At 41.6% G+C, this 57,671-nt stretch carries 48 protein-coding genes and 5 pseudogenes (2 of these 53 only partly in view); 37 read left to right on the top strand and 16 right to left on the bottom strand.

Going from position 1 to position 57,671, the window contains the following annotated elements; genetic code table 11:
* The 5 genes from WJM94_RS03605 to gabT all read left to right on the top strand — a co-directional run.
* Positions 1 to 1,019 carry the 3' portion of an NAD(P)/FAD-dependent oxidoreductase gene (locus tag WJM94_RS03605; protein ID WP_444492863.1) on the top strand. It extends 259 nt beyond the left edge of the window, so the window shows 1,019 of its 1,278 coding nt (coding positions 260–1,278); the start codon falls outside the window, past its left edge; it ends in the stop codon at positions 1,017 to 1,019.
* Between the two features lie 17 nt (positions 1,020 to 1,036).
* Positions 1,037 to 1,903: an N-carbamoylputrescine amidase gene (gene aguB / locus WJM94_RS03600; RefSeq protein WP_444492862.1), complete on the top strand. Its 867-nt coding sequence runs from the start codon at positions 1,037 to 1,039 to the stop codon at positions 1,901 to 1,903.
* A gap of 12 nt (positions 1,904 to 1,915) precedes the next feature.
* Positions 1,916 to 2,998 carry an agmatine deiminase gene (gene aguA, locus WJM94_RS03595; RefSeq protein ID WP_444492861.1) on the top strand — a complete coding sequence of 361 codons (1,083 nt, stop codon included), beginning with the start codon at positions 1,916 to 1,918 and terminating at the stop codon, positions 2,996 to 2,998.
* 68 nt (positions 2,999 to 3,066) lie between these two features.
* Positions 3,067 to 4,494, top strand: coding sequence for an NAD-dependent succinate-semialdehyde dehydrogenase (locus WJM94_RS03590; RefSeq protein ID WP_444492860.1), 1,428 nt, complete (start codon positions 3,067 to 3,069; stop codon positions 4,492 to 4,494).
* 15 nt (positions 4,495 to 4,509) lie between these two features.
* Positions 4,510 to 5,781 carry a 4-aminobutyrate--2-oxoglutarate transaminase gene (gabT, locus tag WJM94_RS03585; RefSeq protein ID WP_444492859.1) on the top strand — a complete coding sequence of 424 codons (1,272 nt, stop codon included), beginning with the start codon at positions 4,510 to 4,512 and terminating at the stop codon, positions 5,779 to 5,781.
* A 65-nt stretch (positions 5,782 to 5,846) separates the two neighbouring features.
* Here the strand turns inward: gabT and WJM94_RS03580 are convergent, their stop codons facing one another.
* A complete protein-coding gene (locus WJM94_RS03580; protein WP_444492858.1) occupies positions 5,847 to 6,746 on the bottom strand; it encodes a DMT family transporter in 900 nt (299 codons plus the stop codon).
* 119 nt (positions 6,747 to 6,865) lie between these two features.
* On the opposite strand from WJM94_RS03580, the gene WJM94_RS03575 reads away from it, so the two are divergent.
* The 4 genes from WJM94_RS03575 to WJM94_RS03560 all read left to right on the top strand — a co-directional run bounded on the left by WJM94_RS03575 (position 6,866) and on the right by WJM94_RS03560 (position 8,916).
* Positions 6,866 to 7,348 carry a MarR family winged helix-turn-helix transcriptional regulator gene (locus WJM94_RS03575; RefSeq protein ID WP_444492857.1) on the top strand — a complete coding sequence of 161 codons (483 nt, stop codon included), beginning with the start codon at positions 6,866 to 6,868 and terminating at the stop codon, positions 7,346 to 7,348.
* Between the two features lie 19 nt (positions 7,349 to 7,367).
* Positions 7,368 to 7,724, top strand: a complete 357-nt coding sequence (locus tag WJM94_RS03570; protein ID WP_444492856.1) for an MmcQ/YjbR family DNA-binding protein — start codon at positions 7,368 to 7,370, stop codon at positions 7,722 to 7,724.
* A 161-nt stretch (positions 7,725 to 7,885) separates the two neighbouring features.
* Positions 7,886 to 8,320 carry an Mpo1 family 2-hydroxy fatty acid dioxygenase gene (locus WJM94_RS03565; protein WP_444492855.1) on the top strand — a complete coding sequence of 145 codons (435 nt, stop codon included), beginning with the start codon at positions 7,886 to 7,888 and terminating at the stop codon, positions 8,318 to 8,320.
* Positions 8,321 to 8,598: 278 nt separating this feature from the next.
* Positions 8,599 to 8,916, top strand: coding sequence for a hypothetical protein (locus WJM94_RS03560; RefSeq protein WP_444492854.1), 318 nt, complete (start codon positions 8,599 to 8,601; stop codon positions 8,914 to 8,916).
* A gap of 7 nt (positions 8,917 to 8,923) precedes the next feature.
* Here WJM94_RS03560 and WJM94_RS03555 read toward each other — a convergent pair whose 3' ends face one another.
* From WJM94_RS03555 to metA, 5 genes are all read right to left on the bottom strand, one after another.
* Positions 8,924 to 10,015, bottom strand: a complete 1,092-nt coding sequence (locus tag WJM94_RS03555; RefSeq protein ID WP_444492853.1) for a porin — start codon at positions 10,013 to 10,015, stop codon at positions 8,924 to 8,926.
* 1 nt (position 10,016) lies between these two features.
* Complete coding sequence (locus WJM94_RS03550) at positions 10,017 to 10,454, bottom strand: hypothetical protein (protein ID WP_444493001.1); 438 nt, start codon at positions 10,452 to 10,454, stop codon at positions 10,017 to 10,019.
* A 53-nt stretch (positions 10,455 to 10,507) separates the two neighbouring features.
* Positions 10,508 to 13,672, bottom strand: a complete 3,165-nt coding sequence (locus WJM94_RS03545; RefSeq protein WP_444492852.1) for a response regulator — start codon at positions 13,670 to 13,672, stop codon at positions 10,508 to 10,510.
* A 182-nt stretch (positions 13,673 to 13,854) separates the two neighbouring features.
* Complete coding sequence (gene pilW, locus WJM94_RS03540) at positions 13,855 to 14,577, bottom strand: type IV pilus biogenesis/stability protein PilW (protein ID WP_444492851.1); 723 nt, start codon at positions 14,575 to 14,577, stop codon at positions 13,855 to 13,857.
* Between the two features lie 149 nt (positions 14,578 to 14,726).
* A complete protein-coding gene (gene metA / locus WJM94_RS03535) occupies positions 14,727 to 15,668 on the bottom strand; it encodes a homoserine O-succinyltransferase MetA (RefSeq protein ID WP_444492850.1) in 942 nt (313 codons plus the stop codon).
* A gap of 295 nt (positions 15,669 to 15,963) precedes the next feature.
* Here metA and WJM94_RS03530 point away from each other — a divergent pair, with 295 nt between their 5' ends.
* Complete coding sequence (locus WJM94_RS03530) at positions 15,964 to 16,323, top strand: hypothetical protein (protein ID WP_444492849.1); 360 nt, start codon at positions 15,964 to 15,966, stop codon at positions 16,321 to 16,323.
* 508 nt (positions 16,324 to 16,831) lie between these two features.
* Complete coding sequence (locus WJM94_RS03525) at positions 16,832 to 17,782, top strand: LpxL/LpxP family Kdo(2)-lipid IV(A) lauroyl/palmitoleoyl acyltransferase (protein ID WP_444492848.1); 951 nt, start codon at positions 16,832 to 16,834, stop codon at positions 17,780 to 17,782.
* A 102-nt stretch (positions 17,783 to 17,884) separates the two neighbouring features.
* On the opposite strand, the gene WJM94_RS03520 is transcribed toward WJM94_RS03525, so the two are convergent.
* On the bottom strand, positions 17,885 to 20,629 hold the full coding sequence (locus tag WJM94_RS03520) for a glycoside hydrolase family 3 protein (RefSeq protein ID WP_444492847.1): 2,745 nt from the start codon (positions 20,627 to 20,629) through the stop codon (positions 17,885 to 17,887).
* A gap of 28 nt (positions 20,630 to 20,657) precedes the next feature.
* Complete coding sequence (locus WJM94_RS03515) at positions 20,658 to 20,903, bottom strand: hypothetical protein (RefSeq protein WP_444492846.1); 246 nt, start codon at positions 20,901 to 20,903, stop codon at positions 20,658 to 20,660.
* A gap of 803 nt (positions 20,904 to 21,706) precedes the next feature.
* On the opposite strand from WJM94_RS03515, the gene napF reads away from it, so the two are divergent.
* The 17 genes from napF (at position 21,707) to WJM94_RS03430 (ending at position 40,494) form a co-directional block, all read left to right on the top strand.
* Positions 21,707 to 22,192, top strand: coding sequence for a ferredoxin-type protein NapF (gene napF / locus WJM94_RS03510; RefSeq protein ID WP_444492845.1), 486 nt, complete (start codon positions 21,707 to 21,709; stop codon positions 22,190 to 22,192).
* A gap of 37 nt (positions 22,193 to 22,229) precedes the next feature.
* Entirely contained in the window at positions 22,230 to 24,653 is a 2,424-nt protein-coding gene (locus tag WJM94_RS03505) for a DMSO/selenate family reductase complex A subunit (protein ID WP_444492844.1), read from the top strand.
* 17 nt (positions 24,654 to 24,670) lie between these two features.
* Positions 24,671 to 25,291: a DMSO/selenate family reductase complex B subunit gene (locus WJM94_RS03500; protein WP_444492843.1), complete on the top strand. Its 621-nt coding sequence runs from the start codon at positions 24,671 to 24,673 to the stop codon at positions 25,289 to 25,291.
* A 2-nt stretch (positions 25,292 to 25,293) separates the two neighbouring features.
* The gene (locus tag WJM94_RS03495; protein WP_444492842.1) at positions 25,294 to 26,079 is read left to right on the top strand and encodes a dimethyl sulfoxide reductase anchor subunit family protein; all 786 of its coding nucleotides are present in this window, start codon (positions 25,294 to 25,296) and stop codon (positions 26,077 to 26,079) included.
* An 87-nt stretch (positions 26,080 to 26,166) separates the two neighbouring features.
* Positions 26,167 to 26,757, top strand: coding sequence for a molecular chaperone TorD family protein (locus WJM94_RS03490; protein WP_444492841.1), 591 nt, complete (start codon positions 26,167 to 26,169; stop codon positions 26,755 to 26,757).
* A gap of 277 nt (positions 26,758 to 27,034) precedes the next feature.
* Positions 27,035 to 27,235 carry a DUF1656 domain-containing protein gene (locus tag WJM94_RS03485; protein ID WP_444492840.1) on the top strand — a complete coding sequence of 67 codons (201 nt, stop codon included), beginning with the start codon at positions 27,035 to 27,037 and terminating at the stop codon, positions 27,233 to 27,235.
* A 7-nt stretch (positions 27,236 to 27,242) separates the two neighbouring features.
* Positions 27,243 to 28,109, top strand: coding sequence for an efflux RND transporter periplasmic adaptor subunit (locus WJM94_RS03480; protein WP_444492839.1), 867 nt, complete (start codon positions 27,243 to 27,245; stop codon positions 28,107 to 28,109).
* A 2-nt stretch (positions 28,110 to 28,111) separates the two neighbouring features.
* A complete protein-coding gene (locus WJM94_RS03475; RefSeq protein ID WP_444492838.1) occupies positions 28,112 to 30,163 on the top strand; it encodes an FUSC family protein in 2,052 nt (683 codons plus the stop codon).
* A 700-nt stretch (positions 30,164 to 30,863) separates the two neighbouring features.
* Positions 30,864 to 32,423, top strand: a complete 1,560-nt coding sequence (locus tag WJM94_RS03470) for a BglG family transcription antiterminator (protein ID WP_444492837.1) — start codon at positions 30,864 to 30,866, stop codon at positions 32,421 to 32,423.
* A gap of 23 nt (positions 32,424 to 32,446) precedes the next feature.
* Complete coding sequence (locus tag WJM94_RS03465; protein WP_444492836.1) at positions 32,447 to 32,914, top strand: PTS sugar transporter subunit IIA; 468 nt, start codon at positions 32,447 to 32,449, stop codon at positions 32,912 to 32,914.
* A gap of 551 nt (positions 32,915 to 33,465) precedes the next feature.
* Positions 33,466 to 33,933, top strand: coding sequence for a PTS sugar transporter subunit IIA (locus WJM94_RS03460; protein WP_444492835.1), 468 nt, complete (start codon positions 33,466 to 33,468; stop codon positions 33,931 to 33,933).
* A gap of 65 nt (positions 33,934 to 33,998) precedes the next feature.
* On the top strand, positions 33,999 to 34,322 hold the full coding sequence (locus WJM94_RS03455) for a PTS fructose transporter subunit IIB (protein WP_444492834.1): 324 nt from the start codon (positions 33,999 to 34,001) through the stop codon (positions 34,320 to 34,322).
* A gap of 57 nt (positions 34,323 to 34,379) precedes the next feature.
* Positions 34,380 to 35,483: a PTS fructose transporter subunit IIC gene (locus WJM94_RS03450; RefSeq protein WP_444492833.1), complete on the top strand. Its 1,104-nt coding sequence runs from the start codon at positions 34,380 to 34,382 to the stop codon at positions 35,481 to 35,483.
* A 162-nt stretch (positions 35,484 to 35,645) separates the two neighbouring features.
* Positions 35,646 to 36,362, top strand: coding sequence for a D-allulose 6-phosphate 3-epimerase (alsE, locus tag WJM94_RS03445; protein WP_444492832.1), 717 nt, complete (start codon positions 35,646 to 35,648; stop codon positions 36,360 to 36,362).
* A 315-nt stretch (positions 36,363 to 36,677) separates the two neighbouring features.
* Complete coding sequence (tal, locus tag WJM94_RS03440) at positions 36,678 to 37,628, top strand: transaldolase (protein WP_444492831.1); 951 nt, start codon at positions 36,678 to 36,680, stop codon at positions 37,626 to 37,628.
* A gap of 137 nt (positions 37,629 to 37,765) precedes the next feature.
* On the top strand, positions 37,766 to 39,763 hold the full coding sequence (tkt, locus tag WJM94_RS03435) for a transketolase (protein ID WP_444492830.1): 1,998 nt from the start codon (positions 37,766 to 37,768) through the stop codon (positions 39,761 to 39,763).
* 338 nt (positions 39,764 to 40,101) lie between these two features.
* On the top strand, positions 40,102 to 40,494 hold the full coding sequence (locus WJM94_RS03430; RefSeq protein WP_444492829.1) for a hypothetical protein: 393 nt from the start codon (positions 40,102 to 40,104) through the stop codon (positions 40,492 to 40,494).
* A 206-nt stretch (positions 40,495 to 40,700) separates the two neighbouring features.
* On the opposite strand, the pseudogene WJM94_RS03425 reads toward WJM94_RS03430, so the two are convergent.
* The 3 genes and pseudogenes from WJM94_RS03425 to WJM94_RS03415 all read right to left on the bottom strand — a co-directional run.
* Positions 40,701 to 42,460, bottom strand: a pseudogene (locus tag WJM94_RS03425) (ABC transporter ATP-binding protein/permease).
* A gap of 179 nt (positions 42,461 to 42,639) precedes the next feature.
* Positions 42,640 to 43,350 (bottom strand): glutamine amidotransferase, encoded by a 711-nt coding sequence (locus WJM94_RS03420; protein ID WP_444492828.1) that lies wholly within the window; start codon positions 43,348 to 43,350, stop codon positions 42,640 to 42,642.
* Between the two features lie 291 nt (positions 43,351 to 43,641).
* Positions 43,642 to 43,911 (bottom strand): annotated as a pseudogene (locus tag WJM94_RS03415) (carboxypeptidase M32); the annotation flags it as partial.
* Between the two features lie 150 nt (positions 43,912 to 44,061).
* Between WJM94_RS03415 and WJM94_RS03410 the strand changes: the two are divergent.
* Both WJM94_RS03410 and WJM94_RS03405 read left to right on the top strand, forming a co-directional pair.
* Positions 44,062 to 46,407 (top strand): TOTE conflict system archaeo-eukaryotic primase domain-containing protein, encoded by a 2,346-nt coding sequence (locus tag WJM94_RS03410; protein WP_444492827.1) that lies wholly within the window; start codon positions 44,062 to 44,064, stop codon positions 46,405 to 46,407.
* Positions 46,404 to 47,015, top strand: coding sequence for a Fic/DOC family protein (locus WJM94_RS03405; RefSeq protein WP_444492826.1), 612 nt, complete (start codon positions 46,404 to 46,406; stop codon positions 47,013 to 47,015). Before WJM94_RS03410 ends, WJM94_RS03405 begins: the two co-directional genes overlap by 4 nt.
* On the opposite strand, the gene WJM94_RS03400 is transcribed toward WJM94_RS03405, so the two are convergent.
* Together WJM94_RS03400 and WJM94_RS03395 are read right to left on the bottom strand one after the other, a co-directional pair.
* The gene (locus WJM94_RS03400) at positions 47,008 to 47,160 is read right to left on the bottom strand and encodes a hypothetical protein (RefSeq protein WP_444492825.1); all 153 of its coding nucleotides are present in this window, start codon (positions 47,158 to 47,160) and stop codon (positions 47,008 to 47,010) included. The two genes, WJM94_RS03405 and WJM94_RS03400, sit on opposite strands and share 8 nt — an antisense overlap.
* Before the next feature lie 158 nt (positions 47,161 to 47,318).
* Positions 47,319 to 47,576 (bottom strand): annotated as a pseudogene (locus WJM94_RS03395) (carboxypeptidase M32); the annotation flags it as partial.
* A 505-nt stretch (positions 47,577 to 48,081) separates the two neighbouring features.
* On the opposite strand from WJM94_RS03395, the gene WJM94_RS03390 reads away from it, so the two are divergent.
* Positions 48,082 to 48,870 (top strand): carbohydrate-binding protein, encoded by a 789-nt coding sequence (locus WJM94_RS03390; RefSeq protein WP_444492824.1) that lies wholly within the window; start codon positions 48,082 to 48,084, stop codon positions 48,868 to 48,870.
* A 744-nt stretch (positions 48,871 to 49,614) separates the two neighbouring features.
* Here the strand turns inward: WJM94_RS03390 and WJM94_RS03385 are convergent.
* A pseudogene (locus WJM94_RS03385) lies at positions 49,615 to 49,872 on the bottom strand (carboxypeptidase M32); the annotation flags it as partial.
* Between the two features lie 98 nt (positions 49,873 to 49,970).
* Between WJM94_RS03385 and WJM94_RS03380 the strand changes: the two are divergent.
* A complete protein-coding gene (locus WJM94_RS03380) occupies positions 49,971 to 51,875 on the top strand; it encodes a recombinase family protein (protein ID WP_444492823.1) in 1,905 nt (634 codons plus the stop codon).
* 74 nt (positions 51,876 to 51,949) lie between these two features.
* On the opposite strand, the pseudogene WJM94_RS03375 reads toward WJM94_RS03380, so the two are convergent.
* Positions 51,950 to 52,614: pseudogene (locus tag WJM94_RS03375) on the bottom strand (transposase); the annotation flags it as partial.
* Positions 52,615 to 53,205: 591 nt separating this feature from the next.
* On the opposite strand from WJM94_RS03375, the gene WJM94_RS03370 reads away from it, so the two are divergent.
* From WJM94_RS03370 to WJM94_RS03350, 5 genes are all read left to right on the top strand, one after another.
* Positions 53,206 to 53,751, top strand: a complete 546-nt coding sequence (locus WJM94_RS03370) for a chromosome partitioning protein ParA (RefSeq protein ID WP_444492822.1) — start codon at positions 53,206 to 53,208, stop codon at positions 53,749 to 53,751.
* Complete coding sequence (locus tag WJM94_RS03365; protein WP_444492821.1) at positions 53,741 to 55,144, top strand: relaxase/mobilization nuclease domain-containing protein; 1,404 nt, start codon at positions 53,741 to 53,743, stop codon at positions 55,142 to 55,144. Before WJM94_RS03370 ends, WJM94_RS03365 begins: the two co-directional genes overlap by 11 nt.
* Before the next feature lie 293 nt (positions 55,145 to 55,437).
* Positions 55,438 to 56,196 (top strand): hypothetical protein, encoded by a 759-nt coding sequence (locus WJM94_RS03360; RefSeq protein ID WP_444492820.1) that lies wholly within the window; start codon positions 55,438 to 55,440, stop codon positions 56,194 to 56,196.
* 174 nt (positions 56,197 to 56,370) lie between these two features.
* On the top strand, positions 56,371 to 56,565 hold the full coding sequence (locus WJM94_RS03355) for a hypothetical protein (protein ID WP_444492819.1): 195 nt from the start codon (positions 56,371 to 56,373) through the stop codon (positions 56,563 to 56,565).
* Positions 56,566 to 56,688: 123 nt separating this feature from the next.
* Positions 56,689 to 57,069, top strand: a complete 381-nt coding sequence (locus WJM94_RS03350; protein ID WP_444492818.1) for an HVO_A0114 family putative DNA-binding protein — start codon at positions 56,689 to 56,691, stop codon at positions 57,067 to 57,069.
* 193 nt (positions 57,070 to 57,262) lie between these two features.
* Here WJM94_RS03350 and WJM94_RS03345 read toward each other — a convergent pair whose 3' ends face one another.
* Positions 57,263 to 57,671, bottom strand: the final stretch of a protein-coding gene (locus tag WJM94_RS03345; protein WP_444492817.1) for a LysR substrate-binding domain-containing protein. Its footprint extends 497 nt past the window's final position; 409 of the gene's 906 nt are visible here — the last part of the coding sequence; the start codon falls outside the window, past its right edge; the stop codon is at positions 57,263 to 57,265.

Genomic DNA, 57,671 nt, shown 5'->3' with positions numbered 1-57,671 from the left:
GTTACGGCCAACACCAGGCTAAAGCACTGTGTGAAATGATTTTCGAAGGCGGTGACATCATCCGCGGTCTCATCAACAAATACGATATCGAATGTGATTTCAAACAAGGTGGATTGTTCACTGCGTTGAACAACAAGCAGCTTAAAGGGCTAGAAGAACACAAGAAAAACTGGGAGCGTTACGGCAACGACCAACTAACGTTGTTAGATGCAGGCCAAATCGAGGAAACCGTTGGTACTAAAGTGTATACCGGCGGTCTACTGGATATGCGTGGTGGTCATATTCACCCGCTTAAACTTGCGTTAGGTGAAGCAGCGGCATTTATCTCACTTGGCGGACAAATCTTTGAACAGTCTGCAGTCGTGTCGATTGATAAAGGCGTAAACCCGGTTGTTAAAACCGCACAAGGCAGCGTGAAGAGCAAATATGTTGTGCTAGCTGGTAACGCCTACCTGGGTGGTCTGGCTCCAAACATCAGTAATAAAGCGATCCCTTGTGGTACGCAAGTGGTAGCAACTCAGCCTCTGTCAGAAGATCAACTGAAACAAGTACTGACCAGTGACTACTGTGTTGAAGACTGTAACTACCTATTAGATTACTTCCGTTTAACTGCTGATAAGCGTCTGTTGTTCGGAGGTGGTGTGGTCTACGGTGCACGCGACCCAGAAAACGTCGAAGCGCTGATCCGTCCTAAGATGGAAAAAGTTTTCCCTCAACTGAAAGGTATTAAGATTGATTATGCGTGGACAGGTAACTTCCTGCTTACTTATTCACGTATGCCTCAGTTCGGTTCTTTTGCTGACAACATTTACTACCTGCAAGGCTACAGCGGCCACGGTGTTACTTGTACACACCTGGCAGGTAAGTTACTTGCAGAAGCATTAACCGGACACGCTGAGCGCTTTGATGCGTTTGCAGCACTAAAACATTACTCCTTCCCGGGTGGCCGTCACTTCCAAATTCCATTTACTGCAATGGGTGCGGCTTATTACAACCTACGTGACAAACTGGCGATTTAAGAGATAAGGAATATCCAATGAGCAAAGTAGTTAAATTTGCAGCCCTTCAGCTAACCAAGAGCTGGGATCTGGAAGATAACCTAGAGAAAGCTAAAAAAGCGATTCGCGAAGCGGCACAAAACGGTGCGAACGTGATTCTTCCTCAGGAACTATTCGCAGCGCCTTACTTCTGCAAAAAGCAAGAAGCGAAGTATTTTGAATTGGCAGAAGAGAAAGAAAATTGTCTTCTTATCAAAGAGATGAGTGCATTGGCGAAAGAGCTGGGTGTGGTTATTCCGGTCAGCTATTTTGAAAAAGCGGGCAACAACTTTTTTAACTCACTGGTCATGATTGATGCAGACGGCACAGTACTGGATAACTACCGTAAGTCGCACATTCCAGATGGTCCAGGTTACAGCGAGAAGTACTACTTTAGCCCTGGTGATACCGGCTTTAAAGTATGGCAAACCAAATTTGGTAAGTTTGGTGCTGGTATCTGTTGGGACCAATGGTTCCCAGAGCTTGCTCGTTGTTTAGCTTTACACGGTGCGGAAGCGATTTTCTATCCGACTGCTATTGGTTCTGAGCCTCAAGATCCAACATTAGATTCGCGTGATCATTGGCAGCGCACGATGCAAGGTCACTCGGCTGCAAACCTTGTTCCTGTCATCGCTTCAAACCGAGTTGGTACAGAAGTGGATGACGACATTGAAACGACGTTCTACGGCTCTTCTTTCATCACTGACCACACAGGTGCAAAAATTGCTGAGGCACCACGCGAAGGCGAGACGATCATTTACGCAGAAATCGACTTAGCAGCAACGGCAAAAGCTCGTCATGCTTGGGGTCTGTTCCGCGACCGTCGTCCTGAGCTATACACAAGTGTTGGTAAGCTGGCTGTTTAAAGAGGCGTTACTATGAAGTTATCTACAACACCAGCGCAAGATGGCTTCTATTTTCCGGCTGAGTTTCAGCCGGTAAGTGAAGTCTGGCTAGCTTGGCCTGAACGACGTGATAACTGGCGTGATGATGCGATTCCAGCTCAGGAAACGTTCGCCAGAATCGCAAATGCAATTGTTGAAGTCACCAAAGTAAGTGTTGCCGTTTCATCACAACACTTTGATAAGGCCCGTCTGTTGCTGCACCCAGAAGTGCGCTTGGTGGAAATCCCGTTTAACGATGCGTGGATGAGGGATATAGGTCCGACGGTTCTTGTCAATAAGGCAGGTGAACGACGTGGGATTAGCTGGCAGTTCAACGCCTGGGGTGGTGAATACAATGGCCTTTATGAAAACTGGCAGCAAGACGATTTAGTCGCAGGTTCAGTATGTGACATCATCGGCATCGATTACTACCGAGCCCCGTTTGTACTTGAAGGCGGAGCGATTCATACGGATGGAGAAGGGACACTTTACACCACGGAAGAGTGTCTACTTAGTCCAGGGCGTAACCCGCATCTCAGCCGTGCGCAAATTGAAGAGCAGCTAAAAGAATATCTCGGCATCGAAAAAGTCATTTGGGTACCAAATGGTTTATTCAATGACGAAACGGATGGGCACGTGGATAACCTGCTGCATGTGATAGCACCGGGCAAAGTGGTGTTGAGCTGGACGGATGATCCAAGTGATCCGCAATACGAGCTTTCTCGGCAAGCTGAAAAAGTGTTGAAGTCACAGCAAGATGCAAAGGGACGAAACATCGAAATTGTACGTTTACCGCTGCCAGGACCATTGCACTATAGTGAGTTGGAAGCCAATGGTATCGATGCGAGCGCAGGGATGAGCCGACAAGCGGGAGAGCGACTCAGTGCTTCATACGCGAACTTCCTCATCGTTAACAACCATGTGTTTTTACCGATGCTTGATGAAGAAGCCGATTCGCTTGCTATAGAAATTTTGCAAAGTGCGATGCCGGAACATCAAATCATTGCTATACCGTCAAGAGAAGTGCTGCTTGGCGGTGGGAACATCCACTGTATTACGCAGCAGATCCCAGCTTAAAAAGCGAATGCTTTGCCACCAGTGACTAACATTAGGGTGGTGCAGAAAAGCTGTTAAAAGGAATAACCATGCAACAGATTAAAAATACAAGCCTTCTTTCGTTCATGGTGGCGAGTGAAGTGCAAGGTACAGCCGTAACCAATCCTGCCACTGGCGAGGTTCTTGGATACGCGCCAGTGACCACAGAAAACGACATCCTAAATGGAATAGAGCGCGCAAGTGTCGCGCAGAAAGAGTGGGCAAAGCTGCCAGCAAAAGCACGCTCTGCAATGCTTCATCGTTGGTACCAACTTCTACTTGAAAATAAAGAAGATCTTGGTCGCCTCATGACCTTAGAGCAGGGCAAACCACTGGCAGAGGCTCAGGGTGAGGTGCTTTACGGTGCAAGCTTTATAGAATGGTTCGCTGAGGAAGCTAAACGTACTTACGGTGAAACCATTCCTGCGCCGAGCGCAGATAAGCGTTTGGTCACCATCAAGCAGCCGATTGGTGTCGCTTGTGCAATTACACCTTGGAATTTCCCGATTGCAATGATCACACGTAAAGCAGGTCCGGCGTTGGCTGCAGGCTGTAGCTTTATAGTGAAACCATCAGAGGCAACGCCATTTTCGGCCTTTGCGGTGGCTGAGTTAGCGTATCAGGCAGGTATTCCGCGTGACATACTGCAAGTGGTTCTCGGTGAAAGTTCGCGTCAGGTTGGGGCTATTTTTACCTCGCACCCACTGATTCGTAAGCTCTCTTTCACCGGTTCTACTCAGGTCGGCAGTGTTCTGATGCAGCAATGTGCGGGTGATGTAAAACGTACATCAATGGAACTGGGTGGTAATGCGCCGTTTATCGTATTTGATGACGCTGATATTGATGCTGCGGTTACGGGAGCGATGGCTTCAAAGTTCCGCAATGCCGGTCAAACTTGTGTTTGTGCTAACCGTTTCTATGTACACAGCAAAGTGTATGACGAGTTTGTTGCTAAATTTGATGCTGCTGTTCAGAAGCTTAAAGTCGGCAACGGCTTGGAAGCTGGCGTGAATATTGGCCCAGTGATCAGCGAGTCTGCAAAGCAAGGTATCCAGGCGCTTATCGATGGTGCTATTGAGCAAGGCGCGAAACCAGTTTCAGATTTGAAAGAATTGGATGGTCTGTTCATGCAGCCAGTGATCCTGAAAGATGTGACGCATGAGATGGATATTGTTTCTCAGGAAATCTTCGGCCCTGTCGCACCAGTTATTCGCTTTGATAATGATGAACAACTTATCGAAATGGCGAACGATACGATCTACGGGCTGGCATCTTACTTCTACAGCCAGAATATTCACCGTGTATGGAAAATTGCTGAAGCACTTGAATACGGCATGGTTGGTATTAACGAAGGCATGATCTCTACTGAAGTGGCTCCTTTCGGTGGTGTTAAACAGTCCGGCATCGGGCGTGAAGGAGCGAAACAAGGTATTGATGAATACATGGACGTGAAATATCTCTGCTTTGGCGGCAACTAATTTAAGGACAGAACAATGACAAACCAACAACTACAACAAAGAAGAAATGAAGTAATCGCTCAGGGCATGGGCGCTTTGTACCCACTTTACGTAGAGAAAGCAGAAAACGCGCACGTATGGGATATTGAAGGTAATAAATACATCGATTTTGCTGCTGGCATTGCGGTAACGAATACCGGTCACTCAAACAAACGCATCACTGAAGCAGTAAAAGCTCAGTTGGATAATTTCTCGCACACGTGTGCAATGGTGACGCCATACGCTTCTTTTGTGGAGCTGGCTGAAAAGCTAACTGAACTTGCCCCTGGCGAGACGAAGAAGAAAGCGATCTTCCTGACTACCGGCGCAGAAGCAGTAGAAAATGCAGTGAAAGTGGCACGTGCACATACAGGCCGTAGCGGCGTGATTGCATTTAAAGGTGGTTTCCACGGTCGTACCAATATGACGATGGGTCTAACGGGTAAAGTTGCACCTTACAAAGCTGGCTTTGGTCCGTTCCCGAACGAAATCTATCACGCACCATACCCAAATGCGTTCCACGGCATTAGTGTTGAGCAAAGCTTGCAAGCAATTGAAGACCTGTTTGCTTGCGATATTGAACCATCACGCGTTGCGGCAATCATCTTTGAACCTGTACAAGGCGAGGGTGGTTTCTACAAAGCACCAGAAGCGTTTGCACAAGGCCTACGTCAGTTGTGTGATAAGCACGGTATCATGCTGATTGCAGATGAAATCCAGACAGGTTTTGCCCGTACCGGTAAAATGTTTGCGACAGAATACCTAGGTATTGAACCTGACCTGATGACAATGGCAAAAGGTATTGCTGGTGGATTCCCGATCTCAGCAGTGGTTGGTAAAGCGCATGTGATGGACTCTGCGCTACCTGGTGGTTTAGGCGGTACTTATGCTGGTTCTCCACTAGGCTGTGTTGCAGGTCTTGAAGTACTGAAAATCATCGAAGAAGAAGATTTGTGTGCGAAAGCGATGGGCATTGGCGAAGTCGTTAATGCGCGCATGACTGCGCTGCAAAAATCAGTGCCTGCTATTGGTGAAATCCGTACCACTGGTGCAATGATGGCGATTGAATTCACTGACCCAGAATCAGGTAAGCCTCTGCAAGAAATGACGAAAGCAGTCATCAGTAAAGCGCAAGAAAACGGTCTGATCCTGCTTTCTTGTGGTGTAAAAGCGAACGTTATTCGTCTACTTCCACCACTGACTATTGAGTCTGAAGTACTGAACGAAGGTTTAGACAAGCTGGAAAAAATCATTCTCGAGCTTGCGTAATAGAGCAACAACGCACTCGTCTTAAACAAGAAGAGGAAGTCAGCGACTTCCTCTTCTTTTTGCTATCAATCTGTAACTGGCTCAGCGAGCCTCTCTTTTGATTTCAAAAAAGTAACCACGAGTTGAGGTAGCAGTGACATCAGGATCATGCCTAGCATCAAACTGTATTGCAGTAGGGTGAAGCTTTCTCCAAGCAACAAAAGCCCAGAAACAATCCCCGCAATTGGATTAATAATTCCGCCAAAAGTAAAGTCGACCACAGACATTCGTTGCAGAAGCCAAACATACATGGTGTAGCCCAATGCCGTGTTGAGCAAAATAACCCAGAGTAGCCCCATGATGTTTGTGATAGATACATTGCTTATCGCACTGACATAAGGCTCCGGGTTCAGGCTCGCGAGAACGCCCGCTGCTACCGATAGGACAACACCGCCGATGATCAACTGCCAGGTAAGGACTGTCCACCAATGCATTTTGGTTCCCAGTGATTTAGTCACACTGCTACCGGCGACAATACATATGATGGCGGCTAGCATCGCAAGCAAACCGATAGGATCCAGTGTGATAGTTCTGGGATCAAACAAGAACCAGGCTAATACAATCAGAACGATACCTCGGCATATATGCATCACGCTTGGATTGCGTTTATAGACTAACCAGCTGTAGAGCATCGCAAAAACTGGTACTGAAACCATCCCAACACCGGAGATAGCAGCTGGTAAAGTCAATGCCATGACAAAAATCAGTCCAAAGAACAATGCGATATTGATGGTTCCCAAGACAAACAGCGATTTCCACTCGTGCTTTTTAGGTAAGGTTGGCTTTATTGCCAGTAGCAGAAGACCTGCTGGGAGTGCTCTTAGTGCACCCAACAATACGGGAGGCCAGTCTGGCACAGTAAACTGTGTCACGGCATAAGTGGTTCCCCAGAAAAACGAAGGGATCATCGCGAGTAAAATGTTCACATTAAATATCTTTACGTTAAGATAATTGCATGCAAAGATACGCCTAAGGTTACTTTTTGTAAAGTATCTTTATGTTAAAATAATTTGCAAATTAACGTTGCTTTGGAGCGCATTTAGTAATGGACGCAATTGATAGAGTGGTCGAGCAGTGGCTGAAGGAAAAGCCTGATCTTGATACACAGCCGATGGCTATCATGGGACGGCTGATGAGAATCGCCAAACATATGGAGACGCGCGTAGCAGAGCTTCACAAGCAGTATGATCTTAAAATGGGTGAATTTGATGTGTTGGCAACCTTGCGCCGAGCAGGAGCGCCTTATTGCTTGACTCCTTCTGCATTGATTGAATCCATGATGCTGACGTCAGGAGCAATGACCAACCGTTTGGATAAGCTGGAAAAGAAAGGTCTAATTTCCAGAGAGCACAGTAAAGAGGATCGACGCAGTGTCACCGTTGAACTCACCTCTGACGGATTGAAGCTTATCAATAATCTAATTTTGGAGCATGTTGAAGTACAACGTGACTTTATCCGAGGCTTGTCTGACGAAGAAAAGATTCAGGTTAATAAGGCGTTAAAGGCCTTGTTACCCCAATTCGAGTAACAACTGACAGGGAACGTCAATGATAAGAGAAGAATTAGAGCAGTATCTAAATACCTTTATGTGTGCGGAGAGTGATTTTCCGTTTGGACCTGAAGCCTTGGTATTTAAGATTAAGGGTAAAATGTTCGCGATACTTGCGCAGCGTGGTGGTCGTGAGTACGTCAGTGTAAAGGTGAAACCAGAAGATGGGGAGGTGCTGACTTCTCAATTCAAGGACATTACACCCGGTTATCATCTCAACAAAAGGCACTGGGTCACGGTGTATTTCAACGGAGATGTCGAGGACGGTCTAATTCAAGATTTGTGTGAACGTTCATACAAACTTATCGTTGCAAATATGACCAAAGCCCAACGTGCTTCACTTGGCTTTCAGTAGCATGACTGTATGTAATACGAGGCTTGATGGAGGCCATCATGCTGTATTAAGTTGTTGCCACACCAATTAAAACGAATTTATAGATAGTGTTCGCTCAAAAACTCGCGCCTTTATTAACTTAGGACTATATAAAAAGTAATAGAGTTAAAAGGGGTAATGATATGCGTGCGCTATCGGATTGGCTAAAAGCCTATGGTGAAAGTCATCAAAACCCAATTAATCGAAAAATCCACACCGTTGCCGTACCCGGTATTTATCTCTCTGTAGTTGGGTTGATCTGGTCAATTCCTCAACTGACCATTTCAGGTCTTAATTTAAACTGGATATGGCTAGCTGTGATTCCGGTTTGGATATTTTATTTCCGACTTTCTTTAAGTGTTTTCATGATGATGTTGGGTTATACCTTGGCATGTATTGGCTTAGTGTGGTCGATGGAAGTATTGCAGCTTCCTGTTCTCTATATTTCCGTAATGCTCTTTGGTGTTTTGTGGCTTCTGCAGTTTATTGGTCACAAAATAGAAGGAACTAAGCCTTCATTTTACGAAGACTTACAATTTCTTCTTATTGGTCCAATCTGGGTATTCAGAAAACAGTAAAATGCCATGTAAGAGCCAAATCTTCCCTTTGGTTAGCGTGCGAAACACTTATGTTTTTCAATGCATAACATTGAGTTTTCGATATAACGTGACTTTTACTCCAGCTAATTAAAATGGTGAGTTCTAACTCATGATCTTTCTCAAAGGATCGTCAAAGTTTATGCAGTGTCTTGGGTTTGAACAGCGGCTCTAATCGATTCCCACTATGCTTAAAGTGGTACTGCTGCACAGCAACCAAATTGTCATTTTTCAGTGACAATGTCACGTAGGGAGGGGAAATGTACAACCGCGAATACAAATACGTTTATTGGAGAGAGGAGCGTAAGAAAGGCAAGTGGCATTATATCTTCAAATCATTTTTTATGATTTGTTGCGCATTGTTAGTAGGGAAAATTATAGGTTTGTTTGTGTTTGGACATTTGCATGCCATTACGGATATTGTTGAGCAGTTGCCAGCGGATCTCTTTATCATGATGCTTGTCGGATTTCCTATCAGTGTTATCGGTTGGTATCACGAAGAGTCTAAATTTTTTAGAGCGTTAAGGCGAAGAGATAAGCAACAAAAGATGAAGGAAAACAGCACGCACTCAAAATAGTTGGTTCTTAAAAGACAAAGTTCAGCATGATGGTATACATATTGGCACTGGTGTCATTGGGTTGAGAGGTAAACGCGCCTAAACTATCGCCAAAAGCATTGAAATATTGCCACTCCGCATTAAGTGAAATGTTGTAGTCGATGTCATATCTGACGCCTAACAGATAGCTGTCTCCGTCTTTACTTTCCGAACTATCGAATTGTTGACCATAGATAGCATAAGGTGTGAACTGGTTTATGTTGTAACTTGCCGCAGCATACCAAGATGTTGATATATCGCTTGTCTGACTTTCTGTAGTGATGGCAAAACTTTCCAATTCGTACCTAAAACTCAAAGAATAGAGGTCAACTGATGCGTCTTTATCCGCAAGAGCTAAGCGGTCAATGGCGATGGTGCCGAGGCCGGGTACACTCTGTTCGAGATTCGAAATGGTGGTTGTCTGATCATAATTGCCATTTAAATAAACAAAATTCCAACGATATCGTTCCCCACTTAAGGTTAGATTAAGTCCAACAACATCTTTAATATCGACTTTTAATTCAGTGTTTTTGTTAAGGGTTATTTTACTAACGTCTTTAAAACCTACAAATGGCATTGCAGTCATCATTACTCGGTCATTCAAATCATGATTCCAACGAATAGACAGACCGTTATAAGCCGTAATACCTAGTGCGCTGTCATATACTTCCGTCGGTGCACGTGCTGGTGTGAAAGCATGCCCTACGTAATAGTATTCGGATGTTAAAAAAAGCGGCAGCCTCAAACGACCTGCGTATATATCAAAGTTTTGATACGTATAAGCCAAGTATGCCCATTCTAATTGAGGATCGCTCCAGTGATCTTGAGGTCTTTTCACCACTTGTACCGATGACCTCAACTCACGGTAGAAATAATCAAGCTGTATGCCAAAGGTCGTATCGCAATCAAAGCAGTTTTCGTCTTCAATGAATCGGTTTAAGAGTAACGGTGTGTCATTATCAGACTTTGCCCAAGACACCGAACCAAATCCGCTCAGTGAGAGGTTGTCCGTTAACTCGATGGTAGCGAAGCTCGGAAAAGCAGTGCTGCTAAGTAGCATTGTTATCAGATATTTTTTCATATCATTTCTCCGAACTTACAACATATAAAATGTGAGCACTTGAAGGTAAAACATGAACAGGTGCATAGCCAATCCTGTTAGGTTGTTCTTTCATCCATGTTAATAAGGCATCTATGCTAGGTTCCTCAATCACTTTTGGCGGACGAGCTTTTCCTGAGAAAGATAAACCAGCCCAATGCGCATTCATCTGGGCGAGGTTTTTATTGAGCAGGTATCGGTAAAACTCCGTCCGTTCAGTGGATGTCTCTGGCCAATCTGAAAGCTCAACTCGCGCACCTTGTAACAGCCGAGTTTTACCTCGGTAGAGCTTTCTTGCTTTATTAATATTCAACGTTTCAAACTTACTATTTAGTGAAAAAATAGCGTAGCGTTCTGCTGCATTTAACGCGTGGTTAAACGGTAGAAGATAACCTATAACCAATATGCTTGCAGTAAGCATCCGTATAGAGAGAGGGCTATTGTGAAGAGATCTACTGACCATGGGCAGCTTGCCTAAATCATATTTTCGATCTGATGCAGTAGTTTTTCTTTTTTCACAGGTTTGGGTATATACGCATCCATCCCTGAGTCAAAGCAGCGCTGAATATCATCATCTACTACGCTAGCGGTTAAAGCGATAATTGGTGTTTTTTCTAGACCTTTACTCATTTCATAGGCACGAATTTTTCTCGTTGCTTCAAAGCCATCCATGACTGGCATCATGCAATCCATCAATATGATGTCGAAGTCCGTATCACGTTGAAACATCTCTACAGCGATCTGGCCGTTTTCCGCTATTTCATATTGATATCCCGCTTTATCTAAAAGTAGTGATGCGACTTTCTGATTTACCCGATTGTCCTCGACAAGCAAAATTCGTTCAGCTCGTATCGCGATAGGATCAACTGATGGCCTTATAATAGGTTGTGGTTCTGAGCCTGATTTTTGGGATGCATTTATTTTCAATGAGTGCACTTCATTGAGAGGATCTGTTTGAAAGCGTAACCCAAGTGCTTTATCTAATTTTGCTTTCAGTAAATCGGCTTTGAATGGTTTTGGAATGCAATCGTTCATTCCCACCTCGAAACACTTCTGAATATCGTCATCGACCACACTGGCGGTCAAGGCTATGATTGGGATACGAAAAGCACGTTGCTCACTCTCTTCAATTTGTCGAATTATCTTCGTGGCTTCAAATCCATCCATCACTGGCATCATGCAGTCCATCAAGATTAATCGATATCGGTTCTTTTTAAACATCTCGATAGCTTCGGCTCCATTTTCTGCACAATCAAAGCTATATCCTGCTTTTGTTACATGTAAGCCAGCGATCTTTTGATTTACGGTGTTGTCATCCACAATCAATATATTATGCAAGGTAGGTGATTGGTGGGAGGTTGTGTGAATTTCACCTTGCGTCGAGAAGCTGGCTTCACACAGATTTAGAGCTTTTAGAAAGCGCTGTCCCAACAGAGGTTGTGTAACAATGGCACTAACGTTTTTCCCAAAATCAAATTGCTTACTATGCATGTGCTTGATCAGGCAAACACGTATATTTTTGTTTTCAAAACTACGCATATAATCGGATGTCGCAATTGCCGCATTAGGTTCGGTTTCGACATATATAATGATGATGTTTTCTTTATCATTAATCCATGTAGGCAATTCTCTGAGATTATTTACCGATTCGCGGACATCAACGTGGTAAACGTTCAACTCATTGCGTAGTTTGTTTTCCATTTCATAGTTATCGCAAACGAGCCAAATCTGATTTTGGTTCAGCGTATGATGTGGATTAAAGTTTTGCTGAGAAACAGGGACGGTTAAATGAAAGTAAAAACGACTTCCGTGTCCTTTTTTCGATTTTAGTTTTATATGCCCTCCCATCAGTTCTACAAGCTGAGTGCTAATTGCTAGCCCAAGCCCAGTTCCACCAAACTGTCGTGTTGTCGAATTGTCTTCTTGAGCAAAGGGAGCGAAGATACTTTTCTGTTGTTGTTCATTAATACCGATGCCAGAATCTTCGACAGAAAACTCAATGACTGCGGTAGCCTCAGTGAGTGCATGTGTAAAAACGCTGAGCTCGACATAGCCTTTCTCAGTAAACTTCACGGCGTTTGACATAAAATTCATGATGATTTGGTGTAGTCGATGATCATCAACCACGATGTGATAAGGTGTATTGGGGCTGATGTTCACCTTGATATCAATGCCTTTTTCTTTTGCTTTTGGACACACGATGGATGCAATGTCGTAAATCGACTCCCGAACACAGCTCGAATTAGGGCTAATCATTAGCATGCCGGACTCAATTTTAGAAAAGTCCAATACGTCATTGATAAGGCTTAACAACAGCTGTGATGATGTTTCTATCGTGTCGACATAGTCACGCTGGACGGCGGTGAGAGGGGTGTCCGACAGAACTTCTGAAATGCCGATAACACCATTTAACGGCGTACGAATCTCGTGGGACATGTTAGCCAGAAAGCTGCTCTTCGCTTTACTCGCTTCAATCGCTTCATCTTTGGCTCTTTCGGCATCTTCTTTTGCTTGAGTCAGCTTCTGTTTTGTTTGCTCTCGTTCATAACTCAGCTTGTCGACTTCCTGAGCAAATTTGCTAAGTTCATCTTTACCTTTAATCAGCCCTGACAAAGGGGAGTCTGCAACGTAACTTTCGTGGCTCAGGAACTCTAAAACTAAATCTAAGTTTCCCGTGACTTTACGCATTAATCGTATCGTTAGGCTGATGACCAAGACCGTAATTAACATTACTGCAGCGATAAATATCAATCGATGTTGAGTAGTGTCTGAAATGGACTCACTAATTCTTGTTTGCAGCTGTAGTACGATGTGTTTGTCTATATCGTGAATGAGCGTCATTCGTTTGTTTAGTGCAGATAGACCTAAAGAGATTTGTTGTGGTGTCAGGGCTTGCAGCTCTTGTGGCTGAAGTAAACTGGTGCGGAATTCTTGGCTGATTCTAAATACGTCGTCACTAAAGGTGTCGATAAGCAAATCGACTTGTTGGCGGTTGGCATTGAGAGCGACAAAACGTTCGATCAAGAGTTGTTGATTTTGCACAAGTGACTGAATATCGTCTCGGATAACCGTATCGTAGTACTGTTTTTTTTCAATAGACTCAATGAGGTACTGACTAAGTCTGTGCTCTTTAGTTGACCAATATATAAGCCACTCCAGATGCAGTATCGACGAGAGGTCATTATTGGTTTCATGGCTGATATTACTAAAGTAGATTTGATCCAGGCTTAAGAGGATTTGTTGGTATATATCTGAACGCCATTCGATCGCCTCTGACTGCTCTTCGCCATCAGAGGCTAAGTACAAGGAAACACTGGCTTCTTCAAAGCTTGTTAATAGATTCAATATCTCCGGATCGTTTCCGAAGATTGCAGAATTCCGGTGTTTAAGCTCTCGAACCAGCCGATGTGTTTCCTCTGATTTATCGCTGATCTCTTGCATGTTGGGAAGATTATAGAGTTGGGATACGAGGTCTATGTAGTCAGTAAACACCTGAGCTCTATGAAGATCCTTTGCTTGTGTTGAAAGGCGGTGTACGTGTTGACCTGCCAAAATAAGCAGCAACATAATTGGCAAAAGTACTAAGCCAAATAGTTTTTGCTTAACAGACAGGTTATCCCAGGAAAATATTCCTACCACAGTACACTTCCATATTCAAAACGGTTGATATGCAAAGTGTAGTTTATCTATCTCAACTGGTTTGCTTTCGGACAAAACTCTAACTTTCAAGAGAAAGGAAGTGTGACTTAACTTTCAAAATGCTTTTCTAGTTCAAAAGGTTCCGTTATTAGGATCACTCGTCAATATACAAAGCATCGTGATCAGAGTTGTTCTAACTGTTTTTGATATCTTTGTTCGAGTGATTCGTTCCCAGCGGCACGTTCGAGTTCAAACATTAGTTGTAGAGCGGGTTTATTTACTCCATACATCTGGTTAAACCGCATGAGTCTTATTCTGGCATCGGTGTATTCACCTGCGTCAATTTCTAGTTTAGCGAGTTGCAAAATCGATTTTGGTCTGTGTGGGTCGTGATCGATAGCTCTTGTGAAGTAATACTTTGCTTTGTCTGTATCTTTTGATTTCAAAGCACAAAATGCAGCATTTTCGAAACTAGCAGGAATCAAATAGTAGTACGGCTGTTCAATGGCTCGGTTGAACATCTTGTCAGCTTGTTGGAACTGGCCGCGTTTGCATAAGAAAGTCCCGTAGTTGTTTAGGACGTTACCATTTTTGGTATGTTGGCGTAATGAGCGCTTGTACATATCCTCCGCTTTTGAATCTTCACCGACGGTTTCGTAATAGTGCGCCATGGAAAGTTGAGCTCGATAATATTGAGGGGCATGAGTAAGAGCTTGTTGTAAATTATCATGGGCACGAATAGTGCTGCCACTCTCCAGATAGCCAAGACCTAACGCGATTCGTGACTCTGCCATAGCGACTGGGTCAGCTTTAACGACCGGGCCTCCATCTTTTTTTACAGTGACGCAGCCAACCACTGAATATTGAGCCACCAAAAGAAGTATACCAAGCTTAACCGTTTTCATTTCTCGTCCCTACATACCTGAATCTCACCGAATGATATGAATTACGTGACAAAAGCCTATTGATGAGAAATTACTATGCGATCAGGTTTGCAAACTAGTACGAAAAAGCCGCCGTATGGCGGCTTGGTTCACAAAGTTAAGTCATTGAATTAATCATCTTTAGTGAAGGCGTCTTCACTGAAATGATCAAGATCGTATGGTGTTTGTTGGTAAACACAGTAGTTCAGCCAGTTGGCAAACAACAAATGGCCATGGCTTCTCCAGCTCGCTACTGGTGGATTATCCGGGTTGTTATTCGGATAGTAGTTTACCGGAATCGCTGGCTCCATACCTTCGCCTAAATCTCGGATATATTCATTATGAAGAGTGTGGGAGTCATACTCAGGGTGACCTGTCACAAACACGTTTCGCTTATCTTTGGTTGTAGCCAAGTAAACACCAGCGATGTCGGAAGTCGCTAAAATATCTAAATCGGTATGCTCTTCCAGAAAATGCTGTGAAAAGTCAGCATAACGTGAGTGAGGAGCTAAAAATGTGTCATCGAACCCACGTAATATCGGGTGGTATTGGTTATGGATCTGATGATGATAAACGCCAGACAATTTTTCTTTACGAGTTTTCTTCGGCAAATCGTAAAGCAATTTTAAACCTGCTTGAGCTGCCCAACACACATACAGTGTAGAGGTTACATGGTCTTTGGCCCATTCCATTATCGTTTTAAGGTGGTCCCAATACAGCACATCTTCAAATTGCACTAGGCCGAGTGGGGCACCTGTGATGATCAAACCATCAAAATTCTTGCCTCTTACCATCTCAAATTGGCGGTAGAAGTTATCTAAGTGCTCTGTTGGTGTGTTTTTACTTGGACGATCATCAATTCGCAGTAATTCAACATTAACTTGAAGAGGACTGTTAGAAAGTAAACGCAAAAACTGGGTTTCAGTTTCAATCTTCTTAGGCATTAAATTCAGAATCAGTACTCGCAAAGGACGTATTTCCTGACTTGCCGCACGAGTCTCTGTCATTACAAAGATGTTCTCTGTCCTTAGTATGTCAGTTGCAGGTAATTGATCTGGAATTCTAATTGGCACGACTTTCTCTCCCTAATCTCAGTCATCTAGACGTCTATACATCTAAAGCTAACTCAAATCGAATTAGATGTCGATACGAAATGTGACTTTAAATAAGTTTAATCCTTACTCATTCATGTGGGCAATAAATGCGTTGATTACATTATCATCAAGAATGTCATTGGTGCTTTCTAATTGTGACTAGATAAGTATTTCTGATGAGACGTGATTGAAATGACACCTACAGCATTTGATGGTTAATATGCTAACGAGTTAATATTGGTGGATTAATGGGCAAGCCATGATAGAGGACACTATGTTCAGTATTTTTAAGCGAAAAACGGATATCCAGAGCATCGCTCACGAAGTTCCCAGCCGGCTGTTAAGTTTGTTTGGCGATAAAAACACTTACGCGCCCAAGGAGGTTGATATCGCGTTACAGCAACTTGGATACGACAAACAGAGAGACATTGATCATCACCACTACGCTTATGGCATGTTTGTCAACGAATCCAGTTATCAGCAGCTAGGCTTGACCGATGAGTTAGGTACCTATAACCATTTTCAGCGCGAAGTAGGTAAGATGTTACTCAATACACCAGAGCGTATCGATATGCATATCTACTTTGCGATTTCACAGCAATATCAAAAGAACGGTAATAATACGCTTCACTAAGCCAGTTAACGCCGTGGCGACAGTCTGTCACGGCATTTCATAAACATCCCACACGAACGAACTAATCCGCCTCGGATTCAACCGTTGACCTTGAGTCTCCCTTGTTCATTACCAATCCGCTCAGTAGGAAGGAGAAAAGGAAGGGATGTTGTAACAATACGCCAAATGGCGGCACAAGGAAATTATCTTATTTGCTGAAGGTGATAGCGGTTCTGTTCGTCACCATTTTCCTAGCAGTCGTATTTTTGGCTAGGAAAAGTCAATTTATTCAAAAGATTATGAAAGTGATTGGATTAATCACTCTAATCAATGTTATCGTGCCTCCTCATCTTTATTCGTTTTTACCTATTCTTCCTCAACCTGTAATGGTTTTACTGTGTAGTGTGTCGAAGAACCATAACATACGCACGCTGTAATTTTTGCCATAAGCTCAATCAGTGATAGATGTAGATGCAATTATCATCGATTTTTTAATCACTTATAGATGGGCACATCTGACGATACTTTCATGATCAAACAAAAAAAGCCTAAATTTAAGGTTCATTTCCTGTTGCCTCGTTACTGGGGAACGTTATTTATAATAGTGCTGATGTACTTACTCAGTCTTCTTCCTTTCAAAGTTCAATTAGTTTTAGGACGCAGTATAGGTCGTTTGGCAATGCGAATTGTGAAAAAGCGTCAAGTTACTATAAGACGAAACCTTGAGCTCTGTTTTCCATCCATGGCTGAGAATGAACGAGACGCGATTTTAAACGCTAATATCGAAAACTCAGGAATTGCGCTGTTTGAGACGGCAATGGCATGGTTTTGGTCTGATAAGAGAGTCAATCGACACGTAACGATAAAAGGAATGGAACACATCGAAGCGCTAGAAAAGGATGGTAAAGGTGTCTTAATGCTGGCCGTTCACTCTATGAACTTAGAGTTAGGCGCACGTGCGTTTGGCATTAAAAAGTCCGGGTCGGGTGTTTATCGACCTAATAACAATCCATGTTTTGATTACTTTCAATATAAGGGGCGTTCTCGTTCAAATCGCACGTTGATCGATCGCAAAAACGTCAGGGGTATGCTGGAAACCCTGAACTCAGGACATCGAGTTTGGTATGCACCAGACCATGATTATGGAACCAGAAGGTCGACATTCGCTCCTTTATTTGCAGTTAAAAATGCATGTACAACAACAGGGACCAGTTTACTTGTCGATTCGACGGATTGTGCCATCGTACCATTTACTATGGTAAGAGAAGACAATGGTCAATACACATTAACAATCCGGGAGCCTGTAGATGGTTTTCCTAAAAATGACCCTGAGAATGCGGCAATTTTTATCAATAAAATTGTTGAGGAATCGATTATGGCTAGCCCTAGTCAATATATGTGGTTGCATCGTCGTTTTAAAACGAGACCACAGGGTGAAGAGTGTTTGTACAATCCTCAGCTAATCCCGGCAATTGTTTAGTACTCAATTCTGTATTCATAACATCAAGTTTAAGCTGTATGAATTGGCCCCAATAGTGAGATAACCAACTATTGGGGGCATTTTATCAGGTAAATAAAGCGACTACTGGGCTGCGCTCTCTACCTGTACTGCTGATTGCAGAGATGATGGTAGAGGATTCGAGTCTCTGGTTGTCAGTACAATCTCTTGATTCGCTTTAACGGTACGAGAAAGCAGAGTGTTGTCAGAGCTGTCGCCTACATTAATGCGGAAAGATGCACCCTTGTCTACCACCCAGCTTGTCTCACTTGGTACAAAGTAAGCGAAGGAGCGGGCATTCAGAGGTAACGTCACTTCCTTACTCTCGCCAGATTCAAGATAGATCTTGCTGAAGCCTTTTAATTCGTAATCTGGACGATCCACACTTGGGTTAATTGGTTCAACATATAACTGAGGTACTGCGTAACCGCCTTTTTCACCAGAGTTCGTAACCGTAAAGGTGACATACATTTCTTCTTCGCTTACTGTCGTTGTGCTTAACGAAATATCAGAAAAATCAAAGTCAGTGTATGACAGCCCGTAACCAAACGGATATAACGGTTTTCTGTTTGATTTCGCGTAACCACGGTAGCCGGAGTACAGGCCTTCGCTATATTCCATCGTGGTTTTTGCATTCTCGCCAACGTAATCGTCTGGGTTCGAGTAGGATGCATAACTTGGGTTGTATTCCAGTTTACTGTCCAGACTGATAGGTAGTTTACCTGATGGGTTAACATCGCCATACAGGATCTCACCCAGGGCTTGACCACCGAATTGTCCGCTGTACCAAGCATGCAGGATTGCTGGCGCTTTGTTTGCCCATGGCAGCATGTTCATTCCGCCACCACCATGCATTACGACAATCGTATTTGCGTTTTGATTGATGACGTTTTTCAGCATGGTGTCTTGTTGATCTGGTAGATCAAAGTACGGGTCAAGACTTTCACCTTCGTATTCGTAATTGCGTCCAACCACAGCGACGACTGCATCGTAGTCTGAAAGGTCAGATGGCGCAGCGAGTGATGCCCAGCTTAGTTGAATACCATTGAGTCCACCTAACACAGATAAGAAGCTTTGCTCACGGCTGTATTCTAGTTTAACTGAATACAGTTCACCGGCCTTCAAACGTTTGGTTTCTATCGTTTTAGGGATTGCATTCACCAGGTCAGAAGCTCTAGGTTCACCGTTACTTTCTAGAATCAGTTGGTCATCTAGGTAAAGTTTAAATGGACCATCAGCACGTACTTTTAGGACATGTTTGCCAGAAATCGTAGGACGAATTTGACCGGTAATTCGTGTTGAGAATGCTCCAATTGTTGGGCTGATATCATCAAGGTCTCGTGAGCCATCAATTGCATCTGATGGGATAGAAGAGCAATCTAAGCCGTCTCCATGGCCATTTGTACACGGGTTGCTGACTTCGTTCGTCGAGTCTGCCCAGTTAAAGTTGACGCCCAGTTCTTCGAGAGTCAGGTAAGGTGTGCCACTTAGCTCTGTGTTGCTGAAATATTCAGCTGTCACACCCACGGCACATTCTTCGCTGTCTGCTTCACAGTCAGGCTGTACAAACACTGATGCGCTTGGCGTTAGTGACATACTGTCGATGAAGGTGACGTTGTTTTCACTATTGTTCAATTGCTGTAGACCGCTAAGCTCAGTCACGTAATCTGAATCAGGCACTGACCAACCAGTTCCCAGCGGTGAGCTCGGTGCGTGTAGAGCAGCATCACCGATGACAGCAATTCGGCTAGATTTGCTCAATGGTAGTAGTGCGCCCGTGCTACGGGATCCTTCGTTTTTAAGAAGAACAATACCTTCGCGAGCCGTGTCTAGCGCAGCTTGCTGACCGATTTCTGGGTATTGCATATCAGTTGCTTCAAAGGTTCCTTCATCAAAGCCGTAACGAATGTATGCACGCAATAGGCGTTTCACTTTGTCATCAATAACGTCTTGTGTAAGCATCCCGTTTTCAGCATAAGGTTTAAGCGTTTCTTCATTGAATTTCAAACCTGATGGCATATCGAGGTCGGTACCTGCCCAAGCACCTTCGAAAGCGTTAACGATCGAGTTGAAATCAGACAGAACAAAGCCTTGGTAGCCCCATTCGCCTTTTAAAATGTCGGTGATGATTTCGTGGTTTTCACAGGCGTAATCACCATTTACTTTGTTGAATCCACACATGATGGATGCGATATCGGCGTTCTTCACTAAGGATTCAAAAGGTGGCAGGTACAGCTCGCGCAGAGTTCGGTCGTCAACGATAACATTCAGGTAGTGACGGTTCGCATCCTGTTCATTCGCCACCAAGTGCTTGGCTCCTGCTTGTACACCCTGAGACTGAATAGCATTAGTAATTGCCGGTCCCATTACTGAACACAGAAATGGGTCTTCACCACAAATTGACTCGGCTGCTCGTCCGTTAAGAGGGGTACGATATACGTTGGTCACGGGAGACAGAATTTGTTCACCACCGGCGCTACGAGTCTCGTAGCCTAAAGCGGTGCCGACCTGTTTAGCTCGATTTAGGTTCCATGTCGCTGCCAGTAAGGTTTGCGAAGGATAGCTCGCGCCGAATATTTTTCCGTTTACATAAAGGCCAAGTGACGAGTCGTTTGCAACAGTGCCTTCGATGCCGAAACGATCGATATAATTAATCATATGACCATCGTTCGGGGATAGAAAATCGTATTTTTCTGACTCAGTCATATTGTCCAGAATAGAACTGACCTGAGCTTCAACTTCTAGCCATGTTTTCCCATTGTAGTCTGCAAACGCAATAGTTGGGGTAGCCAATAATCCGATAGAGATTAATGGCAGATAATTTTTCATTTTCATTTCTTTCTCACTTAATTCATTTTTATTTATTATTTATACTGAGTGAGTCATCTTTTTTAATCTCAGTGGTTAATAAATTATTTTCGGATTCTATTGTGTCTTCTTTTATATAATTACTGGCATAAGTAATATTGTCTTTTTGCTCTTCATATTTCGCTCTTGCCTCAGAACCATTATTAACGACATTGTCCTGTGCTTGGGCTCCATATGATAGAGAAAGAAGTAACGTTACTGCGATATACCTCAATTGTTTATTGTTAATATTCATAATTTCCTGCAGATATTCAATGTTAATAGTCATTGTGTCTGAACATGCTGATCATCCTCTGGTGAGATCTGAGACACGGAATAAGCTAAAATCTACACGTTAAAATGAGATTTTCATCACATAAAATGGATAAAATGGGTGAATGTCACGTAAGAAATTTCTGTTATGTCTATATGACATTTCCTTGACAAATTGATCCGAAAAGTTTGTACAGCTTTAACTGCGTTTTCTTGGTTATTAATTAGAAACCGGTTGCAGAGTCTCTGTTTCATTGAACTTTCTTGTTTATGTATGAGATCTTTGGCCAAAGAATGAAATTATTTGTATAAAATTTTATTTTAATAAGTATATAGTGGAATAGTAATTAATTTAAATTTAGTTAATTTTCTAAAATGAAATAATTGTTACTGATATGTTTTTCTATATATAAAACATTGAACTTTGTTACTATGGACTATTTTACATATAAAAAAATAAAAACAAACAGGTCAAATTAAAACGGAATGACTATTATCTTTACCACGCTTCTGTCGTAGCACAGATAAAATGTAACTTTTCTTAAAGCGGATAACGTCATGATGTGATGTCCGATAGCCTCACACCTTTAAATAAGTAGCCCTAGACACAGGGAGGTAGAGTTCGTTCACTGATCAAAACAGTGACTGGATCGACATTCAGACTTGATAACAATAAGCATCCAGTGAAATGTTTTAATATTTAGTCGCTATGAATTGATATTCATCAACTCGTTATAGCACGCGATACTCCACTATACCCACAAAGTAGTAAGGTTGGAGTAGGTGATGGATGTAGGAAAGCGTAACTTTTTACGTAATATTGTGAGACATGCGCGAGAATCTACCTCTGTTCCTCGTACTGTGCCTCGTCCACCTACCGCACTGGAAGAGAAAGACTTTATTCAGTCATGTACAGGTTGCGGCGAGTGTGTTTCTGCGTGTCCTAATGGCATTATCATTGTACGAGACCAACTGGCTGAGCTTGATCTGGAACTTAGCTATTGTTCCCACTGCCATGAGTGTAATCGGGTATGTCCAACATCAGCCCTGTCGCATTCTGTCAGTGATTGTTCGCTTCGTCCTGCAATCACCTCTAGCTGTAATCCTCACACTGCTTTTTACTGTGCTGAATGTCAGTACGGTTGCCCGGTTAGTGCAATAACCATCCATAAAAATAATAAACCAAGTATCGATCTGGACCTTTGTAATGGCTGTAATTCATGTCAGTACCATTGTCCGGTCAGCGCTATAACAACTTCAATTAAAAATTAACCGAAAATGTAACCGGTTACTTGTAATGGAAAGAGCAATGAAAAACAAAAACTTACTAAATAGTGAGTTGTCTCGACGGGGCTTTATGAAGGCTTCGGCGACGACTGCTACCGCCGCTGCTTTAACCTCTGGATTAACGCTACCGTTTTCTTCTGTTGCTGACGCAGCGACTTCTACTATTAGTGGAGAAGAGCAAGTTAAATGGAGCGCTTGTCTGGTGAACTGTGGTAGTCGTTGTCCACTTAAAGTGCACGTCAAAGATGACCATATCGTCAGAATCAATACTGAAGATGGTATTGATGACTCAGTATTTGGCCAACACCAAATCCGCCCTTGTTTACGTGGTCGTTCTAACCGCTACAAAACCTATAACCCTGATCGCTTGAAGTACCCAATGAAACGTATTGGTAAGCGTGGTGAAGGTAAGTTCAAACGTATTAGCTGGGATGAAGCAACCACTATCATTGCAGATAAGTTGAAACACACCATTGATACCTATGGTAATGAAGCCATTTATTATCAATACGGGTCAGGTTCCACTGGTGCTAATCTTCATGGACGTAGCGCATGTAAGCGGTTACTAAATATTCTTGGTGGTTATTTAGAGCAACACAATACGTATTCAACCGCTCAGATTGGTCGTGTTGAACCGTTCGTGTACGGTGAGGCTCAGGGTAGCTATATGGCTCAGATCAAGCACTCTGACCTGGTGGTTATGTTCTGCCAAAACATCGCTGAAACCCGCATGTCTGGTGGTGGTCAGGTTCAGGAATTGTACCGCGCACTAGAAGAAAGCCAGGCGAAAGTTATCATTATTGACCCTCGTCGTACCGACTCTGTAGTTGGCCTGAATGCGGAATGGTTACCAATTCGTCCGGGTACTGATGCGGCATTGGTTGCTGCAATTGGCCACACGTTGATTAAAGAAGGTTTGGCAGACGATGAGTTCATCAATAAATATGCTGTTGGTTGGGACGAATCGACACTACCTGAATCTGCAGAAGAAAACGCATCTTACAAATCTTACATCTTAGGCTTGGGTGCAGATAAAACTGAGAAAACAGCGGAGTGGGCTGCATCAATCACTGGTATTTCTGCAAAACGTATTAAGCAGCTTGCGCGCGAACTTGTAAGTGCAAAAGCAGCGTGGATTTCACAAGGTTGGGGTTTACAACGCACCATGAACGGCGAGCAGGCTTCTCGCTCAATTATGATGCTGCCAGTGATGACTAAACAGTTTGGTCGCCAGGGCACCAACAGTGGTAACTGGGGTTACAGTTCAAAATATCCGACGGTAGGTCTTGATATTCCAAACCCGGTGAAAACGTCGATTCCATGTTTCTTGTGGACCAAAGCTATCGACGATCATGAAAATATGACGGCGAAAAATAGCTATGTAAAAGGTAAAGATCGTTTAGAGACGGGCGTTAAGTTCCTGTGGAGCTACTCAAGTGGCGTGACCATGAACCAGCACTCTGACCTTAACCGTACGCATGAGATTCTGTCTGATGAATCTAAGTGTGAGTTTATTATGGTCTGGGATAATCACATGACCAGCTCAGCTCGCTATGCAGATATCTTGCTTCCTGACGTTTCCTGGCTAGAAACAACCGATTTAGTGAATAACTCCTATGCGACAGGTCCGTACCACTACCTGATCCGCATGCAACCGACGATTACACCACTATGGGAAAACCGTCATAACTATGATGTGCTAGCGGAAATCGCTCATAAATTAGGTGTTGGTGAGACGTTTACCGAGGGAAGAACTATCGACCAGTGGGTTGAGCATTGTTACAACGAAATCCGTAGTACGAAACGCCCTAATCTGCCTGAGTTCAGCAAAACTGCCAATATGGGCATTATTGACCGTGAGTTGGCGGATATTGAGTCTCACATCGCGCTTAAAGAGTTCAGAGAAGATCCTGAAGCTCATAAGCTTCCAACACCGTCTGGAAAGATTGAGATTTACTCTGAACAGCTAGCAATCCTTGATAAAGAGTGGGAACTACCGGAAGGGGACCGAATTCCTGCCGTAGCCGAATATATGCCTTCAAGAGAAGGTTTGGGTGATGTTGAGCGCATGAAACAGTTCCCGCTGCAAATGACAGGTTTCCACACTAAACGTCGTACTCACTCCACATATCACAGTGTCGCGGTACTGCGCGAAGCTATACCAGATGAGGTGTGGATGAACCCAATGGATGCAAGCGAACGTGGACTGAATCATGGCGACATGACGATTATCTTCAATGACCGTGGACAAGTACAGATGCCGGTTAAAGTAACCGATCGCATTATGCCGGGGGTAGTCGCTGTACCTCAGGGTGCGTGGCATCAGACGAACCGAAATGGGGTAGATATTGGTGGCTGTATTAACTCATTGACCACTCAACACCCTTCGCCATTAGCGAAAGGTAACCCTCAGCATTCGAACCTTGTCGAAATTAAACGTGCATAAAGAATTAGGATAAAGTTATGACTCAATATGGTTTTTATGTCGACTCGTCTAAATGCACGGGTTGTAAAACATGTCAGGTTAGCTGCAAAGACCGAAATCAGCTAGATGTTGGTCCTAAGCTACGCCGCATTTACGAATACGGCGGCGGTTCCTGGGTAAAAAATGCGGATGGTACATTCGATCAGGACGTATTTAACTACTACCTATCAATCAGTTGTAACCACTGTGATAATCCAACGTGTGTGGAAGGTTGTCCAAGTGGCGCAATGCATAAACGCGCTGAAGATGGTCTCGTCGTTGTGAATCAGGATGTGTGTATCGGTTGTCGTTACTGTGAAATGCGTTGTCCGTATGGTGCTCCACAGTACGACGAAGAGAAGAAAGTCATGGCTAAATGCGATGGCTGTTATGAGTACGTTTCTCGTGGTGAAAAGCCTATTTGTGTCGCGTCATGCCCGCAACGAGCTTTAGATTTCGATGAAATTGAAACTCTGCGTGTGAAATACGGTACACAAGCAGAAATCGCTCCATTACCCAAAGCACACCTGACTCAGCCGAATCTGGTTGTGAAAGCACATGCTAGTGCTCGCCAGTCTGGTGATGCGTCTGGCTCAATTCTTAATCCAGAGGAGGTCTAATCATGAAAGAACTTCCATTAGTCTTCTTTACAGTATTGGCTCAAGCATCGGCGGGTGCCTTTATTTTGATGCAGATCTGCGCATTAATGAAGAAAATCGACCAGAAGCAGGCAACTAAGATAGCAATGATCTCTTTGGTTATGGTGGTGGTTGCCGGGGTTTCAGCACTAACGCACCTTGGTCAGCCATTTAGAGCGATGAATGCGCTGTTCGGCTTAGGGCGTTCACCAATGAGTAATGAGATCATCACCTGTGGTCTGTTTGGTGGATTGGTATTCTTATATGCGGTTGGTAACCTGAAGAAAATGATCCCGGAAGCGACGGTTAATATCATTGGCTACTTGAGTGCTATTGCCGGCGTTGCTCTGATCATACTTATCCCAAATGTTTATCAATTGGAGACTATTCCGGCGTGGAACACTGGATTTACCTCGTTGCAAATGGTACTGACTGCAGTTATTTGTGGTGGTGCGATTCTGACGGCGGTAAATGTGGGTGGTAAAGCGTGGTTATTAACTGCATTGGCGACAGTGTTATTGTTTGCTTTAACTCCGGGCTATTTCTCGTTCCTATCGCAAGCAAACGTTGAGTTGCACCAGCAAGATATGCTGTTCTGGGGTGCTAAATACGCGCTACTTGCGCTGGGCGTTTTAATTTTGGTCGCTGCTGCATTCATGACGAAAGGCGCTCAAAATGCTCGTTTGGCGGCACTCGCATCTGTGTTGATCGTGGTTGGTGAAATTGCGGGTCGAATTGGTTTCTATGACCTTTGGGCAATTGGTATGTAATAGAGTAGAGCGACATTTACTACTATTGCAAAACAAGGTGCTGGGAGAAATCTCAGCACCACACTCATCAACAAATAGGCGAGCCAGATGAATCCTCTTATTTTTGTATTTCAATTGCTTGGGCAGAATTTATACACCTGTCCGAGTGTTGAAAATGAGCAAATTCGCGATACCTTAAAACAACTCCCTGATCTGCTTAACTGGCCAGATAAAGATAAAATCAGTCAACAAATCGCATCCTTGCCTGAGTTGGAAATTGACGAACTTGAGTATCAATATTCAGTACTGTTTGAAGGCCAGGGCGAAATGCCATGCCCACCATGGGGCTCGGTATATCTGGATAAAGACAATATTGTATTTGGCGAATCTACCACTTATTACCGTGCTTTTTTACGTCAGCATGGGTTGGAAATTAAAGGTGATTACAGAGAGCCAGAAGATCAATTTGGTTTAATGCTGTTGGCACTCAGTCAGTTGTTGGAGAGCGAAAATTCTGAAGCTGGGATGGAGCTAATCACGGAGCATCTTATGCCTTGGGGTGAGCGCTATCTGGAGTTATTGGCGAATAACAACCTCAGTGAATACTACGCTTTACTCGCTAAGGTAACTAAAGAATTGTTCGATGTATTGCAAAGTGAATTTCAATATTCTGTTACTTCAAAACCACTCTATTTCTGAACTTCTTCATAAGAACAGATGGGGCCACAATGCGTGACCTGTATCTGTTCTTTTTATCTCATTTACATTCCAGACGATTAGAAAACTATTCTCGGGCATCACTGTCGGTTGTGGCCTTAAATCTCGCTTGGTAGGGGTAGACTTCTAAAGCCAGTGGCTTCTAACCTGTTTAATTAGTTATTTTTTCACTTTCATTGGGTTATATAGAGAATATACTAAACTTTCGTAACAATTTGTATCAATCAAGCCAACACCGAAAAGTTGAGAACTATGCCCTATGTTTGAAGAGTTAGCTTTTGCCGGGCTCCTGTTTAGTCCGTTGGTGGTTTTTATGCCTCTTGCTTTTTTACTGTCATGGTGTACACGTTTTGTGCTGCATAAATCAGGCTTATACGCAAAACTGTGGAAGGCTCCCTGGTTTGAAGTCAGCTTGTATGTCTGTTATCTCGCGTTAGTCATCTATCTATTAGGGAGCTAATCATCTTATGGGAAAATTCGTTCGCATCTCCCTCACTCTTACTACTTTGGTTATTGCCGTTATTCTTGGTCATTGGATTTGGCAACACTATTTATATTCTCCCTGGACACGTGATGGACGAATAAGGGCCCATGTGATTACGATTGCTCCGGACGTTTCTGGTTGGGTCAATGACATTGAGGTCGGTGATAATCAGGATGTCAAAAAGGGCGATGTTATTTTCACCGTTGACGATGCTCGCTATAAAGCGACGATAGCAGAGTTGGAAGCGCAAGTTGAAAACAAAAAATATGCTTGGGAATTAGCAAAACATCAGTACTCGCGACGTGAGACATTAACCAATAAACAATTGATTAGTGAAGAAACGGCGGAGAGCGCTCGTATCACTACTGAACTGGCTAAATCGAATTACAAACTGGCTCAGGCCCAGCTAGCCAGTGCACAGATCAATCTGGATCGTACCGTTATAAAAGCCCCTGCAGATGGCAGTATTATCAATTTGAGTCTTCGAGAAGGTAATTATGTCAGTCAGGGTAAATCAGTGCTTTCATTAGTGAAAGCGAACTCTTTTTATGTGACGGGTTATTTTGAAGAAACTAAAATCCCACTGATTAAACTTGGCCAAAAGGCAAAAATCACCTTAATGAGCGGTGGTAAAGCACTAACCGGAACCGTAACGAGTATTGGTGAAGCGATTGCTGATAGTAACACTAGTGGTAACAGCCAACTGCTACCTCAGGTTCAGCAGACCTTTAACTGGGTTCGTTTAGCGCAGAGAATCCCGGTTGATATCAAATTGGATGATTACCCCAATGATCTTAATCTTAGCGCCGGGATGACAGTTTCTATTCATTTAGATGAGAACGTTCAGTAACCATGCAAGCACTATTTAATAGTCTATTTTTCCCTGATAAACAGGCGATAAAGTTTGCTATCAAAGGCGTGATTGCTATGGCTTTGTCTCTGTTCATCGCCATGTTCTTAAATCTAGACAGACCGTATTGGGCATTAATTGGTGCAGTATTTCTGCAAATTCGTCCTCAAGGCGGTCTGGTAGTTGAAAAGGGCATGTACCAGATTATCGGTACTCTGGTTGGCGGCATTGTTGGTATCACAATTCTTCAGTGGTTTGCACCTTACCCTGAAATAGCACTCGGCTTGTTGGCTCTTTGGTTAGGTATTAACTCGGGACTATCAGCCATGGTGCGTCGCCAAAATTTAGTGTACGCCTTTGCGATGGCAGGTATGACAGCATGTTTAGTATGCTTATTAGTGATGGTACAGCCAGATATTGCCAGCAGTCAGCGTGTTTTTGATATTGCACAGGCCCGAATCAGTGAAATTGTCATTGGTGTCATCTGTGCAACTCTGGTCAGCAAGCTGATTTGGCCAGTAAAAGTTAAAGATGGATTAGTGGTTAACGCGAAGAACGTAATTAACCAGACGTTAGGTTATTTAACCATTGAGCTGGATAAAAATGGTTCTCACGAGGAACGTCATCAAAAGATTGATAGCATACTTGAATCAGTGACCGCTCTTAGTGATGACTCAAGCGCAGTGAGTTTTGAAGGACCGGAAGGCAAAGGGCAGAGCAGGGCAGCAAATGCGATAGGTAATAGCGTATTATCCTTGTTGGCTCTGGTGCAAATTTTTGGGCGTTTGCAACGTCGGCATCCGGAACTCGTCGGTGAGGTTCTTGAGCCAGTACTGGATAAGATGCGCACGAGCTTTACTCAAATGGCAACGTCGCAAGATTATGATGAGTGCTACGTTATTGCCCAGTCACTGCGCCGTAGTCAGATGGAATATGCGAATCAGGTTAGTGAAAAAACACCGCTACAAAAACGTTTACTCAAGATCTCTCTCGAGTTGAGTACTGAGTTGATTATGTTGCTTAAAGGTTATGCCAAGTTATCCAGCAAAGAGACGACCAATTTGAATGCGCCTAGTTTTCAAAGCCATCGTGATCCGTTGGTTGGCATTACGACCGGGCTCCGTAGTATGTTGCTATTTCTGGTTGGTGCCGGACTTTGGGTGGGGACTGGCTCATCCTCCGTCATGATGATTATGATACTGCCTGTGGTGTTTTCTATTATGATGGCTCGCTTGCCTATGGCTATTCTTACCATCGTGTTGAAGCGGCTACTAGTTGGTATTGTTATCGCCTTGCCGTTGGCTATTTTTTATGCGTTACCTTTAGTGGCGGCAAGCAGTAAAGATTTTGAGATGCTAGTACTCATTTTGGCAGGCCCTTACTTCTTAGGTTTGCTGGCGTTAGCGAATCAACCTACCTTGCCATATGGCCTCGGAATTTGTATCCCGTTTACTATTTTCATTATGCCTAGTACAGACATGACTCGGGCACTAACCGTTAGCACGACGATTAGTAATGGAATGGCCATTTTTGTTGGTGTATCGGTGCTGTACTGGATTTTCAAGTTAGTCACAGGGCCAAGCTTGCCACTCATGCTGACACGCCTAATGCGAGCGACTCAGCGTGATCTCATTGATATGGACAAGCACACCGCGCCAGAGCAGTGGTTCAATGCACGTATGGGGGATCGGTTATTAAGGATTTCGACTTATGATAAAGCACTAAGTTCAGAGCGAAACGTTACAGACCTTGCATTAACGGGATTAAACCTTGGTCATGTATCCATGCGTTTGCATCGTATTATCCGAAGAGTCGCAGATACTCGATTGGATTCACATTTGAATTATTGGCAGGAGGCGCTCGCTAACGCGTACTTAAACGCTTTTTATGGTAAAGAAGACCCAACGTATCAGCTTGCCAATGCGTCACTGTTATCGAGATTAGATGAATTTGATTTTTCACTGGAACAGAAAGACATACTGGCGGGTATGTGTGAACGTATTCAACTGACTCTTGATCGGAGTGCGAAAGCCATTGCTGAAGAAAGAACCTAGACAGGTATGCGGAAAGGACATCAGATGATGCCCTTTTTCTTACTTGGGATACATCTATTATCGAGTAAATTCCTGGCTGCTGTTGCTGGTAGTTTCGTCATCTAGTTTCACTGGCCCATACTGGCACAAAAATCCATCTGTGAGATAGTTAACTCTCGGCTGACTAGTAATTGCCTCATTCCTTATTTCAGCAGACTGGCTGCTCACTTTACTCGTTCACAAATTGACATATTTTTATTTATGTCAGCACTGGCATTTCTTTGCCATTTTCTTTCAATATTTTTTTTCTCTCTTCTCTAAATTGTGAGAACAAACACCACATTGATCATTGAAACCGGTTACATTGGGATGGTTGATAGAAAGTAAGGACGTGTAGAAATGAATAATGTCAAGCTAACAGTAACTGATTTGAGCCACACATTATTAAAGGAAAAAGGAGAACTACCATCAGATTTTGGTAGTTTTGTCCACCTTCAACATGTTTTCCATGAGATAAAAAGTTACTATAAATCATGTTCTTACCGTCCATGTTTGTGTCTCAGTGTTTGTCAATTGTCCTGATGTATGGACACTATTTAGTATTGTGGCCTCATTAAATTTTGCTTACCTTGGCAATCATAAATGACGCACCGAAACAGCTTATTAAATAGAAATATTGAACGATTAAGCATTGATCTGTAACTAATGGTAAAAATTGAAAATGATTACCTCACGACAACATAAAATATTACGCTTCCTGCTACAACAGCGGGAGTATGTCACGTTGTTCAATCTGGCAGAACAATTTAGTGTGTCGAAAAAAACTATCCAGCGTGATCTAAATATTCTTGATGATTACTTAGCTGATTCGAACGTCCAGGTGGATAAAAAAACAGGGGCTGGTGTCTTGCTGGTGGCTGAAAATGCGGCTGACCTCTTGCAACTTGAACTGCAGATCAATGGTGAAAATGAAGATGCAGACAGTATTATGGGTCATGCCCGCCGGATAAAAATTGCCTCTTGGTTATTGAGCGAAACGCCAAAAGAAACGTCAATCAATAAGCTGTCAGAACGTTTTTATATCAGTAATGCCTCTGTCGTTAATGACTTAAGAATTATTGAAGACTGGATAACTCAGCTAGGGTTGCAGTTAATTCGTAGTCAAAGTGGAACCCGAATTAAAGGGAATGAAAATAATGTGCGTCAGGCGATGGCCGCATTGATTAACGGGTTAATTAACCATCAGGAGCCGGGCCTCGTGAACCATTCACGGCTAGATCCTGGTAGCTATAAAGCGCTGGTTCAGTATTTTGGCGAGGACGAAGTTTCCTTTGTGCAGGCTCTGTTGCAAGAAATGGAACAGGAACTGGCCTACCCTTTAGGCGAAGCATACTACATCAATATTTTTACCCATATTTTGATTATGATGCGCCGCCGCACCAGGGGGAATTTACTGGATAACCCAGACCATGTTTCCCAACAGCCTCTAGAGGACCCGGTATTTTTCGTGGCCGGTAAGATGGTGGAAAAAATTGAGCAGCACATTGGTTTACCCTTACCGGAAGATGAAGTGTGGTTCATTTACCAATACATTATTTCATCTGGTGTATTGGTGGTTGAAAATCAGGCTAGCACCCAGTTACATACCGAACTGTTTAGTCATGAGGCGCATGATGTTACTTCGGATTTAGTGAGGAGCTTTTCACAGTTAATTAATATTGATCTTAGCCAGGATAACCAATTGTATGATGGACTCATGGTCCATATCCGGCCCTTGATTAATCGACTTCATTATCAGATTAATATTCGTAATCCTTTACTGGATGATATTAAAAATGAACTGGTGGATGTATATAACTTAACTCGTATTGCGGTAGAAAACGTCTTTGTTCGTTGTACTCAACAAAGAGTTTCTGATGATGAAGTTGGGTATCTGGCTGTCCATTTTCAGGCAGCTATTGAACGTCAAATTACGCATAAGCGTGTTTTGCTGGTGTGTTCTACTGGAATAGGTACATCACACTTGTTGAAAAGCCGTATTCTACGTGCATTTCCCGATTGGGAAATCGTTGCTTCGGTGCCAGCCAGTAATTTACAAAGTGTTAACCAGAAAACCGCACCTGATCTTGTTATCTCTACTATTCATGTACCAGAGATTGATACGCCAGTGGTGTATGTCACCGCATTTCTTAATGATGCGGATATCCAGCGTATTACTGAAAAAGTAATCACAGAGAAGCTGCATCAGGCAAGCGATACGCATACTGTTACTCAATCTTGATTCGATGTTAACGAAGCTGGTTTATGGATATTTCGAAAGTACTCAATGTGAATCATATAAAATTAAATATGGTCGCTAAAACTAAAAAAGAAGCGCTAGAAGAATTAACAGATTTATTGGTGCAGGATGGAGCTGTTATCAACAAGGATGAATTTCTTCGAGATATCTGGCTGCGCGAGGAGCTAGGACCAACTGGATTTGAAAACCATATCGCGATCCCGCATGGACAATCCTCGGCGGTAAGACATACCACATTGGCCATTGGACGTACCCCACATAAAATCCCTTGGGAAACAATGGATGGTATCGATATTCGCTGTATCATTTTATATGCTATTCGTTCGGAAGAGCAAAATACGACTCATATTCGTTTATTAACACAAGTTTCATGTGCATTAGCCGATGAGGACATAATCGCTCAATTACTGGAAGAAAATGATCCAAAAAATATTATTGAGATGTTTAATACGCAAGCTGACGTAGATTACTAACCCTAACCATTTTCCTTATCTAGAGCGGTATTTTCCAGTATCGCTACTCCTTTGAACCTTTCGCAGCACCATACCGTATTCATGGATAATTACTCGCAGCTTTGTGACTGAATAATTATCCATGAGCACTGATATAGAAGACTTGAAGAATATATTTTTCTAAATCAATTCCAATCACAATCAATCATAACATGATGTACCTCACATAAATATTTCTACTATACTTAAATTTAGTTGAAGATGAGTGGGTTGCATATATAGAGACACATCTAAAGTATATTTCTAAGATCTTATGTCCGAACACCTGCTGTGCTTCAGTGTTTGTCAAATGTCCTGAGATATGGACACCTTTTAGTATTGTGGTCCTATGACATTCTCCTTATATTTATAATCATGGATTACGCACTAAATCAGACATTAAATAGAAATCTTATTCAATTTGGCAGAGAAATTTAGTGCATTACCGAAACACGAATAAAAGAGAAGTTGCATCAGACAAGCGATGTACATACTGTTACTCAATCTTGATTCAATATTAACGAAGGTGGTTTATGGATATTTCGACAGTACTCAATACGAAACATATAAAATTAAATATGGTCGCTAAAACTAAAGAAGAAGCAATTGAAGAATTAACAGATTTATTAGTGCAGGATGGCTCTGTTATCAACAAGGAAGAATTTCTTCGAGATGTCTGGATCCGTGAGGAGCAAGGATCAACTGGATTTGAAAACCATGTTGCGATCCCACATGGAAAATCTTTGGCGGTAAGCCATACCACATTGGCCATTGGACGTACTCAACATGAAATTCCATGGGAAACGATGGATGGAAGCGATATTCGCTGTGTGATTTTATTTGCTGTTCGTTTGGAAGACCAAGATACGACTCATATCCGTTTATTAACAAAAGTTTCATGTGCATTAGCCGATGAGGACATAATCGCTAAATTACTGGAAGAAAATGATCCAGAAAATATTATTGAGATTTTGAATGCACCAGAAGAAGTTACTGCTTAACCCTAATTATTTTTTACTGTCTATCGTAGATATGAAAATAATTAAATAAATTGTCGAGGATTATTATGAATATTGTTGGAATTTCAGCCTGCACTGTAGGCATTGCACATACTTATATTGCACAAAAGAAAATTGAAATCGCAGCGAAAAAAGCTGGGCATAACGTAAAAATTGAAACTCAGGGTACGATTGGTATAGAGAACGCATTAACCGATGATGAGATTGCACAAGCAGATATCGTCGTGTTGGCTGCTGATGTTCAAGTTTCTGGAGAAGAAAGGTTTGCCGGAAAGAAAGTAGTTAAAGTAAAAACAGCAGTAGCAGTTAAATCACCAAATAAGCTTATTGAAAAACTACAAGAATTAGTTTTAGAAGGCTGTAAGAATTAATAAAAATAATAAATTTTTCACCAATTATTATCCAATATGAAATAGAGGGTGTTACTTATGAGTATGAAAGAAATCTGGAAAGCAGCAAACCCTAAAGGGCATCTGCTAACCGCTATCTCGTTTTTGATTCCAATTGTTTGCGGTGCTGGTTTCATTATTTCTATCGGTTTGTCTCTTGGAGGTTCGGTAGACGATACTTTGGTCGCTGGGCAATTCGATGTGTGGGGAGTGCTCGCTACAATGGGAGCGAAGGCTCTTGGACTATTACCCGTTGTTATTGCTTGCGGGATTGCTGGTTCTATTGCCGGTAAACCGGGTGTCGCACCTGGCTTTGTAGTCGGTCTCGCTGCTAATGCGATTTCCGCCGGTTTCATTGGTGGTATTCTCGGCGGTTATATTGCCGGTTATCTTGCTCTTGCCATCATCAAATATGTCAAGGTACCAAATTGGGCTAAGGGCTTAATGCCGACATTGATTGTTCCCTTCTTTGCATCGATCATTAGTGGTCTGATTATGGTCTATGTCATCGGTACTCCTGTGGGTATGTTTACCGAGGCACTAACCTCTTTCTTAAGAGATATGGGCACTTCATCTAACTTAGTTTTAGGTGCTGTTATTGGCGCTCTGTGTATTATTGACTTCGGTGGCCCGATCAATAAAACATGTTTTGCATTTGTATTAACGCTTCAGGCACAGGGTATCAATGAACCAATTACTGCACTCCAGTTAGTAAATACAGCTACACCTGTGGGTTTTGGCCTCGCTTATTTTATTGCCAAACTTATGCGTAAAAATATTTATAACTACGCGGAAATCGAAACTCTAAAATCTGCTGTTCCGATGGGGGTAGTGAATATTGTTGAAGGTGCAATACCGGTAGTTATGAACGATATCGTTCGTGGTATCACTGCGGCAGCGATTGGTGGTGCTTGTGGTGGTGCGATTACCATGGTGTATGGTGCTGATGCGACTGTACCTTTTGGCGGCATTTTTATGCTTCCAACCATGTCGAACCCAATGGCCGGTGTAATGGCATTGTTAGTAAATATTCTAGTCACGGGTACAGTCTATGCGGTGATTAAGAAAGATGTTCCTATTGATGTCATCGCAGAGGATGAAGAAGAGGAAGATATCGATTTGGATGATATCAAAATAAGCTAAAATATGGCCAAAAAAATTCAATACATCTAGCAAGTAAAAATATAAAACGGTCCTAATAATTAGGTTGATGAAAAATATTTCACTCTATTATTGGATAATGGACCGTTTTATTTAAAATTTAACCTATATCTTTTACTTAATTAAAGAACGGATTTAAAAAATATGAGTGAACATATACATATTTCCCCATCATTGATGACAATGGATCTTGACCAGTTTAAAGAGCAGATTACTTTTTTAAATGATAATGTAGATTCATTTCATATTGATATAATGGATGGCCATTTTGTACCTAATCTCAGCTTATCCCCATGGTTTATTGAACAAACTCGTAAGCTAACTAATAAAGAGATGTCAGCACATTTGATGGTAACTGACCCTACATTCTGGGTGCAGCAGCTTATTGATATAAAATGTGAAGTCATTTGTATGCCAGCGGAACAAATAAATGGCACAGCCTTCCGTCTGATTGATCAAATACATGCAGCAGGCCTAAAAGCTGGAGTGGTACTGAATCCGGAGACTCCTGTTAGCGAAATCCTGCCATATATCGATATTCTCGATAAAGTAACAATTATGACTGTTGATCCTGGGTTTGCTGGCCAGCGATTCCTCGTAAAGATGCTAGACAAAATTACCGAATTAAGGGAGCTTCGTGATACGAATGGCTACCAGTATGTTATTGAAATGGATGGCTCAACCAATAAAGAACACTGGAAAGTGATTCATGATGTAAAACCGGATATTTATGTCATTGGGCGCAGTGGACTTTTCAATTTGACGGATAATATTGAAAGTTCATGGCAACAAATGGTTACTGAGTTTGAAGAAGCGACTGGAGAAAAATTTATCCAGCTTCAAACTGACGAGGCGGCGTAACTCCAAACAGCCCTAAACGAGCTAGTACAGTGAGAGACGTAAGATTAGTATTCGTTGATTATTTATTCAAATGTTGTACTGGCTCTTCTCTACTAAGCATTGCCCCATCAGGAATTGGATTGTTGTCACTGTTAAAATTTAACCTGTTAGGGGTAACAGAGTAGAGAATGTCTCGTTATTCGCAGGAAAGAAATAATATTAAGAAAGCTATTCCCTCCATGCTCTCTTCAGTGCCAATTGAGCTAACTATTACCAATAAAGTGAAACGTTTGATTGTGTGCTAAATAAATGCCCAAAAGAATAGGACGATAGGAAATGAACAACAAATTGGAACAACTTCGTAAAGTAACGACTGTAGTAGCAGATACCGGTGATATTGAAGCAATCGCTAAATACCAGCCTGAAGACGCAACCACTAACCCTTCTCTTATTCTTAAAGCTGCCCAAATTGCAGATTATGCACCGCTAATCAATCAGGCTGTGGAATTTGCTAAGTCTCAAAGCAGCGATAAAGCACAACAAATCGAAGATGCTTGCGACATGCTTGCTGTTAACATTGGTAAAGAAATATTAAAAATTGTCCCTGGACGTATTTCTACTGAAGTTGATGCACGTCTTTCTTTCGATACTCAGGCAAGTGTGGAAAAAGCTCGTAAGCTGGTAAAACTGTACAACGATGCTGGTATCTCTAATGACCGTATCCTTATTAAACTGGCTTCAACCTGGGAAGGTATCCGCGCTGGTGAAATTCTGGAAAAAGAAGGTATCAACTGTAACCTGACTCTTCTGTTCTCATTTGCGCAGTCTCGTGCATGTGCTGAAGCGGGTGTATTCCTGATCTCTCCATTTGTTGGCCGTATTATGGACTGGTATAAGGCAAAAGAAGGCCATGGCTTTGAAGCGCAGAAGGATCCGGGCGTATTGTCTGTCACTACAATCTACAACTACTACAAAGAACACGGTTATAACACTGTGGTAATGGGTGCAAGCTTCCGTAACATCGGTGAAATTCTTGAACTGGCTGGCTGTGACCGCCTGACTATCGCTCCTCAACTTCTTCAGGAACTGGAAGAGGCTGAAGGTGAACTGGTTACTAAGCTAACACCGACAACAGAAATCAAAGAACGCCCAGCGGCAATGAGTCACGCTGAATTTATGTGGGAACACAATCAGGATGCAATGGCGGTAGAAAAACTGGCAGAAGGCATCCGAAACTTCGCTATCGATCAGGGCAAACTTGAGGGCATGATTGAAGCAAAACTTTAATCTTGTGTTCCGGAAAGCAGATTGTCTTCATCAAAGGTGCACATGTAACCTGTGTACCTTTTCTTTGAACCTCTGCTTTCTATCTGCACCATATTCGTTTTTTAAATTTTTATATTAATCCAAATTTGGTAACCACGATGGAACGTAAACAATTAGCAAATGCAATTCGTGCTCTGAGCATGGATGGTGTTCAAAAAGCCAACTCAGGTCACCCTGGTGCCCCAATGGGCATGGCTGATATCGCTGAAGTACTATGGCGCTCTCACTTAAATCACAACCCTCAGAATCCAAATTGGGCAGATCGCGATCGTTTTGTTCTTTCAAATGGCCACGGCTCAATGCTCATTTACTCACTGCTGCATCTGACTGGTTATGATCTTTCTATTGAGGATCTGAAGAACTTCCGTCAGCTACATTCAAAAACACCTGGTCACCCTGAATATGGTTATGCACCCGGTATTGAAACCACAACTGGTCCACTAGGCCAGGGGATTAGTAATGCTATTGGTATGGCTCTGGCAGAAAAATCGCTGGCAGCGCAATTTAACAAACCAGAGCACGATATCGTTGACCATTTCACTTACGTTTTCATGGGTGACGGATGTATGATGGAAGGTATCTCTCACGAAGCATGTTCACTCGCTGGTACACTCGGTTTAGGCAAGTTAATCGCATTCTGGGATGACAACGGCATTTCTATCGATGGTAACGTTGAAGGTTGGTTTAGCGACGACACGCCTAAACGCTTTGAAGCTTATGGCTGGCAAGTTATTCCAGCGGTTGATGGTCACGATCCTGAAGCCATTAATGCGGCTATTGAAACCGCGAAAGCTGATACTTCTCGCCCGACGTTGATTTGTACTAAAACGATTATCGGTTTTGGTTCTCCGAATAAATCTGGTTCTCATGATTGTCACGGTGCACCATTAGGTGCAGAAGAAATTCAGGCCGCACGTGAATTCCTTGGCTGGAATTATCCTCCATTTGAAATTCCATCTGATGTTTATGCTGCGTGGGATGCCAAAGCAGCGGGTGAGAAAAAAGAAGCCGAATGGGGGAATAAGTTCGCCTCATACGAATCGCTTTACCCAGAGCTTGCAGCAGAGTTTAAACGTCGTATCAACGGCGAACTCCCTGCTCAATGGGAAGATGAAAGTCAGAAAATCATTGCTGATTTACAAGCCAATCCAGCGAATATTGCTTCTCGTAAAGCATCACAAAATGCACTGGAGGCATTTGGTAAAATGCTTCCAGAGTTTATGGGCGGTTCGGCAGATCTTGCACCATCAAACCTCACCATGTGGTCAGGCTCAAAATCCCTCACTCCTGAAGACGCTTCCGGCAACTATATCCACTACGGTGTGCGTGAATTTGGTATGACGGCAATCATAAATGGTATTGCTCTACACGGTGGTTTTGTACCGTATGGCGCTACGTTCCTAATGTTTATGGAATACGCACGTAATGCCATGCGCATGGCTGCTTTGATGAAAATTCAGAATATCCAAGTCTACACTCACGATTCCATCGGTCTGGGCGAAGATGGTCCTACTCACCAACCGGTAGAACAAGTTGCATCGCTACGCTTAACGCCGAACATGAGCACATGGCGTCCATGTGATCAGGTTGAATCAGCAATTGCTTGGAAATTTGCCATCGAACGCAAAGACGGTCCGACATCTCTGATCTTCTCTCGTCAGAATCTGGCGCAGCAAGATCGTACTGCAGAGCAGTTAGCTGACGTGGAAAAAGGTGGTTACATCCTTAAAGATTGTGAATGCACACCTGAACTGATCTTCATTGCAACAGGTTCAGAAGTTGAACTGGCGATGTCTGCTGCGACGGAGCTGACTGCAGAAGGTGAGAAAGTTCGTGTTGTATCTATGCCATCGACAGATGTATTTGATAAACAAGATGTAGCGTATCGCGAATCTGTACTTCCCGCTGCAGTTACTGCTCGTGTTGCTGTTGAAGCATTAATTGCAGACTACTGGTACAAATATGTTGGCTTTGGTGGTGCCGTGGTGGGTATGACTACCTTTGGTGAGTCAGCACCAGCTGATCAACTGCTCAAGATGTTTGGTTTCAGTGTTGAAAATGTGGTTAAAGTAGCAAAAGAAGTTTTAAGAAAGTAACTCGTTTCAAGCTGTTAAAATATAGGTAAGCAAAATGCCAGCTTTTATATAAAGTTGGCTTTTTTTATTCAACCGATGTCTATTTGGAGTATTTTTATCGAAATCCAGTCTAACTCAAGTATTAATACTTTTTTCTGATCTTTTCCGCTTTTCTGAGCTAAATATTAATGCCTATTACTTCTAACTTACTGATTTACAATTTATTTTTAATTACTGTGGATGAGTGGTATTTTGACTCAACTAATTTCCCAGCTTGTCAGTATTCACGGACAAAAAATTAACTCCATCAAAGTGGACGGACTCACGTAGCGAATCTATTTCGAGAAAATTGTTGTGAAGTGTTCGTATATAGCAGAGACAAGGCTGAAGTTCCCATAACAGGAATAATCGTACCTGATAATTCTGAAATTACAGGTTACTTTGATGTTGTTATTAATTGTGCTCGCCCACATTGGTCTGAATATTCGCCTGACGAAATCGCTGCTATTGAGAATCAGCTACTAGAACAGCTAGATAAATTTGCTGCAGAGGGTGCTATAAAAATCAATACATCAGGTGTTTGGTTCTTTGGTAAGTCGCCTCCTGATGATTTGGCAAACTTCATTTTAAAGCCTTTGCAAGCAGTTAAGCGTGATGTTTATACAATACAGGCAGCCTTGAGTAAAGACTGGAATATTGTTTATTGCCCTAGTTTGGTTTACGGAGGTGAAAACTGTCAGTTATCAGTTTAAGCCGACTCGGTCAGTTGAAAGGTATATAAAAAATCACACATAAGGACAATGGTCTCTGTTGGGCAGAGCTTCATTTGAGACACTTTATCTAACCCTCAAGTATTTATAAATTGCATGCATTGCCAGCTATCGGGGTTCTCTATTTTTGGACAACACTCACGTGATACACATTAAGCCTGCTATTTATAACGAGCTTAAGTAAGCATTTATTCTAAGTGCTTAAACTGCAACGTCACCAGCCGCTGATAGAGTTCGCAGCTTTGCATCAAAGATTGGTGGTTACCAATATCGACCAGTGCGCCATCGTCTAATACAGCGATCTTATCCGCATGTTGGATAGTCGATAAACGATGAGCAATGATCAGTGTGGTGCGACCTTTCATTAACGCCTCTAGTGCTTGCTGAACATGGTGTTCACTTTCGCTATCTAGTGCACTGGTAGCTTCATCAAGCAGTAGGATTTTCGGATCTTTAAGAATTGCACGAGCAATCGCAATTCGCTGTTTTTGGCCTCCTGATAGCCTCACGCCGCGCTCTCCTAAAAAGCTACGATAACCTTCAGGCAGCTTCTCAATAAACTCATGTGCATGAGCTTTTTTCGCAGCTTCGATAACTTGCTCATCCGTCGCTTCGGGGTTGCCGTAACGAATATTGTGGAACACATCGTGGCTAAATAAAGCGGGTTGTTGTGGTACGAGTGCCATTTGGCTGCGAAGATCGTTCGGGTCGAACTGGCGAATATCTACTCCTCCAAACAAAACTTGGCCTTGCTGTGGATCGTAAAAACGTTGTAGCAGTTCGAATAGAGTCGTTTTACCAGCACCTGACGGTCCAACTAGCGCCAATACCTTGCCTTGATCAGCGGTTAGGTTTAAGTCTTTGATAGCAGGTTGGTCGGGGCGAGAAGGGTAGTTGAAATTAACCGAGTTAAATGTAACCTCTGCGGGCATTGTTCCGCTTATCGGTAAATGATTGTTTGGCGCACTAATCTCGCTTTCTACTTGCAAGATCTCAATCAGTCTTTCGGTTGCGCCCGCGGCTCTTTGTAGCTCACCAAGCACTTCTGAAATGGTTGCCGTGGAGGACGCCACCATAATGGCATAAAACACAAACGCCCCCAGATCACCCGCTGACATTTTACCGTGGATTACATCACTGCGCCTACCCAGAGCATGCCAGCAATGGCGCTAAACACGATCACAATGACACCTGATATTAAAATCGCGCGCTGCTTCACTCGCTGTCTACCAACCTCGAACGCTTTTTCCACCTCTACGGCAAAGGCGGCTTTTTCATGTTCCTCTGAGCTAAAGCTTTGTACGGTTTTAATATGTTCTATCGCTTCACCGGCATAGCTGCCCATATCTGCCATTGAGTCTTGGCTTTGGCGAGACAGTGCACGCACTCGTCGACCAAAAACCAAAATAGGCACCAAAACGAATGGCACAGAAGCAAGTACAATTAACGTGAGCTTAAAGTTGGTGGCAAACAACATAATGATGGCCCCAACGCACATTAATGCGCTGCGCATCGCCATAGAAAATGAGGAGCCAATAATGCTCTGTAGCAAAGTGGTGTCAGTGGTGAGGCGCGACATAATATCGCCACTACTGTTGGTTTCAAAATAACTAGGATGCAGCGAAATAACATGGTTAAACACAGCAAGGCGAATATCGGCGCTGACGCGTTCACCTACTGATGAAACAAGATAGAAGCGAAAGAACGTGCCAATAGCAATACACAGAGTGATACCGATAATAAACTGAATCGCACTGGCTAGCTCTTGCAACGACTGCTGAGCAAAACCTTGATCGATCAAAATGCGCACCCCATAGCCGACCGACAGCGTCAGGCTTGCCGTCGCCACTAGTGCGACCAAGGCTGCGGTTACACGCCACTTGTAAGGTGAAACAAAGGTGTTGAGTTTAAGAAGGATACTGAGGTTTTTGCTATTTTTACTGCCCATGAGTGACTCACAAACCTTTTCTGATATTTGGCATAGTAAGCCACTTTGTCTAGTGCAACCAGTAACGGGTTACTTTCGAGGAACAATGTTCTTTTTTCTGAAACAAGTGATAAAGCCTGAATACTCTAGATATTTTCCAGAGTTTCCTTGGATTAATGAAGCTCAGTGGTAGTGCCTAATTAATGCTCACTTGCGCACAATAGAGCAAACTGGACTAATATTTGTCTCGCATTATCTGTGGTTGTAATCTGCTGCTTTTTCTCAGCGAAAATTTCACTTTCCAAGTGTCCCTCAATATTACCCAGCATATCAGCCATGATTTCGGCAGAAAACTCAGGGTGAAACTGTACGCCCCAAGTGCAGTTACCGATGCGAAATGAGTGGTGCTTATCCATATCACTTTCTGCAAGATGTACGGCGTTTACTGGTAGAGTCAGTACAGTCTGGAAATGTATGGTTTGTGCCAAAAACTGTTTCGGTAAACAAGAAAAAAGCGGGTCATGTTCGCTTTCGGCGCTCCGAGTAATGTTTACTGTACCTACTTCTAAGCCATTTGGGTTATATCCGGCTTTCCCGCCAAACGCATAAGCCAAAAGCTGGTGTCCAAAACATATGCCTAGGATAGGGATATTTTGTTCATTCAGCGCAACAAGCTCTCCGGCTAATCTTTTCATCCAGTCGGTTTCTTCAGTGACCATAGAAAGAGAACCCATGATAATGACACCTGCCAGAGTATTACTATCTGGTAGTGGGGTATGAATGCCGTCATGGAAAATGATATTTAATGAAACTTCACCAATAGACTGTTTAGCCCATAACTCGAAATCACCAAACTTACTGAGTTGCTTTTCCGGAGCAGATCCTACGTTGACGATTAATAGTGTTTTCATTACATCCCTTGGTCATATTTTTTGCAATCCAGTCAATATAAAGACCTGATTGAATAAACGCAATAAAGGTGTGAATGATGGTGTGTGTTTTGTAAGTCAGTGTGTTGAACTGCGTCATTAACTAATTGGATGGATAAATTACTTAAGTAAAATCAAAGCGAGCAATTAATTAACTCCTTTATTGGTTACATTGTAACGTTATAATGGTCAGTATTCAGTTCAGTTTGATTCGAACACGCTTTGTTGCGACTTCTAGGTTAGGTGCCCAGTTGGACACCTAATTACTAGATTTTATAGATATCGAGTTTTGAGGTGGTGTTTGAAATGGGCTGGATTCAGTGTTTCACCCGTTGCTTCCTTAACTAATTCATCCGTTGTTAATAAGCTACCTTTGCTCCAAATGTTGTCTGAAAGCCAAGTAAAGATAGGCGTAAGATCGCCGCTCTGGATAGCACCGTCAACGTCTACTGTTTTCTTCATTGCCGCCATAAACTGGGCCGCATACATAGCGCCTAATGTGTAGCTCGGGAAGTAACCGAATGCACCATCTGTCCAGTGAACACTGATATCTATTTTTTCAGTTAAAAATCGAGGTTGAAATTGGTCGGATAATAAGAAAGCCGTTACATAATCCTTTGAAATATTTGTGTTATCCTATAGTTAAATTTTGCTTGATAGTGTATTTAGGCAAATAGGTTGAGGCAGGAATGCATGGATGAACTCAGTGCTATAGATAACAAAATCGCAGCGCTTAAAGCAGAGTTAGCGCAACTTGAGGCTAAGCGGTTGAAGTTAATTGTTTCAGAAGAATCTGTGTCTACCGTATGTAGCAATACAATGTCTCCAGAACAAAAAGTCGAGCTATTTCGACGTTACTTCCGAGGAAACACTAACTGTTATGCAGTGCGCTGGCAAAACAAACAAGGCCGTTCAGGATACTCGATAGCATGTAACAATGAATGGCGACAGGGGATTTGTGACAAGCCGAAAGTCAAATGTTTGGAGTGCCCCAACCAATCGTTCAAACCACTGGATGAAAAAGCTCTGTATGATCACTTGTCGGGGAAATCTATTGTTGGTATCTACCCAATGGAAAGTGATAGTAACTGCTGGTTTCTTGCTATTGATTTCGATAAGAAGGACTGGAAGGAAGCCTCGCTGGCTTACGCTGAAGCATGTAGACGTAATGGAATAGATTTTTTGCTTGAACGTTCTCGTTCAGGGAATGGTGCGCATGTATGGATTTTCTTTGAAACTAAAGTTGATGCAGCTAGTGTGCGAAAGCTAGGTTTTATGCTGCTTGATCAGGCTATGCAAATCCACGGAGCGCTGTCCTTTGAATCATATGACCGGTTGTTTCCTAATCAGGATTTTTTACCTATAGCAGGAATAGGTAACTTGATTGCTTTACCATTACAAAAAGGTTCAAGAGCGGAGGGAAACTCTGAATTTGTTGATGGGAATTTTTTGTCTTATCAGAATCAATGGCAGATCCTAGCCTCAACAAAAAAATTGACAGTTGATGCTTTGGCTAAGTTGGTATTGTCTCATGAGTCTATTGATCATGATAAGACAGGGTTCACGTTGCCACCTTGGGAGCGAAACTTACCTGCTACTTCTTCTATAATTCTAGGGTGTCCAGACAGTATTGAAATCACTCTAGCGAATAGAATTTATCTTCCTATGGCAAGATTGCCAAATGCTCTGGTTGCTAGGTTAAAGAAATTAGCTTCATTTTCAAATCCCAAGTTTTTTAAGGCTCAGGGATTGCGGCTATCAACGAATGGAATATCCAGATACATATCACTGGCAGAAATCGATAGTGGTTACCTTGTACTACCACGAGGCTGTATTGATGATGCTTGTGAGTTATTGGAACAGTCGAATATCAAATTGTTCTTTGACGATAAAAGAAGACCTGGAGTTCGACTCAAAAGTATCCAGTTCAATGGCGTATTAAGGAAAGAACAAAAGGTAGCGGTGGATGCCGTTTCTAAATTTGATATCGGTGTTTTACACGCACCGACAGCGTTTGGGAAGACCGTAACGGTAATAGGACTGCTATGCAATAGAAAGGTCAACACATTAATCCTCGTTCACAATAAACAACTTGTGGAGCAATGGCAGGAGCGACTGAAAACGTTCACTACAGGTGTAGAGATTGGTGTACTGACAGGCTTAAAGAAAAAGCCAACGAAGGCAGTTGATGTCGCAACGTATCAAAGTTTACTTAACCGTAGCGATAACACCGTTAACCCTGTTGTGCATGAATACGGACAGGTCATCATAGATGAGTGTCATCATTTGTCAGCACCGCAGTATGAAAAATTATTGGGAGAGATTCACGCAAAATATGTATTTGGAATTAGCGCAACCTTGGAACGTAGAGATGGTCACCAGCCAATCATTTTCATGCAGGCGGGTAGGATAAGACATACCATTACTCCGACCAGTTCTGCGAAATTTGTCCAATCCCTTCAAAAGAAGGAGGTTCTCTTTGAACCTCCACTTCAATTGGTAACTCAAGAACCTCGACCACATATTGCTGATGTATATCAATGGCTGATTGAGAACGAAATGAGAAATCAGTTAATCATCAATGAAATCGAAGCCGAAGTGAGGCAAGAACGTGTTCCTATTGTTCTTACAGAGCGTCGAGAGCATGCAAAAATTCTTAGTGACATGTTGACTCTAAGATCAATTCAAAATGAGGTGCTCATTGGCGCAATGAAAAAGAAAGATCGAGAAGAGGTCAATGAAAAACTGGCGACCACACAGGTGCTAGTAGCGACTGGACGGTTTATTGGTGAAGGATTTGACCTACCTCGACTCGATACCTTGGTTCTCGCATTACCTGTATCTTGGAAAGGATCACTTGTTCAGTATGTTGGAAGGATACAGCGGGAGTATGACGGTAAGACGGAAACTCGTGTTATTGATTATGTAGATATGAAAATTCCAATGCTGGCAAGAATGTATTCCAAGAGGAGTCGAGGATACAAAGCGTTGGGTTTTTCTGACTCTGTGGCATATAAGCAGGAGAACCTCGCTTTATGAATAGATATGTACTTGATTCATCGGAAACACGGTTTGAGGTCGGATCACAGGGTAAGGTACTGGCAAATAAGCTTGGTATAACAATTTCTGATGAAATGGATGATGTTGAAGCAATTTTGTTAACCAAGTTATATGAAAAAATTTTCGAGGAAGGAAATACAGAGTTTCAGCTAACTTTTTCTGACATCATAGGCTGGCACAGGCAGTGGCTTGGTAATGTCTATGAATGGGCTGGGAGGATCAGAAATGTGGATATGGGCAAAGGAGGCTTCCAATTTACTTCACCACTTCAGATCGGAAGATGTATTGAACTGTTTGAACAGAATTATTTGTCAAAATTCGAAAGTATTCCAGAAATGGGCAAGGAAGAGTTAGTGTCGTACTTGGCTAGGAGCCACATTGAACTTATCTTGATCCATCCATTTCGGGAAGGGAATGGCAGAATAAGTCGACTACTTATGGACGTGATGTGCAACAAGGCAGGGTTAGGGCTATTAGATTACAGTTTGTGGGACAAACACAAAGACTTCTATATCGCTTCTATTCAAGCTGGTGTGGCGCATGAATTTCAGCATATGGAAAGACTGGTTAGAGACACCATTAGTTAGCTAATGATAAGGCGCTATACTTTCGCTTGTTTGCCTTTAGACGCTGTTCAATATTTTGAACAGGAGAGCCTGTCTCAATTGCAGTCGAGCTTGCCACTGCACGATAGATCATCTTTTGAGTGATTTTCTTTTTTTCTGTTTTCATATTTTTCCTGCTACAAGCGATGTCATATAGTATTGATGCTACATTACGTACTGTTATTTTTCAATCGACATAATGTTGAAAGGGTCCAGTAGTACACTGTTCTAAAAGGCCGCGAATAGAAAGATACGAGCTACTTCAGGGTAGCCCGTATTTAAGAACTAGAGGTAACGATTTTTTAAGTGGGTTTGAAAATGGACAGGATTCAGTGTCTCACCTGTCGCCTGTTTCACCAACTCTCCCGTCGTTAAGAGACTACCTTTGCTCCAGATATTGTCAGATAGCCAAGTAAAGATAGGCGTGAGATCGCCGCTTTGGATAGCACCGTCAACGTCTACTGTTTTCTTCATTGCCGCCATAAACTGGGCCGCATACATAGCGCCTAATGTGTAGCTCGGGAAGTAACCGAATGCGCCGTCTGGTCAGTGAACACTGGTATCTATTTTTTCAGCGAAGCACAGAGGTTGAAATTGGTCTGACAATAAAAATGCCGTTGCATTACTTGTGACGGATTCGCCAAAGTCATCAATGTCGGTTTCTTCGCTAACCCCACATCTGCTTTACCAGCTTTATCTTTCAAAAAATCACTAAAACGCAAAAATCTCACACTTTAAAATTAATGACTTACAACCTACTGTATTTACTACCTTTCACGAGTTTTACCCAGAAAACACGTAATCGACTTGCATCTTTCTAATGATTGCACGCCAAGCCAATCGAATATTTTCCTACGCGAATTTGAACAGTCGTATTAGACATGGCAATTTTTCGTCACATAAAAATAATCCCCTTTAATACTCCTTCCAAACCCTACAGGTAAAGACTCGGGAAGCGAGACGAGCACGATCTTTAATGGTGGAGAGAGTTCTGATGATCAAGTAATCATACAGGATCAATCACTACTTAACTTTTAAGGACAAATCCATGAAGCTAACAAAGATAGTCGGTTTAGCAACCATAATCTTCTCTCAAAGTGCCTTCGCCACCAGTGAGTGGCTCTCAGACCAAGTATACACGGCTGGGGATATCGTCACATGGCAAGGTGATACTTACATTTCCTCACATTGGACTAAAGGCATTGAACCTGTAATGAACGACATAAACTGGGATGGCTGGGTATTCATCGAAAGCTCTAGTATTAAAGACTGGGAGCCGAACACAGAGTACGATGGCGGTGACGTTGTTCGGCTTAACGCCAACCACTACTTAGCAAAATGGTGGTCAAAAGATGAGATACCTGCGGATTCAATAGCATGGCGCAAGTTATCCGACTTTGACGTAAGCCCTCCGACGCCACCTGCCAGTCCAGTTCTTGGAAGTGATGAAGACAGTAACGGCATACGAGATGATTATGAACAAGCGCTGAAGACTTTTTATCCTTTAGATAAACAGAACTATACACAGGTAGCCATCGCCGCAAGCTACGTATGGAAAAAGCAAACGGAGATTGCTCTCGATGACACAATAAAAATGACCCCTACATCTGCAGCTATTGCCTATAACGAAGAGCTGGCTTTAGATCATTGTTTTTTACTTCTCAAAAAAGAAGATCCTGACTTCAATCCACCTCACCTTGCCTACTACAATACACCGGAAAGAGCACTGAAATCCCGCATTGGCCATGAACGCATAGCTAAAATGATAGGGGACAGAACCGATCTCATTGTAATTCCGTCAGATCCATGTGTTGGGTATAACAAGGAGGGTATGTGATGAAACTATCGACAAAAATACTCCTACCTTTACTTACTTGCGGATTGTATAGCTCCGGTGCTCTAGCAGATAGATACTGTGTACAAAACGTAGACAATCTTCAACTATTTTACGTTAATGGACGCTTGACTCGTACTACTCGATCAACTTAATCAAAGTGCCAGCCACAATGTACATCTAAGCTAACTCAAGTTGGAGTGTGTAGTGGCAATCACGACCTAGTGAATATAGGTTGGTTAAAAGAACCGGATATATGGTTTGAAGATGAATCAATAGTGAGCATTGAATGGTGTAATGCTCGACGCAATAGCTTATGGATGTGAAGAGTATCATAGCTATGCAGACTGTAATGTTATTCTCCATCACGAATCACCAACAAAGATAAAGGTGCCAATGCAAAACGGAAATGACTTTGGATCCAACTCCTTTCGTGCGGCATTAAAGACCAGTGAAATGAAACCCGACTGGATTATGTGTGGGCATGTTCAACTACCTATGCAGCATTTGTCTCGATTTCGAAGTACAAAAATATCAAATCCCGGTGCTAGCAATCGGAAGGATAATAAACTCTCGTACCACGTGATTTCATACGAAGTAAGAGAGTGATTAGCAATATCACATCAGATAAAATCTGAAGCTAAAAATTAGCAGTTGTTCATAAATCTTTGTAACATCAATAAGGTATAAAGCAGTAAACAAAAAGATACGAGCTACCTCACGGTAGCCCGTATATAAATAACCAAACTAGAGGTAACGATTTTTTAAATGGGTCTGAAAATGGACAGGATTCAGTGTCTCACCTGTCGCCTGTTTCACCAATTCTCCCGTCGTTAAGAGACTACCTTTGCTCCAGATATTGTCAGATAGCCAAGTAAAGATAGGGCTTAAATCACCAGAACGAATAACACTGTCAACGTCAACCGTCTTCTTCATTGCAGCCATAAACTGAGCCGCGTACATCGCGCCTAATGTGTAGCTCGGGAAGTAACCGAATGCGCCGTCTGCATACTGAACACTGATACTTTTTAAAAAAGTATTTATTGACATAGGCTTAGCGAACAGTCATAACTATACAGTCATCTCATGGATAGGTTATTTAGATGAAGTTGGAACATTTTTCTCATACTGAACCCCAGATTTATTCTTACAGCAGATTTTCGAATATTAGACAAGAAAAAGGCCGCTCATTAGCGAGGCAAAAGAAATTTATTGATGAGGTTTCAGCGAAGTTTAACTTAAAAATCAATAAAGACTTGGTGATGACAGATAGAGGTCTTTCTGCATTTCATGGTCACCATAAAACAAAAGGAGCTTTAGGAGTCTTTTTAGCTGCTGTTGAAAAACAGTTAATTAAGCCTGGCTCGGTGCTGATTGTAGAATCACTTGATCGTTTAAGTCGAGAACAACCATATATTGCACAAGCAACCTTAGCTTCGCTAGTAAATGCAGACATAGTTGTAGTTACTGCTGCGGATGAAAAAATTTACTCGAAGGAAACTATGGCAAAAGACCCTCTTGGAACGATGATTTTATCAGTACTTGAGATGGTTAGAGCGCACAAAGAATCCTTAAGAAAGACAGAGGCCTCGATTGACTTTCTACATGGTCAAATAGCAACACATGAAGAAGGAGGGGTTTCGGATTTAGCTGGTCCTCTTCCGTTTTGGATAAGTAGAAAGCAACGACCTCACCCCAAAATTAAGACTGGTTTTGAACTCAATGAGCATGAGGAAATTATTCGATTAATTGTTGATATGCATTTTAAACAAGGAATGGGACTTCGGCCTATTAGTGTAGAGCTGCTAAACCGTGGCATTAAGCCACCATCACAATTAAAACATTCTCCTGCTAATTCAAGAAAACCAAAGAATGATGTATGGGGTGTATCAACTTTATCACACATTGTTTCTAATCAAGCTCTTTGTGGTAGATATGTGGTTAACCTCAACTATCAGAAGGATGGGAAGAAGCATGTAGAAGACTATGTGTTAAGATCATACTATCCAGCAATTATGTCTGAAGAGGAATTTGACACCTTTCAAGCGATAAAAAAACGCCGATATGGTTCGAATAAAGGTGACAAAAGCAAGAGAAATGGCTTGGTATATTTATTGACTGATTATGGAAATAAGTCAGTATGTGCAAAATGTGGTAGAAGTATTGGCTCTCAGCCACAGAAGCAAAAACATGGAATTAGACGAAGATTACATTGTTCAAAGCACAAGGAAACAGCTAACTGTTGTAAAAGCATCATTCAAGACTATATTGAAGACGCATTTCTTATCTCGGTAGCGAGGCATATAGATTATAATTTAATAAATACTCAAGTTAAGCCAGCTGACATAATTCGCAACTCTGATCGCTTAGAAGAAATTGATTTAGAAATGGCTAATGTCATAGATATGCGTCGTACAGTTAAAGATGAAAAAATTAAATTAAAGTTAAAATTCGACTATGAAACTTTAGAAAATGAAAAAGAGGATTTGATTAAGCAGAAACTTGAATTTAAACAATTTAAGATTGCACCTAACGATATTAAAAAATTTATTAGAACAGTAAACGATGCTCGAGATTATAACAATAATGAAGCGAGGACTTTTGTTAAGAGTATTTTGATGCAATGTATACGCAAAATCGAAGTGCACATGGAAAAAAAGAAGTTAGAATGTTATGGATATCCAAATCTTTTTGAGAATGCAATTGTAAATGTTGTTGACGTGGAATTTTATACGGACAAGAAACTATCAATTTTTGTGAGTGCTGAAACAAACGCACTTTTATTTTCAAAGATAAGTGACGAGTTTGCAGATGAGTCATTGGGAAGTTTCACGGAGGCGCAACTGAAAGCATGGAACGATGTAGGTTTTGATAACTTCCAGAATCTAGGTGAAAGAGGTACATTAGTTAACGAAAATGAAAATAGTACAGAGAACCTTTGGTTTGCGTCGGATATTGCTGAAGCCTTTATGAATGAAATCATAAATCAATCTGAAGATGAAAGTTAATACTTATTTAAGGGTATAGATACTTTGTTGTTGAATCAAGCTTACGAGTGCACGCTAGCTAAATCGTTCGTCTTTTAAGCGAAATACTGAGTTTTGGGCATACCTATCCAAGTGAGCTTCTTGAGTGCATTGTTCATGGCATGACTGTCCACAGCTTATGCATTTTCATTACTAAGAGTGAGTGATACTCCAAGTAACACTTTCACGCGATACATTTCGGTTTCAGACAATGAACGTCTATGGTAACCATGCACTTTTGTTCGAACCATAGAGTCTCTGGCAGCCAACTGCAGATTGCATAAAGGCTGCTTAGGACTTGGAGGTATCGTTTTCTTAACTCAAATCGCTTTGTGGTTCTCTCTGAATTCGTAAGCACCAACTCCCGAGATTTCCTTGATGACTTAGTTGAGTAGATTGGGGAGTGCTTCTACACCTGTTCCGCCTGGATAGTGTCAGCTAAACTGTGATAATTTCATGAGTATCGGTATCAACAGCAAGATGTGGTTTACGCCAGGCTCGCAGCTTACCTGCGGTTCCATGCTTTTTCACTTTCCATTCGCCTCCACCGTATACCTCTAGTCCAGTGCACCAATGATTAAGTGCTGAATAGTGCCTCGTGAAGAGGTTTTCAAGCAAATCTCAACATCCTTAGCTCGGCGACTTATAAAGGTATAGGGACAAACCAACGGAACACTCTTGCGAATCTAAAAATGAAGTCGATAGAGCCTTGCAACGCCCTGAAAAAGTGTCCTGAACTGATCGTAAGATTCTGACTTAGTTCATTAGATTTCTGCAAAAAACCAGCATCTATAACAAAGATAAAATCTATTTTTATTTAATGTGAATTAGTTATTAATTTACAGTAAGTAATAATAATTTAACTTTTACACTCTAATAACTACTGACTAATTATTCCAAGAAAATAATATGTCATGACTTCTTCATGATTAAGTGAATTAGACTTTTTTCTACTTATATTGTAAGTAACTAAAACGTTCCAAGTTAATCAAGGTATATTATCATTATGATTTTTATATTCTTTTTTAAGGGTGATGTTTAAATTAAAAGTTTGGTGATTTTTTGGTTAAATAAATATTGAAAATGTTATTATTTAAATTGATAATATAAGAAAGAATTTTTGAAGCAAGCTGTGTCTGCGCGTTTATTTGTCCCAAATAAAAACTCCGACAAATACTCCGCCCATTCTGGTTGGTTGCACTAACCCCCTTCGGTGTTAGCGCTGGTTTATCATATGCTGTTAGTCTTAGATCTTAATAGTTATATCTAATTATTTGAGAGGTGAGTATAGATACAATAAAAGGTAATGATTATGAACAACGATATGTTAGACATTTTAAGAAATGTAGGTGCAAGAGATTTTAGAGCTATTGAAACTGCCATTAAGACAGTAAAAAAAGAGAAATACAAATCTCGTAAAGAACCTGCTGATTTGCAGATTAAATCAGTAAAGACAAATCTCACTGAAAAAGAATATCAAGAACTAGTTAAAAAGCAATGTATGGCTGGTTATTCAAAGCTTTCAGCATTTACTCGTGACGTCATCAATAATGCTGTAAAAGTCAAACCCATCATTCTAGAGGCATCTAAAGAGTTCTTTACAGAAACTTCAGAACTCAGTGATCAAATTAAAACAATTGGCACCGATATTGAGAATAGTAAAGCTCTCACAAGAGATGAAATAGAAAGTACTCTTGTAATATTAGCGGGACTATTAAGAGAGTTTCAGGCAACTCGTCACTTGCTAGTGAATAGCTTTACTCAAGAAGCGGCTTATGAAATAGCAAAACAGCATTTAAGTGAAGACAAGCTTGTTCAGGCACTGAAAGAATTAAGAGGGTCAAGTCATGATCTATAAGGAACCTGTACAAAAAGGCGGTAAGCACACTGAGCAGACCGCAGATGCTCTCATAAAGTATGTGGCTGGTGACGATGAACGAGTGGCTAAATATTTAGTAAATTATGGTGCAGGAGCCACTAAAAGCGCTGATGCAGTAACAGAATTTATTTATGCAAATAATATTATACATATCCCTGTAAATGCTAAAAACTCACCAGGGGAGATGTTAGATATGACACTTGCGATAAGGGAGATGCAGGAGTCTATAAGGCTTAATCCAACCGCCAAACAGCAGTTTAAGCACATGATTGTAAGTTTAGATACTAATGAGAGTTTAACTAATTTCCAATGGTGCAAAACAGCTAAAAAGTTGATGAACCATTTAGGTTACGCAAATTGCCGATATATTGCTTTTAAACATAATGATACAGATGAACAACATATACATATAGTCACATCTACCATCGATATGGTGACAAGAAAGCGCGTCAAAGACTCATATAGCAAGATACGAGCACAAGAAGTAATGAGGGAGCTAGAGATAGAGTTTGGTCTGCGACAATTAGTAAGTAGTAATGAGATTGGTTACGATTCCTATGCTGATATTAATGACGCTAAAACATTTAACAAAAAGGCTCAAATAGCTCGGCTGGTAAAAACTGGTATCAATAAGTTAAAGCCACGCTCTAATCTTGCAGAGTTTGTCACTGCTGTTGAGTCAACACATTCAAGCCTCAAAGTAGAGCTACAAACAAAGAAGGGGATTGCGGTGGGTATCGTATTTAATCTCGACGGGGTTCGAATGTCTGCCTCCCAGTTAGGTGGAAATCGAAAATATACACTCGGAAAGCTTATTGGAAACGGTATTCTAAATGACGCCTGTAAGGACCTGAGTAACTATGAAGAAGAACTTGAAAGAGCGGCTGCGCACGCTCAAGAACAATCAGACAATGCGCTTAGAGTTTATGAAAGTAAGCAAGATCAAGATATGAGGACTTATCTTGTGATGCTTTCTGTGAATGTTAGATATCGCAAAGAAGTGGAACAATTCATAGATGACATGAAATGGAATCTGAGAGCACGTAAAAGATTAAAAGGCGCTTCTGATGTCGTGTATGTCGTTGAGATGATTTCTATGCTTAAAGATGTCGAAATGGGTTTTGAAACAGTTATTGAAGCGCTATTTTTGGATACTCTTGATAAAGCATTTAGTTGTATCACTAAGCGAAAAACAATGGAAAATGTATTTGAAAATTTAAGCACAAAACAGATTTCTGAGAGTGACTATAAGACTTTTATTGCTACTGCTCATGTTGATATCTTACACAAGAATGATAAACCACAACGAAGTTCGGTGAACAAACTATTAGAAAGTATCATTAGCCAGGATCACAAAGGTATAAATAAGTAGCCTAATATTTATAGCTGTCATTAAATGTAATTATATTACTTTCTATATATAATTCACTAGTCATTATTTTTTAATGCCTCACTAATTATTAAAAATCAATGATTCGTCATAGTTAATGATTTATTTATTAATTTTATTTGTCAATAATAATGAATATTAGTTTGTTTGTATTAGATAAAGTTTACGAATCAATCTCTTACAATTATATTTTTTGTAAATTACAGTTTGTTTACTTATATAAAGTTAACTGATATCTTATATTAAAAGATAAGAATAAGTTGTAAGGTTTAGTTATGGCTAATTACGTAGATGCAATGAATGTCGCGATTGACAAGAAAAGAAATAATATACTTGATGATGGTAGGAACTACACGCCATATCGACATAGGAAAGGAATGACTCTTTATCTTCGACTAAATATTAAAAGATGTGATGAAGAAGTTAGAAATGGGTGTCCTAAGAATAAGGTGGTCATTGTTGCCAAAAAACGTATTGATGACATTCCAAAATATACATTTGAAGAGTTTCTAGAGAATGATGTAACTGAATGTGTAAAGTCAGGGGAGTATAATGTTACCAAAGGGGCTTACGACAAGTTTATAGCTAAACACAAATCTTATTATAGAATATATCATGAAGCAAAAGTGAATGAATGCCGAGGATACTTTGAGGTTGACCGAGCAGGTATTAAGAAAGAGGCGGCAAAGGTTTCAAAGCCTGTACATGAGGTCGCAGACATTGTTGAAAAGCTGGCTTTAGAAGGTTTGTTAACTGTAGTTGAAGCACAGGATTTGTATCAGGCAATGTATAGAATTAAACAAGTATTAGATGCTTATGTCATGCCTGACGTACTTTTTCAAAATATGTTGTTTTATGATAAAGCACTGATCAATCGAATAAAAAATGTTAATAACTTATCGGGTTTTAAAATTTCAAGCAAGCTTAACGCTACACGCTTTTTAAAGCATAAGGAAAAATTAGATTGCTTTGATCAAGGCGATAAGCCTAAAAAAATGAATAGTCAAAGAAAGTCGATAGAGTGCTTCTTTTAATAACTATGGTTCAAAGATAACTTTGACAACTACCAGCTAAAAGAGCTGGTTTTATTATTATATAATCTCTTTGCTATACTTTAAACCTAATTTTTAATTAGATACTCTTGTTTAACGCTAAATAAAGGATTACTATCATTGGGATCTGTTTAGAGTAGTATAGGAAGATTCCATATGGATGACATACATGAACAACTTGGCGTCAATAAGTCCTTTCTTAACGACACATTCGCAATGATCCGCATATCTAAAGACGGAGAGGTTTGGGTGCAATATCAAGATAAAATGGATATACCATCAGGCTCTAAAGCAATTAATATTACGGCAGATCTCCTCAAGATTATTGTTAGTCATCAAAGTAGCGAATAATAATACAGTTGTTTTAACAAATTAATTGCTATGGCTTGATAAACCCAATGTAATTTATCATTATTATCACTAGTTTTCCTTTGATTTAAAGGAAATTATTATTTTTATTAACATGGATAGGCTATGAAAGCTAGAATCGGAATCGCCTCGGAAGAACTCGTTCGCAAGTATATGTTGGATGTTTCAGTCGGTAAATTAAACCATGTCGAAAATTTTCCTCTTTTGTGGTTTACATCATTAACGGAGCTGTCACAGGTTTTAACTAACGATAATATTAAGCTTTTGAATGTGATTTATCATGAGAGACCAAATAGTGTCGGGAAGTTATCTGAGATCACAGGTCACAGTGTCGAAGAGCTTTCGATTTCTATTGATGAGCTTGCATCTAAGGGTTTTGTTCGTATTGATAGATGTGGAAACGAAGAGCGTCTTAATGCAATTTATACATCTTTTGAGATCCTTATGGGTAAAGAACTGGAAGCCCAACTCCTACAGTTCTTTTAATTTTTAAATCAAACAGTTAATGTCTTGTGCTGATAAACAGCAACTTATATCTGTACTGTAAGTTAGTTCTAAAGTAAAACTTCCACCACGTGATTATGCTGAAGATGAGTGGGAAAAGTTATTTGAATCGATGAATTACCTGAGGTATATATCGCAACTTAGTCTAGAGTTAATTATTTATATTGAAGATCATTTACATAAACTCGTTTTTATCAACCTTTAGGTTTTTTTTAATAAACTCGATAAATGATGAGATCCTCAAAGAGGTGGCAGAGTTTTTATAGTAAATCGCATGAATGGGTTGCTCAATTTTAAGCGAGGACTCTTCGAACAGCTCGACCAAGCTACCACTTTTTCTATCTCGATATGTCATAAAGTCAGATAAGCATGCGATACCAGCACCAGCTAACGCTAGATGTCTAATTACCTCACCATTGTCCGCTCTTAAGTTACTCGTAGCTCTAAAGATTTTATTGTTTTCATCTATGAGTGGCCAATTTTTAAGTACTTCAGGTCTACTAAATCCCAATAACCTATGGTTTGAAAGATCTTCAATGCTACTTGGTGTTCCAAACATTTTTAGATACTCGGGACTGGCCACA

Origin of the sequence: Vibrio sp. YIC-376, assembly GCF_052353105.1 — a bacterium.
In the GTDB taxonomy this organism is placed as follows: domain Bacteria; phylum Pseudomonadota; class Gammaproteobacteria; order Enterobacterales; family Vibrionaceae; genus Vibrio.
The sequence above is the reverse complement of the archived record's forward strand: the minus strand, read 5'-3'. Positions and strand labels throughout refer to the sequence as shown.

Coding starts and splice junctions, on each gene's coding strand:
- aguB (WP_444492862.1), top strand. CDS start 1,037: ATGAGCAAAGTAGTTAAATTTGCAGCCCTTCAGCTAACCAAGAGCTGG.
- aguA (WP_444492861.1), top strand. CDS start 1,916: ATGAAGTTATCTACAACACCAGCGCAAGATGGCTTCTATTTTCCGGCT.
- WJM94_RS03590 (WP_444492860.1), top strand. CDS start 3,067: ATGCAACAGATTAAAAATACAAGCCTTCTTTCGTTCATGGTGGCGAGT.
- gabT (WP_444492859.1), top strand. CDS start 4,510: ATGACAAACCAACAACTACAACAAAGAAGAAATGAAGTAATCGCTCAG.
- WJM94_RS03575 (WP_444492857.1), top strand. CDS start 6,866: ATGGACGCAATTGATAGAGTGGTCGAGCAGTGGCTGAAGGAAAAGCCT.
- WJM94_RS03570 (WP_444492856.1), top strand. CDS start 7,368: ATGATAAGAGAAGAATTAGAGCAGTATCTAAATACCTTTATGTGTGCG.
- WJM94_RS03565 (WP_444492855.1), top strand. CDS start 7,886: ATGCGTGCGCTATCGGATTGGCTAAAAGCCTATGGTGAAAGTCATCAA.
- WJM94_RS03560 (WP_444492854.1), top strand. CDS start 8,599: ATGTACAACCGCGAATACAAATACGTTTATTGGAGAGAGGAGCGTAAG.
- WJM94_RS03555 (WP_444492853.1), bottom strand. CDS start 10,015: ATGAAAAAATATCTGATAACAATGCTACTTAGCAGCACTGCTTTTCCG.
- WJM94_RS03550 (WP_444493001.1), bottom strand. CDS start 10,454: ATGCTTACTGCAAGCATATTGGTTATAGGTTATCTTCTACCGTTTAAC.
- pilW (WP_444492851.1), bottom strand. CDS start 14,577: ATGAAAACGGTTAAGCTTGGTATACTTCTTTTGGTGGCTCAATATTCA.
- WJM94_RS03530 (WP_444492849.1), top strand. CDS start 15,964: ATGTTCAGTATTTTTAAGCGAAAAACGGATATCCAGAGCATCGCTCAC.
- WJM94_RS03525 (WP_444492848.1), top strand. CDS start 16,832: ATGATCAAACAAAAAAAGCCTAAATTTAAGGTTCATTTCCTGTTGCCT.
- WJM94_RS03520 (WP_444492847.1), bottom strand. CDS start 20,629: ATGAAAAATTATCTGCCATTAATCTCTATCGGATTATTGGCTACCCCA.
- WJM94_RS03515 (WP_444492846.1), bottom strand. CDS start 20,903: ATGAATATTAACAATAAACAATTGAGGTATATCGCAGTAACGTTACTT.
- napF (WP_444492845.1), top strand. CDS start 21,707: ATGGATGTAGGAAAGCGTAACTTTTTACGTAATATTGTGAGACATGCG.
- WJM94_RS03505 (WP_444492844.1), top strand. CDS start 22,230: ATGAAAAACAAAAACTTACTAAATAGTGAGTTGTCTCGACGGGGCTTT.
- WJM94_RS03500 (WP_444492843.1), top strand. CDS start 24,671: ATGACTCAATATGGTTTTTATGTCGACTCGTCTAAATGCACGGGTTGT.
- WJM94_RS03495 (WP_444492842.1), top strand. CDS start 25,294: ATGAAAGAACTTCCATTAGTCTTCTTTACAGTATTGGCTCAAGCATCG.
- WJM94_RS03490 (WP_444492841.1), top strand. CDS start 26,167: ATGAATCCTCTTATTTTTGTATTTCAATTGCTTGGGCAGAATTTATAC.
- WJM94_RS03485 (WP_444492840.1), top strand. CDS start 27,035: ATGTTTGAAGAGTTAGCTTTTGCCGGGCTCCTGTTTAGTCCGTTGGTG.
- WJM94_RS03480 (WP_444492839.1), top strand. CDS start 27,243: ATGGGAAAATTCGTTCGCATCTCCCTCACTCTTACTACTTTGGTTATT.
- WJM94_RS03475 (WP_444492838.1), top strand. CDS start 28,112: ATGCAAGCACTATTTAATAGTCTATTTTTCCCTGATAAACAGGCGATA.
- WJM94_RS03470 (WP_444492837.1), top strand. CDS start 30,864: ATGATTACCTCACGACAACATAAAATATTACGCTTCCTGCTACAACAG.
- WJM94_RS03465 (WP_444492836.1), top strand. CDS start 32,447: ATGGATATTTCGAAAGTACTCAATGTGAATCATATAAAATTAAATATG.
- WJM94_RS03460 (WP_444492835.1), top strand. CDS start 33,466: ATGGATATTTCGACAGTACTCAATACGAAACATATAAAATTAAATATG.
- WJM94_RS03455 (WP_444492834.1), top strand. CDS start 33,999: ATGAATATTGTTGGAATTTCAGCCTGCACTGTAGGCATTGCACATACT.
- WJM94_RS03450 (WP_444492833.1), top strand. CDS start 34,380: ATGAGTATGAAAGAAATCTGGAAAGCAGCAAACCCTAAAGGGCATCTG.
- alsE (WP_444492832.1), top strand. CDS start 35,646: ATGAGTGAACATATACATATTTCCCCATCATTGATGACAATGGATCTT.
- tal (WP_444492831.1), top strand. CDS start 36,678: ATGAACAACAAATTGGAACAACTTCGTAAAGTAACGACTGTAGTAGCA.
- tkt (WP_444492830.1), top strand. CDS start 37,766: ATGGAACGTAAACAATTAGCAAATGCAATTCGTGCTCTGAGCATGGAT.
- WJM94_RS03420 (WP_444492828.1), bottom strand. CDS start 43,350: ATGAAAACACTATTAATCGTCAACGTAGGATCTGCTCCGGAAAAGCAA.
- WJM94_RS03410 (WP_444492827.1), top strand. CDS start 44,062: ATGGATGAACTCAGTGCTATAGATAACAAAATCGCAGCGCTTAAAGCA.
- WJM94_RS03405 (WP_444492826.1), top strand. CDS start 46,404: ATGAATAGATATGTACTTGATTCATCGGAAACACGGTTTGAGGTCGGA.
- WJM94_RS03400 (WP_444492825.1), bottom strand. CDS start 47,160: ATGAAAACAGAAAAAAAGAAAATCACTCAAAAGATGATCTATCGTGCA.
- WJM94_RS03390 (WP_444492824.1), top strand. CDS start 48,082: ATGAAGCTAACAAAGATAGTCGGTTTAGCAACCATAATCTTCTCTCAA.
- WJM94_RS03380 (WP_444492823.1), top strand. CDS start 49,971: ATGAAGTTGGAACATTTTTCTCATACTGAACCCCAGATTTATTCTTAC.
- WJM94_RS03370 (WP_444492822.1), top strand. CDS start 53,206: ATGAACAACGATATGTTAGACATTTTAAGAAATGTAGGTGCAAGAGAT.
- WJM94_RS03365 (WP_444492821.1), top strand. CDS start 53,741: ATGATCTATAAGGAACCTGTACAAAAAGGCGGTAAGCACACTGAGCAG.
- WJM94_RS03360 (WP_444492820.1), top strand. CDS start 55,438: ATGGCTAATTACGTAGATGCAATGAATGTCGCGATTGACAAGAAAAGA.
- WJM94_RS03355 (WP_444492819.1), top strand. CDS start 56,371: ATGGATGACATACATGAACAACTTGGCGTCAATAAGTCCTTTCTTAAC.
- WJM94_RS03350 (WP_444492818.1), top strand. CDS start 56,689: ATGAAAGCTAGAATCGGAATCGCCTCGGAAGAACTCGTTCGCAAGTAT.